Annotated in this window: 51 protein-coding genes, 5 pseudogenes and 1 other annotated feature (2 of these 57 running past the window's edge); of the genes and pseudogenes, 54 read left to right on the top strand and 2 right to left on the bottom strand. The window is 43.7% G+C overall.

What is annotated here, in order from left to right:
* Positions 1-78: the beginning of a nucleotidyltransferase gene (locus NXM86_RS12865; RefSeq protein ID WP_062678276.1), read on the bottom strand. It extends 1,128 nt beyond the left edge of the window; only the first 78 of its 1,206 coding nucleotides appear in the window; its start codon is at positions 76-78; the stop codon falls past the left edge of the window.
* 145 nt (positions 79-223) lie between these two features.
* Between NXM86_RS12865 and NXM86_RS12860 the strand changes: the two genes are divergently transcribed.
* The 47 genes and pseudogenes from NXM86_RS12860 to NXM86_RS12630 all read left to right on the top strand — a co-directional run bounded on the left by NXM86_RS12860 (position 224) and on the right by NXM86_RS12630 (position 47,961).
* Entirely contained in the window at positions 224-769 is a 546-nt protein-coding gene (locus NXM86_RS12860) for a YceD family protein (protein ID WP_171698644.1), read from the top strand.
* A gap of 63 nt (positions 770-832) precedes the next feature.
* Positions 833-1,006 carry a 50S ribosomal protein L32 gene (gene rpmF, locus NXM86_RS12855; protein ID WP_003251950.1) on the top strand — a complete coding sequence of 58 codons (174 nt, stop codon included), beginning with the start codon at positions 833-835 and terminating at the stop codon, positions 1,004-1,006.
* Between the two features lie 133 nt (positions 1,007-1,139).
* Positions 1,140-1,904, top strand: coding sequence for an enoyl-CoA hydratase/isomerase family protein (locus tag NXM86_RS12850; RefSeq protein WP_498958120.1), 765 nt, complete (start codon positions 1,140-1,142; stop codon positions 1,902-1,904).
* A 71-nt stretch (positions 1,905-1,975) separates the two neighbouring features.
* A complete protein-coding gene (locus NXM86_RS12845) occupies positions 1,976-2,569 on the top strand; it encodes an RsfA family transcriptional regulator (RefSeq protein ID WP_498958118.1) in 594 nt (197 codons plus the stop codon).
* Between the two features lie 97 nt (positions 2,570-2,666).
* The gene (locus NXM86_RS12840) at positions 2,667-3,563 is read left to right on the top strand and encodes a 2-dehydropantoate 2-reductase (RefSeq protein WP_375216583.1); all 897 of its coding nucleotides are present in this window, start codon (positions 2,667-2,669) and stop codon (positions 3,561-3,563) included.
* Entirely contained in the window at positions 3,560-3,946 is a 387-nt protein-coding gene (locus NXM86_RS12835) for a DUF3397 domain-containing protein (RefSeq protein WP_062753499.1), read from the top strand. Before NXM86_RS12840 ends, NXM86_RS12835 begins: the two co-directional genes overlap by 4 nt.
* 103 nt (positions 3,947-4,049) lie before the next feature.
* Positions 4,050-5,678: a bacillithiol biosynthesis cysteine-adding enzyme BshC gene (gene bshC, locus NXM86_RS12830; RefSeq protein ID WP_498958117.1), complete on the top strand. Its 1,629-nt coding sequence runs from the start codon at positions 4,050-4,052 to the stop codon at positions 5,676-5,678.
* 334 nt (positions 5,679-6,012) lie between these two features.
* On the top strand, positions 6,013-6,945 hold the full coding sequence (gene rsmH, locus NXM86_RS12825) for a 16S rRNA (cytosine(1402)-N(4))-methyltransferase RsmH (protein ID WP_081189430.1): 933 nt from the start codon (positions 6,013-6,015) through the stop codon (positions 6,943-6,945).
* Between the two features lie 43 nt (positions 6,946-6,988).
* On the top strand, positions 6,989-7,342 hold the full coding sequence (gene ftsL, locus NXM86_RS12820) for a cell division protein FtsL (RefSeq protein WP_015863349.1): 354 nt from the start codon (positions 6,989-6,991) through the stop codon (positions 7,340-7,342).
* 6 nt (positions 7,343-7,348) lie between these two features.
* Positions 7,349-9,562 (top strand): penicillin-binding protein, encoded by a 2,214-nt coding sequence (locus tag NXM86_RS12815; protein WP_498958116.1) that lies wholly within the window; start codon positions 7,349-7,351, stop codon positions 9,560-9,562.
* 71 nt (positions 9,563-9,633) lie between these two features.
* Positions 9,634-11,574 carry a stage V sporulation protein D gene (locus NXM86_RS12810; protein ID WP_089097042.1) on the top strand — a complete coding sequence of 647 codons (1,941 nt, stop codon included), beginning with the start codon at positions 9,634-9,636 and terminating at the stop codon, positions 11,572-11,574.
* Positions 11,575-11,702: 128 nt separating this feature from the next.
* A complete protein-coding gene (locus NXM86_RS12805) occupies positions 11,703-13,175 on the top strand; it encodes a UDP-N-acetylmuramoyl-L-alanyl-D-glutamate--2,6-diaminopimelate ligase (RefSeq protein WP_062753491.1) in 1,473 nt (490 codons plus the stop codon).
* Positions 13,169-13,624, top strand: a complete 456-nt coding sequence (locus NXM86_RS12800) for a hypothetical protein (RefSeq protein WP_062753489.1) — start codon at positions 13,169-13,171, stop codon at positions 13,622-13,624. The genes NXM86_RS12805 and NXM86_RS12800 overlap by 7 nt, the downstream gene beginning before the upstream one ends.
* On the top strand, positions 13,618-14,592 hold the full coding sequence (mraY, locus tag NXM86_RS12795; protein ID WP_062753487.1) for a phospho-N-acetylmuramoyl-pentapeptide-transferase: 975 nt from the start codon (positions 13,618-13,620) through the stop codon (positions 14,590-14,592). Before NXM86_RS12800 ends, mraY begins: the two co-directional genes overlap by 7 nt.
* Complete coding sequence (gene murD, locus NXM86_RS12790) at positions 14,593-15,948, top strand: UDP-N-acetylmuramoyl-L-alanine--D-glutamate ligase (protein ID WP_081189426.1); 1,356 nt, start codon at positions 14,593-14,595, stop codon at positions 15,946-15,948.
* A gap of 53 nt (positions 15,949-16,001) precedes the next feature.
* Complete coding sequence (gene spoVE, locus NXM86_RS12785) at positions 16,002-17,102, top strand: stage V sporulation protein E (RefSeq protein WP_062753483.1); 1,101 nt, start codon at positions 16,002-16,004, stop codon at positions 17,100-17,102.
* A 176-nt stretch (positions 17,103-17,278) separates the two neighbouring features.
* Positions 17,279-18,190 (top strand): UDP-N-acetylmuramate dehydrogenase, encoded by a 912-nt coding sequence (murB, locus tag NXM86_RS12780; protein ID WP_062753480.1) that lies wholly within the window; start codon positions 17,279-17,281, stop codon positions 18,188-18,190.
* Positions 18,191-18,332: 142 nt separating this feature from the next.
* Positions 18,333-19,127 (top strand): cell division protein FtsQ/DivIB, encoded by a 795-nt coding sequence (locus NXM86_RS12775; protein WP_062753478.1) that lies wholly within the window; start codon positions 18,333-18,335, stop codon positions 19,125-19,127.
* On the top strand, positions 19,108-19,815 hold the full coding sequence (locus NXM86_RS12770; protein ID WP_062753476.1) for a DUF881 domain-containing protein: 708 nt from the start codon (positions 19,108-19,110) through the stop codon (positions 19,813-19,815). The genes NXM86_RS12775 and NXM86_RS12770 overlap by 20 nt, the downstream gene beginning before the upstream one ends.
* 31 nt (positions 19,816-19,846) lie before the next feature.
* Entirely contained in the window at positions 19,847-20,566 is a 720-nt protein-coding gene (locus NXM86_RS12765; protein WP_309217767.1) for a DUF881 domain-containing protein, read from the top strand.
* Between the two features lies 1 nt (position 20,567).
* Positions 20,568-20,930: a small basic family protein gene (locus NXM86_RS12760; RefSeq protein ID WP_015863361.1), complete on the top strand. Its 363-nt coding sequence runs from the start codon at positions 20,568-20,570 to the stop codon at positions 20,928-20,930.
* Positions 20,931-21,213: 283 nt separating this feature from the next.
* The gene (gene ftsA, locus NXM86_RS12755) at positions 21,214-22,488 is read left to right on the top strand and encodes a cell division protein FtsA (RefSeq protein ID WP_015863362.1); all 1,275 of its coding nucleotides are present in this window, start codon (positions 21,214-21,216) and stop codon (positions 22,486-22,488) included.
* Positions 22,489-22,513: 25 nt separating this feature from the next.
* Positions 22,514-23,647, top strand: a complete 1,134-nt coding sequence (ftsZ, locus tag NXM86_RS12750; protein WP_062678264.1) for a cell division protein FtsZ — start codon at positions 22,514-22,516, stop codon at positions 23,645-23,647.
* A 505-nt stretch (positions 23,648-24,152) separates the two neighbouring features.
* Positions 24,153-25,079 (top strand): sigma-E processing peptidase SpoIIGA, encoded by a 927-nt coding sequence (gene spoIIGA, locus NXM86_RS12745; protein ID WP_081189422.1) that lies wholly within the window; start codon positions 24,153-24,155, stop codon positions 25,077-25,079.
* Between the two features lie 51 nt (positions 25,080-25,130).
* Complete coding sequence (gene sigE / locus NXM86_RS12740) at positions 25,131-25,850, top strand: RNA polymerase sporulation sigma factor SigE (RefSeq protein WP_015863365.1); 720 nt, start codon at positions 25,131-25,133, stop codon at positions 25,848-25,850.
* 119 nt (positions 25,851-25,969) lie between these two features.
* The gene (sigG, locus tag NXM86_RS12735; RefSeq protein WP_062753466.1) at positions 25,970-26,749 is read left to right on the top strand and encodes an RNA polymerase sporulation sigma factor SigG; all 780 of its coding nucleotides are present in this window, start codon (positions 25,970-25,972) and stop codon (positions 26,747-26,749) included.
* 89 nt (positions 26,750-26,838) lie between these two features.
* A complete protein-coding gene (locus NXM86_RS12730) occupies positions 26,839-27,081 on the top strand; it encodes a YlmC/YmxH family sporulation protein (protein ID WP_015863367.1) in 243 nt (80 codons plus the stop codon).
* Between the two features lie 93 nt (positions 27,082-27,174).
* Positions 27,175-27,992: pseudogene (pgeF, locus tag NXM86_RS12725) on the top strand (peptidoglycan editing factor PgeF).
* A 3-nt stretch (positions 27,993-27,995) separates the two neighbouring features.
* On the top strand, positions 27,996-28,673 hold the full coding sequence (locus NXM86_RS12720; protein WP_081189382.1) for a YggS family pyridoxal phosphate-dependent enzyme: 678 nt from the start codon (positions 27,996-27,998) through the stop codon (positions 28,671-28,673).
* Positions 28,674-28,685: 12 nt separating this feature from the next.
* Positions 28,686-29,119 (top strand): annotated as a pseudogene (locus tag NXM86_RS12715) (cell division protein SepF).
* 6 nt (positions 29,120-29,125) lie between these two features.
* A complete protein-coding gene (locus NXM86_RS12710; RefSeq protein WP_062678259.1) occupies positions 29,126-29,395 on the top strand; it encodes a YggT family protein in 270 nt (89 codons plus the stop codon).
* Positions 29,396-29,443: 48 nt separating this feature from the next.
* Positions 29,444-30,217 carry a YlmH family RNA-binding protein gene (locus tag NXM86_RS12705; RefSeq protein WP_097354292.1) on the top strand — a complete coding sequence of 258 codons (774 nt, stop codon included), beginning with the start codon at positions 29,444-29,446 and terminating at the stop codon, positions 30,215-30,217.
* Positions 30,218-30,291: 74 nt separating this feature from the next.
* Positions 30,292-30,804, top strand: a complete 513-nt coding sequence (locus tag NXM86_RS12700; RefSeq protein ID WP_015863373.1) for a DivIVA domain-containing protein — start codon at positions 30,292-30,294, stop codon at positions 30,802-30,804.
* Positions 30,805-30,850: 46 nt separating this feature from the next.
* Positions 30,851-31,068, top strand: a binding site (T-box leader).
* A 106-nt stretch (positions 31,069-31,174) separates the two neighbouring features.
* Positions 31,175-33,946, top strand: a complete 2,772-nt coding sequence (gene ileS, locus NXM86_RS12695; RefSeq protein WP_171698652.1) for an isoleucine--tRNA ligase — start codon at positions 31,175-31,177, stop codon at positions 33,944-33,946.
* A 117-nt stretch (positions 33,947-34,063) separates the two neighbouring features.
* Positions 34,064-34,531, top strand: coding sequence for a signal peptidase II (gene lspA / locus NXM86_RS12690; RefSeq protein WP_171698653.1), 468 nt, complete (start codon positions 34,064-34,066; stop codon positions 34,529-34,531).
* Entirely contained in the window at positions 34,531-35,445 is a 915-nt protein-coding gene (locus NXM86_RS12685; RefSeq protein ID WP_081189379.1) for an RluA family pseudouridine synthase, read from the top strand. The genes lspA and NXM86_RS12685 overlap by 1 nt, the downstream gene beginning before the upstream one ends.
* 189 nt (positions 35,446-35,634) lie before the next feature.
* Positions 35,635-36,174: a bifunctional pyr operon transcriptional regulator/uracil phosphoribosyltransferase PyrR gene (gene pyrR, locus NXM86_RS12680; protein ID WP_081189378.1), complete on the top strand. Its 540-nt coding sequence runs from the start codon at positions 35,635-35,637 to the stop codon at positions 36,172-36,174.
* A 136-nt stretch (positions 36,175-36,310) separates the two neighbouring features.
* The gene (locus NXM86_RS12675) at positions 36,311-37,615 is read left to right on the top strand and encodes a solute carrier family 23 protein (RefSeq protein WP_498958115.1); all 1,305 of its coding nucleotides are present in this window, start codon (positions 36,311-36,313) and stop codon (positions 37,613-37,615) included.
* 178 nt (positions 37,616-37,793) lie between these two features.
* Positions 37,794-38,723 carry an aspartate carbamoyltransferase catalytic subunit gene (locus tag NXM86_RS12670; RefSeq protein WP_015863379.1) on the top strand — a complete coding sequence of 310 codons (930 nt, stop codon included), beginning with the start codon at positions 37,794-37,796 and terminating at the stop codon, positions 38,721-38,723.
* Complete coding sequence (gene pyrC, locus NXM86_RS12665; protein ID WP_498958113.1) at positions 38,686-39,969, top strand: dihydroorotase; 1,284 nt, start codon at positions 38,686-38,688, stop codon at positions 39,967-39,969. The genes NXM86_RS12670 and pyrC overlap by 38 nt, the downstream gene beginning before the upstream one ends.
* Positions 39,970-41,064, top strand: coding sequence for a carbamoyl phosphate synthase small subunit (locus NXM86_RS12660; protein WP_205423947.1), 1,095 nt, complete (start codon positions 39,970-39,972; stop codon positions 41,062-41,064).
* Positions 41,057-44,253, top strand: a pseudogene (gene carB, locus NXM86_RS12655) (carbamoyl-phosphate synthase large subunit). The gene NXM86_RS12660 and the pseudogene carB overlap by 8 nt, the downstream one beginning before the upstream one ends.
* A pseudogene (locus tag NXM86_RS12650) lies at positions 44,250-45,022 on the top strand (dihydroorotate dehydrogenase electron transfer subunit). The pseudogenes carB and NXM86_RS12650 overlap by 4 nt, the downstream one beginning before the upstream one ends.
* Complete coding sequence (locus tag NXM86_RS12645) at positions 45,019-45,960, top strand: dihydroorotate dehydrogenase (protein ID WP_089097050.1); 942 nt, start codon at positions 45,019-45,021, stop codon at positions 45,958-45,960. Before NXM86_RS12650 ends, NXM86_RS12645 begins: the two are co-directional and overlap by 4 nt.
* Positions 45,932-46,651, top strand: a complete 720-nt coding sequence (gene pyrF, locus NXM86_RS12640) for an orotidine-5'-phosphate decarboxylase (protein WP_089097051.1) — start codon at positions 45,932-45,934, stop codon at positions 46,649-46,651. The genes NXM86_RS12645 and pyrF overlap by 29 nt, the downstream gene beginning before the upstream one ends.
* Positions 46,648-47,271 (top strand): orotate phosphoribosyltransferase, encoded by a 624-nt coding sequence (pyrE, locus tag NXM86_RS12635; protein ID WP_015863386.1) that lies wholly within the window; start codon positions 46,648-46,650, stop codon positions 47,269-47,271. The genes pyrF and pyrE overlap by 4 nt, the downstream gene beginning before the upstream one ends.
* 126 nt (positions 47,272-47,397) lie before the next feature.
* Positions 47,398-47,961: a Uma2 family endonuclease gene (locus tag NXM86_RS12630; protein ID WP_171698684.1), complete on the top strand. Its 564-nt coding sequence runs from the start codon at positions 47,398-47,400 to the stop codon at positions 47,959-47,961.
* A gap of 42 nt (positions 47,962-48,003) precedes the next feature.
* Here NXM86_RS12630 and NXM86_RS12625 read toward each other — a convergent pair whose 3' ends face one another.
* Complete coding sequence (locus tag NXM86_RS12625; protein WP_498958112.1) at positions 48,004-49,716, bottom strand: Rqc2 family fibronectin-binding protein; 1,713 nt, start codon at positions 49,714-49,716, stop codon at positions 48,004-48,006.
* Between the two features lie 104 nt (positions 49,717-49,820).
* On the opposite strand from NXM86_RS12625, the pseudogene NXM86_RS12620 reads away from it, so the two are divergent.
* From NXM86_RS12620 to priA, 7 genes and pseudogenes are all read left to right on the top strand, one after another.
* Positions 49,821-52,492 (top strand): annotated as a pseudogene (locus NXM86_RS12620) (calcium-translocating P-type ATPase, SERCA-type).
* Between the two features lie 488 nt (positions 52,493-52,980).
* Complete coding sequence (locus NXM86_RS12615; protein ID WP_089097054.1) at positions 52,981-53,856, top strand: YicC/YloC family endoribonuclease; 876 nt, start codon at positions 52,981-52,983, stop codon at positions 53,854-53,856.
* Between the two features lie 56 nt (positions 53,857-53,912).
* Positions 53,913-54,176, top strand: coding sequence for an extracellular matrix/biofilm regulator RemA (gene remA / locus NXM86_RS12610; protein WP_015863391.1), 264 nt, complete (start codon positions 53,913-53,915; stop codon positions 54,174-54,176).
* 14 nt (positions 54,177-54,190) lie between these two features.
* The gene (gene gmk / locus NXM86_RS12605) at positions 54,191-54,805 is read left to right on the top strand and encodes a guanylate kinase (RefSeq protein ID WP_015863392.1); all 615 of its coding nucleotides are present in this window, start codon (positions 54,191-54,193) and stop codon (positions 54,803-54,805) included.
* Positions 54,806-54,808: 3 nt separating this feature from the next.
* Positions 54,809-55,006 carry a DNA-directed RNA polymerase subunit omega gene (rpoZ, locus tag NXM86_RS12600; protein WP_015863393.1) on the top strand — a complete coding sequence of 66 codons (198 nt, stop codon included), beginning with the start codon at positions 54,809-54,811 and terminating at the stop codon, positions 55,004-55,006.
* 57 nt (positions 55,007-55,063) lie between these two features.
* Positions 55,064-56,269, top strand: a complete 1,206-nt coding sequence (coaBC, locus tag NXM86_RS12595; protein ID WP_015863394.1) for a bifunctional phosphopantothenoylcysteine decarboxylase/phosphopantothenate--cysteine ligase CoaBC — start codon at positions 55,064-55,066, stop codon at positions 56,267-56,269.
* Positions 56,266-57,671, top strand: the 5' portion of a protein-coding gene (priA, locus tag NXM86_RS12590) for a primosomal protein N' (protein ID WP_498958109.1). The gene runs 1,009 nt beyond the window's last position; only the first 1,406 of its 2,415 coding nucleotides appear in the window; its start codon is at positions 56,266-56,268; the stop codon falls past the right edge of the window. Before coaBC ends, priA begins: the two co-directional genes overlap by 4 nt.

Here is a 57,671-nt window from a genome sequence, read left to right as displayed (position 1 = left end):
TTTTTTGGTTTCTTCTAAGTGATATAAATGCCCGTTATGAAACGGATTATATTCGACAATGATTCCGACCGCTTTCATTTTGCTCTCCCTGCTGTTTAGTTTTTTTTTTCAAAAGAGTGATAAATTGTATATAAACTGACAACAATTATACTGTAAAGAAAAAATATTGACAAATAGGAAAACGAAACGTATAATTTTCTTTGTTGTCTTGAGGTGATTTTTTATGAAATGGACAGTCCATCAGCTTCATCAGTTTCATCATAAAGAAATCGTTATTGATGAATATGTTGATGTCTCTGATTTAAAAGAGATTGATAAACTGATCCGCGATATTTCGCCTGTGCATGTACAGGGAAGGGCAGATATCGGTTCGACAAAATTTACGTTTCACTTGCAAGTGTCGGGAACGATGGTACTGCCTTGTTCGCGGACGTTGGTCGACGTTTCGTATCCATTTTCGATCGAAACGACGGAAACATTTTTTATGAATGATTATGATGTAGTATCGACAGATGAAGATACGCATCTAGTGAAAGACGAAACAGTAGATTTGTTACCGATTATCAAAGAACTTATTCTTTTGGAAATTCCGTTGCAAATATTTGCGGAAGAAGAAACGGTGCAGGACGGGGCTCCGCAGTCTGGAGAAGGCTGGGAAGTCATTAAAGAAGAGTGTTGGGAAGCGATGGCAGAAGAACAGGCCAAACAGAAAATCGATCCTCGTCTTGCTGCATTAGCGAAGTTTTTTGATAAAGACAAAAAAGAGTAAGCGAAGTAGCCGGGATGATCCGGGCTTTTGATACTTCGACATGCTGATAAGGAGGTGGGAAGCATGGCAGTACCTTTTAGAAGAACATCAAAAACAAGAAAAAGATTGCGCCGCACTCACTTTAAATTGCAAGTGCCAGGCATGGTAGAATGCCCAAATTGCGGTGAAATGAAATTAGCTCATCGCGTATGCAAATCTTGCGGAACTTACAAAGGAAGAGAAGTTGTTAACAAATAATTATCTTTAACAACAAGCACAAGGAAGGAAAGTACTTGTGCTTGTTGTTTTTTTATTTTTAGCTATGAAAATAAGCAGGAAAATGCCCGCCCGATGCCCAATTGATTTTAAGGAAAGGAGGAAACGGAAAAATATGAAAGTAGCTATAGTGGAATATGACAGTAATGGGGTTATTTGGTTTACTATTCATCGCCCCGAAAAACGAAACGCGATCAATTTTGAAGTAATGGACAAGCTGGAAGAAACGATTGCGATGGTAGAAAAAAATGATGATGTGAAAATGCTCGTCATTACGGGAACAGGTGATGAAGCGTTTTGTTCAGGAGGGGATTTAAGCAAATTTCAACATTTACATACGACAGAAAATGCAAAACAAATGTTAGAAAAAATGGGGACGATTTTGTATTCATTGCTTACGTTGTCTAAACCAACTGTCGCGCTCATTAACGGCACTGCTATTGGCGGCGGTTGTGAGTTAGCATCAGCATGTGATTTCCGCTATGCGAAATCTGGAAGTAAAATCGGCTTTATTCAAGGAAAACTTGGAATAACGACTGGGTGGGGCGGAGCGACAATGCTTTTTGAAAAACTTCCGTACACTCAAGCGCTTGATATACTTTTGCGTGCAGAAAGAATAAGCGCAGAAAAAATGTACGAGTATGGATGGATACACGCGGTGCTGCCAGGAAACAATTTGCGGGAAGAATGCCGCGAGCTGCTTGCCCCTTATTTATCGCAATCGGTTTCTGTATTGCGTGCATATAAAATGGCAGCTGCAGAAAAGTGGAAAAGCGATGAATTTCGGATGAGATTTTTTGCGGAAATCCGCCGTTGTTCCGAATTATGGGGGTCAGAAGAACATAAAAGAGCTATCCAATCTTTTTTAAATAAATCATAATTTTCTCCCTTCTATCTTTTCTATTAGCTGCATAAATATAGTAAAAAAGCAGCTATAGAGGGGGGAAGAAGATGACAAGTGTACGTCAGGATGCGTGGACGCAAGACGAAGATTTGCTATTGGCAGAAGTCGTATTGCGCTATATTCGCGAAGGAGGTACGCAGCTTCAGGCTTTTGAAAAAGTAGGACAGCTTTTGTCACGCACCGCAGCTGCATGCGGCTTTCGATGGAATTCCTATGTTCGAAAGCAGTATAAAGAAGAAATTGAACTAGCGAAAAAACAGAGAAAGGAGAGAAAAAAAGAGGCTGCGGCTAGTGAAGAAAGAGAACGAAAAAGGAAAGAGGAAATAACAGACAAAAACTTGACGTGGTCTGATGTCATCACATTTTTGCAAACACATGGGCAAAAGGCGCATGATTCGCAAAGAATAGCGGATGAAAACCGTGCTTTAAAGAAAGACATGGAGCAATTACAACAAATGATTACAAAACTCCAAGCCGAGAAAGAAGCATTGCAAAAACAGCTATTTGCTGTTCAAGAGGAGTATAAAACATTGCTTGCCATTATGGAACGTGCAAGAAAAATGGCGGAGCTTGAAGAAGAACAAGAACGAAAAACTCCACTCTCGGGAAACACGGTCCTAGAAAAAGTGGAAAAATCGTAAAAAGCTGACCCCATCGTCAGCTTTTTTTCTTAGCGGATAAATTGGCTATTTGCTAAAATAGGAATAGCATGGATTGATGGAAGGTGAGGAAGAAATTGTGAAAATTGGAATTGTTGGCGGCGGAGCCATTGGTCTATTAATCGCTGCTTATTTAAGTAATGAATATGAAGTCACTGTTTATACAAGACGTTCAGCACAAGCGCAACGATTAATGAACGAAGGATTGCGGTTTGTGAAACGCGGGGAAACAAAGCGTATTTCACTTCAAGCCATGACATTTGCGGAAGCGAACATTAACGATGATCTTGTTTTTATAACGGTGAAGCAGTATGATATTGCAACGATTATCAATCACCGAAACCTGTTTGATCAGGTGAAAACGGTTGTTTTTCTACAAAACGGGATGGGGCATATTAAGTTGCTTTCTCCACTCATGGAAAAAAATATTATTGTTGGAATTGTCGAGCACGGTGCACTCAAACATGATGATCGTACGGTAGAACATACAGGAATTGGAAAGATTGTGCTTGCAAGCTTGTATGGCACATTTGGACAAGCCGTAAATTTATCGGCAAAGAGCATCTCTGATTTTCCATTTGAATTTGCTAATAATTGGGAGAATGTGTTAGTGAAAAAATTGATCGTGAATGCAGCCATTAATCCGTTGACAGCGCTTTTACGCATCAAAAACGGAGATTTGCTTAAAGTGAAACCATATTATGAAATGATGAAATTGTTGTTTTCCGAATTTAAGCAAGTGTTGCCGATCGAAGACGAACAAAAGGCATGGGAACATATTGTGAGTGTTTGTCAAAAGACAGCAGAAAATTATTCATCAATGTTAATGGACATTTCCCAAAACCGAAAAACAGAGATTGATGCCATTTTAGGCTATGTTTTAGAAAAAGGGAAAGAACTCGGGATTACGTTGCCGCTCTCACAATTTTTATTTTATGCCATAAAGGGGTTGGAAGAAGGGGGGGACGAAAAATGAATGAGCTGTTTGCGCATCTGATCGCGGCATTCGTTACGCTGCCGTTATTATCATTTTTCGTCGTTTACTTTTTTTCCCGCAAATTATTAAAAAGAAAACGAAAGTCGTTTTATGTGGCAGTGAATGTTTCGACACTTTTTTTTATTATTGCTGTTCACTTTTTGATTACTGTTCTTTCAGGAAAATCGTATTTATGGCACATTGTCTTCTTTTTACTGATCATGCACATGTTGATTTCGATCGGGTATTGGCGCAAAAAAGAAGATTTTCATTTTTCCGCTGTTTTTCGTTTGTTTTGGCGAGCGAACTTCTTATTGTTTTCCTCGCTTTATTTTAGTCTGCTTGTCTACGGAATGATTGTGAGAGTATCTAGCAATTTATAAATAAAAAAATTGGGTGACAGTGAGCAACTGTTTTTTCATTTGCAAAAAAGAAATGCTATACTCATGTAAGAACATGATAAGATAAGAAAGGAAGTTTCTAAACATGGAAGTTCGGGAAATTTCTCTGGCTGCTACGACACCGTTAGCAACCGATTACATAAATGGTACTTTTCCGATTGAAAAAGGTTTTTCTTACTCCCTTCAGGCGGAAGATGTATTTTGGAGGCGGCTCGATGATATAAAAGGAAGAGCGTATCCACGCCGCGAACTTGTGGAATATTTACGTTCGTATCATCAGCGATTTCACGCGAGTTCCGAAACATTTTACAATATTGAAAAATTGCTTCATCCTGAAAGTGTAGTAGTAGTAGGCGGGCAACAAGCCGGATTATTGACCGGGCCGCTTTATACGATTTATAAAATTATCTCGATCATCAAGCTTGCTAAAGAGCAAGAAAGAAAATTAGGCGTGCCGGTCGTTCCGCTTTTTTGGATTGCTGGTGAAGACCATGATATTGCCGAAGTAAACCACGTGTACATTGCCGAAGATAGAAAAATTAAGAAATATGTTTACCCTGATATTCCGCAAGAAAAGCGTATGGTATCGGATGTACCATTAGATCATCAAGTTTGTTCCACTTGGATTACTAATATTGTGAAAACATATGGAGAAACAGAAACGACAAATAAGTTGCTTGATTTTCTATTCCAATGTTTAGACCAATCGAAAACGTTCGTTGACTTTTTTGCTTCTATCGTTTTACGTCTATTTGCTTCTGAAGGATTGGTTGTTCTTAATGCAGCCGATGTCCCGTTGCGCGCAATCGAGAGCAGCTTTTTTACTGCTTTGATTGAATGCCATCGCAAGGTGACGAATGCTGTTTTGCGAAAGCAGCATCAGCTTCGGCAGCTCGGATATAAAAATACGTTAGATATTCAGCCACATTGTGCAAACTTGTTTTATTATGATGGGAGACAACGGTGGCTGCTCGAGCATGATCCACAAAAAGAGGTATTTCATAGTAAAAAAGGAGAATTTGTTTTCTCCAAAGATGAATTAATACAACTTGCTAAAACCAAACCTGGCCATTTAAGCAATAATGTCGTGACCCGGCCGCTTATGCAAGAATTTTTGTTGCCGACATTGGCGTTTGTCGCTGGTCCTGGAGAAATTGCATATTGGGCAGAGCTGAAAGAGGCGTTTTCGATATTTGGTTTCAAAATGCCGCCAGTCATCCCGCGTGTCAACATCACTATTGTAGAACGCTCCATTCAAACCGATTTAGCTGAAATCGGGATCGATATCATGGATGTTTTCAAAGGACGGCTAGAAGAAGCGAAACAGCAATGGTTAGCGCAGCAAACTCGTTATCCGCTTGAAGAAATGTTTGCGAAAGCAAAAGCGGAAATCGAAGAAATTCATCGCCCGCTTCGGGAATTTGGAATGGAAATTGATCGCGGATTGGCGGGGTTGTTGACGAAAAATGCAACTCTTCTTCAAGCGCAAATCGATTTTCTTCAGCAAACGTTGCAACGAGCATTAATAAGGAAATATGAGGTGGAGTTGCGAAAATTTTCACGTGTGGAAATGTCGTTAATGCCGAATCAAGCGCCTCAGGAGCGGATTTGGAATATTTTCTACTACATCAATAAATATGGGTTCAATTTTTTAGAGAAACTTTTACATCTTAATTACCAATGGAACGGCATGCATAAAATTGTATATATATAATAGTTTTTACAAGAAAAAGTCGAAAAGAAAAGTCCTGTTTTATGCAGGATTTTTTTTTATCGGAATGAAATAGTAGACATACAGAAATTGAAATGGAAATAAAAGTAAAATAACAAATATTGGTTCGTATTTATTGTGAGCTGCCGAAATACGACAAAAGTAAACAGAAGAAGACGAGTTTTTACAAAAAAAGCTAAAATTTTGTTGTGTTTTGCAGTATAATAAGTAAATGATCGCTCTATATGAATAACGAAGCTTTCCTAGCTGATTTTCCACGACGTTTATTTTCGTATGCCATATGTTGCAGCAATGAGTGATTAAAGGTGGTGAACATGTGTTTCAACATACGACAGTGCTATTAAAGGAAGCAGTAGATGGACTCCATATAAAACCGGATGGAATTTATGTCGATTGCACCCTTGGCGGTGGAGGACATAGTGAATATTTACTTTCACAACTGTCAGAGGACGGAAGACTATTTGCGTTTGATCAAGATGATATGGCGATCGAGTATGCGAAAAAAAGATTAGCCCGTTATGAAAAACAGGTGACGTTTATTCGCAGAAATTTTCGCTTTCTTGCGGAAGAGCTAGCGGCGAGGGGAGTTCATAGAGTGGATGGAATTTTGTTTGACTTAGGAGTGTCCTCACCGCAGTTAGATACACCAGAACGAGGATTTAGTTATCACCATGATGCACCGTTAGATATGCGAATGAATCGCGAGCAATCATTAACGGCTTATGATATCGTTAATCATTGGCCATATGAGGAGCTCGTACATATCTTTTTCCATTATGGTGAAGAAAAATTTTCGAAGCAAGTGGCGAGGAAAATCGAAGAAGTTCGCAAAGAAAAGCGAATTGAAACAACCGGGCAATTAGTTGACATCATTAAAGAAGCTATCCCGGCGCCGGCAAGGCGAAGCGGAGGGCATCCGGCCAAACGAATTTTTCAAGCGATACGAATTGCCGTAAATGATGAGCTGCAAGCATTCAAAGAGGCGATTACACAGGCGATTGATTTATTAAAATCAGGTGGAAGAATTAGTGTTATTACGTTCCATTCATTAGAAGACCGCATTTGTAAAGTGGCTTTTAAAGAAGCAAGCCAAGGCCCACAGCTTCCTCCTGGGCTTCCGCTCATTCCTGATCAATACCGCCCGGCATTAAAAATTATCACGAAAAAGCCGATTGTCCCTTCCGAGGAAGAGATCGAACATAATCATCGCGCGCGTTCTGCAAAGCTGCGTATCGCCGAAAAGCTATGAACAAAAAACGATGTTGAATCACTAATGACAGGAGGGAAAAACAATGAATAATACGGCAGTAAAAATTCATGAACGACAACGTCCGTCATCACGTCCGCGCACTAGAAAGCAACGAAAGCTAAAAATTCGCTTTACGTTAGGGGAAAAGCTTTTATTCCTATCGTTTTGCGTATTTGCTATGTATGCAGCAGTGCATATTGTGTCCAATCAAGTGAAGATTTATCAAGTAAATAAAGAAATTCAACAGCTACAAGAAACGGTTCAAGAACAGAAAAAGCAAAATAATGATTTATATGTTGAAGTTCAACAATTAAGCACATATGAACGGATTTTGCAAAAAGCGAAAGAACTCGGTCTCTCACTAAACGAAAATAATGTAAAAGTTGTACAGGAATGATCGCCGATGGAAAGGAAAAAGCATAGCAATACACATAAAGGAGCAGCTATATTATTTTTCTTATTCAGTCTGCTCTTTTTTGTGTTATTGGCTCGTTTTATTCAGTTGCAGGTAACGGGAGTTGCTGATGGCCAAGTGTTAGCGGCAAAGGCGGAGGAAAAGTATAAACAAAAGCGAACGATCGAAGCAAAGCGCGGAACCATTTTTGACCGAAATGGCGAAGTGCTTGCTCAAGATGTGCCGTCATATACAGTTATAGCTGTCCTTGATCCAAAAATGACGACAGATCCTGATCATCCGAGACATGTTGTTGACCCACAAAAAACAGCAAAAAAATTAGCCCCATTGCTAAAGATGGATGTAGATGAAGTGAAACGAATTTTAACAAAAGATGCAAAACAAGTGGAATTTGGCGCAAATGGACGAAATATTAGCTATGAACTGAAAGAAAAAATTGAAGCATTAAATCTGCCAGGGATTGGGTTTATTCGTGATACAAAACGATTTTATCCAAATGGCAATTTTGCCTCGTACGTAATTGGTTACGTACAAAAAAATAATAAAAAAAATGAAACAGTTGGAAAAATGGGGATTGAGAAAAGCTTAGATAAGCATTTGCGTGAAAAAGACGGTTACGTATCTTTTGCCGGGGATATCAGCGGATTTCGCCTTCCAAATACGAAAGAAACCGTCGTTCCACCGGATAATGGAGCGAATGTTTATTTAACGATCGACCAAAAGATTCAAACGTTTTTAGAAGATGCGATGAACGATGTGGAAAAACAATATAAGCCGAAAAAAATAATTGCGATTGTTGCAGATCCGAAAACAGGAAAGATCTTAGCAATGGGAACAAGACCGGGTTTTGATCCAAATAAGCGCAATATACAAAACTATTTCAACGATGCGATTTCCTATCCGTATGAGCCTGGTTCGACAATGAAAATTTTTACGCTTGCGGCTGCAATTAATGAAGGTGTGTATAACGGGAATGAACAGTATCGGTCTGGCTATTATAAAGTGGGACCAAATATTATTCGTGACCATAACAAAGTAGGTTGGGGAACGATTACGTTTAACGAAGGAGTACAACGCTCTTCTAATGTCGCTTTTTCTATTTTAGTAAAAGAAAAGTTAGGAGAAGACCGCTTTTTGCAATATTTGCATCGTTTCCATTTTGACAAAAAAACTGGTATAGACCTTCCAGGAGAAGCGGTAGGGCAAATTCATTACAAATATCCGATTGAAAGAATAACGACAGGATTTGGTCAAGGAACATCGGTGACACCAATCCAACAAATTCAAGCCGCAACCGCGATTGCAAACGGCGGAAAAATGATGAAGCCATATGTGGTCGATCGTATTGTTGACCCGGATACAGGAAAAGTGATTGCAAGAAACAAGCCAGAAGTAGTGGAACAACCAATTACAAAAGAAACGGCTAAACAAGTGTTAGATATATTAGAAACGGTAGTTACTTCGGAGAAAGGAACGGGGCGTCCGTATCAAATTGAAGGGTACCGAGTTGCTGGAAAAACAGGAACAGCACAAATTCCGTCACCAAGAGGAGGATATTTAACCGGCTATGAAAACTATATTTTCTCTTTTTTAGGAATGGCCCCGAAAGAAGACCCGCGTTTAATTATGTATGTCGCAGTTCAGCAGCCAAAACTATCCTATACGGAGACAGGGGCAGCTCCTGTTTCTCATATTTTTACTAGCGTGATGAAAAATAGTCTTCAATATTTGCACATTCAGCCTTCTTCCAATAAGAAGGCGTCAAAGGAAAAATCAAAAGGAATTGAAATCGGTTCTTACGCGGGTCGTTCTACAGAAGAAGTAGTGAAAGAACTAAAGGAAAGAGGGCTTGTCCCAATTGTAATTGGAAATGGGCGGCAAATTGAAGAACATGTACCGTTATCTGGTGATAAAGTAATCGCTGGAGAGCGGGTTGTGCTAAAAACGGACGGGGAAGCAGTGATGCCGGATGTGCGCGGCTGGTCGCTAAGAGATGTGATGAAAGTAGCGGAACTGCTAGAGCTTCGTCCGAGCACGAAAGGAAATGGGTATGTCGTCAGCCAAAATATTCGGCCAGGTGCATTAGTAAAGAAAGGTGATTACTTAATTGTAGAATTAGAAGAACCGCGAAAATGGAATGAGAGAATGGAACAAGAACAAAAAGAAGCATCCGAGAAAAAAAGCGACGGACCAGTGGATTGATTTAAGACGTTCTATAATGAAGCGTACAAGCATATAGTGGAACGAGCCTATCATAAAGGAGGTTCCACTATATGCGTGTTTCCCACGTCACTGTCCGCAAACGGCTAATGATCGTGTTTCTAGTTGGGGTGTTTATTTTTGCGATTATTGACATTCGTCTCGGATATGTTCAATTTATATTAGGTGATATGTTAACAGAAAGAGCGAAAGATTCATGGAGCCGAAATATTCCATTTGAGCCGAAGCGCGGAGAAATTTTGGATCGCAATGGCGTTCCGCTCGCTACGAATATGAGCGCTCCAACAGTATACGTCATTCCGCGCCAGATTGAAAATCCGGCCGAGACGGCAGAAAAGTTAGCGAAAGTGTTAAATATGCCCGTCGAAAAAGCGTATAAACATATTACGAAAAAAACGTCGATCGAGCGTATTCCAGAAGGTAGGAAAATATCGAATGAAAAAGCAAAAGAAATTCGGGCACTCGGCTTAAAAGGGGTATATATCGCGGAAGATACGAAACGTTATTATCCGTTCGGCAGTTATTTGTCCCATGTTTTAGGATTTACCGGCATCGATAACCAGGGCTTGATGGGATTAGAGCTCTATTATGATAAAGAATTGAGCGGTCAACGCGGTTCGGTGCAATTTTATTCGGACGCAAAAGGAAAAAGAATGCCTAATATGGCAGATGATTATACGCCGCCAACAGATGGGTTAAATTTAGTGCTTACGATTGATTCGCGTATCCAAACAATCGTGGAGCGGGAACTCGATATTGCCGAAGCAAAGTATAATCCAGACGGCATTATTGCAGTTGCAATGAACCCGAATACGGGAGAAATTTTGGCAATGGCGAGCCGTCCAACATTTGACCCGGCAAACTATCGAAACGTCCCAGCGGAAATTTATAACCGCAACTTGCCGATTTGGAGTACGTATGAACCTGGTTCGACGTTTAAAATTATTACGCTTGCTGCGGCGTTGGAAGAAAAAAAAGTAAATTTATTGAAAGATCATTTTTATGATCCAGGATATGTAAAAGTTGCCGGTGCAACATTACGTTGCTGGAAAAAAGGCGGGCATGGATCGCAAACTTTTTTAGAAGTTGTGCAAAACTCTTGTAACCCAGGTTTTGTAGAGTTAGGGGAACGCCTTGGGAAAGAAAAATTGTTTCACTACATTAAGGAGTTTGGCTTTGGTGAAAAAACAGGCATTGACTTGCAGGGGGAAGGAACCGGAATTTTATTTGATTTGAAACGCGTTGGGCCTGTCGAACAAGCAACAACGGCCTTTGGGCAAGGGGTGTCGGTGACACCGATTCAGCAAGTGGCAGCTGTTTCTGCGGCAGTAAATGGTGGAATTTTGTACACGCCATATATTGCGAAGCAATGGGTTGATCCTGAAACAGGAAAGGTAGTAAGCCGCAATACACTAAAGGCGAAGCGACGCGTTATTTCCGAGGAAACGTCGAAACAAATTCGTTATGCTCTAGAGAGCGTTGTTGCACAAGGGACAGGAAAAGGTGCCTATATAGAGGGATATCGTGTTGGCGGAAAAACAGGAACAGCACAAAAAGCGAAAGGCGGCCGATATTTAAAAGATAATCATATCGTTTCTTTTATCGGATTTGCTCCGGCGGATGACCCACAGCTTGTCGTTTATGTTGCTGTCGACAATCCGAAAGGAACGGTTCAATTCGGTGGTGTCGTCTCTGCTCCAATCGTCGGAAAAATTATGGAGGATAGTCTACGTACACTTGGCGTGAAACCACGCAAAGGCCAAATAGAAAAAGAACGGGCGTGGAATGATCCGAAAATGGTCGAAGTTCCAAATTTAATCGGCTTATCAAAAAAAGACTTGCAAGAGCAACTTTTTAACTTAAAATTAGATGTTAGTGGAGAAGGTGATGTTGTTATTGAGCAAGCTCCAGAACCTGGGGTGAAAGTGAAAGAAGGTTCCACTATTCGCATTTACTTAGCATCAAAGACGTCTTCTAAAAAAGAAGTTCGATGAAAGCGATCAATATATCGATGTATCAAGGGGGCGGCTGATGTAAGTTGTCATATATCCTATCTCGCCCCTTTTTTCCGCTTTTCATTGTTTTCTTCTAAAGGACTATGAAGCGAAAGGAATGAACAAAAATGAAGCTGCAGACGCTGCTTTCGTATTTGCATGATTTTACAACGTATGTCGGTGAAAACCCGACAATTACTTCCATTGAAATGGATTCGAGAGAAGTAAAAAAAGGATCATTATTTATTTGCATCAAAGGATTTACAGTGGACGGCCACGATTTTGCGAAACAGGCAGTCGAAAATGGTGCTGTAGCCATCATTGCCGAACGACCACTTGATGTAGATGCGCCCGTTATTGTCGTTCGTGATAGCCGGCGCGCAATGGCGGTGCTTGCCGATGCGTTTTACGGACAGCCGACCCATCAGTTACATTTAATCGGGGTTACGGGCACAAATGGGAAAACGACAACGACTCATATAATAGAGCACATCGCTAGAAAGGCGAATAAAAAAACGGGGCTAATTGGAACGGTGCATATTAAAATTGGCGATGATACGTATCCAACGAAAAATACGACGCCAGAATCGTTGCTGTTGCAACGAACGTTTAAACAAATGGTGGACGAAGGTGTCGATGTTGCGGTCATGGAAGTGTCTTCGCATGCCCTTCATATGGGACGCGTGCACGGCTGTGACTATGATGTTGCTGTGTTTACTAATTTAACGCAAGATCATCTCGATTACCACGAGACAATGGAAGAATACCGCAATGCGAAAGGATTGCTGTTTTCCCAGCTCGGAAATCGTTATGATCACAAACGGCCAAAGTTTGCGGTATTAAACAACGATGATCCTGCTTCACAATATTATAAGCATATGACGGCTGCAACCGTTATTACATACGGAATTGAAACAGATAGCGATATTATGGCAAAGCGAATTGATATTGTTCCAAGCGGAATGTCGTTTGATCTGATCACACCGCACGGTACTGTTCGGGTCAAAACAAGGTTAATCGGATTGTTTAACGTATATAATTTGCTCGCAGCTGTTTCCGCCTCTCTTGTGTCTGGTATTCCATTTTCTGTTATTGTAGAGGCGATTGAAGAAATTTCTGGGGTTGCGGGACGGTTTGAAACAGTCGATGAAGGGCAAAACTTTACAGTAATCGTTGATTATGCTCATACGCCAGATAGTTTGGAAAATGTCTTAAAAACAATTCGGCAATTTGCTCAGAAAAAAGTTTACGTTGTTGTTGGCTGCGGCGGTGACCGAGACCGTACAAAACGGCCGCTTATGGCAAAAACAGCGGTCAAATACGCCGATGTGGCCATTTTCACTTCTGATAATCCGCGTTCCGAAGAGCCTGAACAAATTTTGCGCGATATGGAAGCAGGTGTTTCCAGCGAGCGTTATGTAACGATTGTCGATCGCAAGGAGGCGATTTATTACGCGATTGAACAAGCGCAAGAAGGAGATATTATTTTAATCGCAGGCAAAGGGCATGAAACGTACCAAATTATTGGCGATCGCGTCATTGATTTTGATGATCGGCTTGTTGCCCGGGAAGCGATTAAGGAGCGGAAGAACATATGTTGACATATGAAATGGTCAAACGGTTATGTAAACAGGCTCGTGGCATTGTCGATGATGCGATTACGTTTCACCATGTGTTTGTAGATCCTTATGAACATGCCCCAAAAGGGTTATTCGTTCCGCTTGGGCATGGGATGGAAACGTTAAAAATTGCGATTGAACATGGAGCAATCGCCGCGTTTTGGCAAGAAGGCGATGAATTGCCGCGTTACATTCCAAATCAGTTTCCGGTCTTTTTTGTTTCATCACCAATTCAAGCATTAGAGGAGCTTTTAGATATGTATGGGCAATGGGAAAACAATAAGAGCGAAAAAACAAAGTTTAACCTTACCATTTCTGCTCATAATGAACAAAATCATTCATATGATATAGCGGTGCTCGCTGCTCTTAAACGGCTGCAACAGAAATGGATGCGTGTTCAAGGACAAGAAGGATGTGACCGATCATGCTAGAGCAAGTCATTGTTTTAGCCATTGTTCTTTCCTTTCTGATTACTGTTATATTATCGCCATTGTTTATTCCGTTTTTAAGACGGTTAAAATTCGGGCAAAGCATACGGGAAGAAGGACCGAAATCGCATCAAAAAAAATCAGGCACCCCGACGATGGGAGGTATTATGATTTTACTTTCCATCGTTGTGACAACGTTATTGATGACGAGAAAATTTGCAACTCTTTCCGTTGAAACATATTTATTGCTTTTTGTAACGATTGGTTATGGATTGCTTGGCTTTTTGGATGATTTTATTAAAGTGGTGATGAAACGGAATCTTGGGTTGACGAGCAGACAAAAGTTAATTGGGCAATTAATTATTGCAATTGTTTTTTATTTTGTATATCAGCGCAGTGGTTTTTCTACTGCCTTACATATTCCAGGGACAGATCTTTCTATTAATCTTGGCTTTGGATATGTGTTATTGCTTATTTTCATGCTTGTCGGCGGTTCGAATGCGGTCAATTTAACCGACGGACTTGACGGTTTATTGGCTGGGACAGCGGCCATTGCGTTCGGCGCTTATGCCGTTCTTGCCTGGAACCAAGGCCAATATGATATCGCTATTTTTTGTGTTTCCGTTGTTGGGGCTGTACTAGGATTTTTAGTATTTAACGCCCATCCAGCAAAAGTATTTATGGGAGATACCGGGTCGCTTGCGTTAGGCGGCGCGATTGCTACAGTGGCAATTTTAACGAAGTTGGAAATATTGCTTGTTGTTATTGGCGGTGTATTTGTTATCGAAACACTGTCCGTTATTATTCAAGTCATTTCATTTAAAACAACGGGAAAACGTGTATTTCGCATGAGCCCGTTGCACCATCATTATGAGTTGATTGGCTGGTCGGAGTGGCGTGTTGTCGTCACATTCTGGGCAGTCGGCTTATTATTTGCAATGCTAGGAATCTATATCGAGGTGTGGATTTAATTGAAACAGGCAGCTTTCTATCAACAACGTCAGGTGTTAGTCATTGGTTTGGCAAAAAGCGGATTTGCAGCGGCAAAACTGCTTCATGAGCTAGGTGCCAACGTCACGGTAAATGATCAAAAGACGTTTGAAGAAAATAAAGAAGCGCAACAGCTAGAACAAATGGGAATCCGAGTGATTTGCGGCGGGCATCCGCTTGAGCTCTTGGATGAGCCGTTTGATTTTGTTGTGAAAAACCCTGGCATTCCATATACGAATCCAATGGTAAAAAAAGCAATGGAAAAAGGATTGCCCGTTGTCACAGAAGTGGAGTTAGCGTATCACATTTCGGAGGCACCTTTTATTGGGATTACAGGTTCCAATGGAAAAACAACAACTACAACATTAATTTTTGAGATGCTGCGTGAAGGAGAAAAACGCCCGCTGCTTGCGGGAAATATAGGGATGGCTGCTTGTGAAGTGGCAAAAAAAGCGGAAGCAGGCAATTGGCTTGTAACGGAACTTTCCTCCTTCCAGCTAGCGGGAATTCGCGATTTTTGCCCGCGTATTTCCGTTTTATTAAACATTTTTGATGCCCATTTAGATTACCATGGTTCAAAAGAAGCTTATGCACAGGCAAAAGCAAATATTTTTAAAAACCAGACAAATGATGATTATGCGGTCATTAATGCAGATGATGAACTTGTGATGCAGCTTGCTGAGAACATTCATGCACAAAAAGTTACTTTTTCGACAACAAAAGTGTTAGACCGCGGTGCTTATATAAAAGATGGTTTGATCTATTGGAACGATGAAGCGGTAATTGCTGTCAGCGATATAGTACTTCCAGGAAAACATAATTTGGAAAATATATTGGCAGCTGTTTCTGTGGCAAAATTAGTAGGCGTAGACAATAAAGCTATTTCCCAAGTCTTAACGGCATTCACAGGGGTGAAGCATCGGCTTCAATATGTTGCTACTATTAATGGGAGAAAGTTTTTCAATGACTCCAAAGCAACCAATATTCTTGCGACACAAAAAGCACTGTCCGCTTTTGAAAAAGATGCTGTCATCCTTTTGGCAGGTGGGCTAGACCGCGGCAATGAGTTTGATGGTCTTCTTCCTTATTTGCATAACGTAAAAGCAATCATATTGTTTGGCCAAACCGCGCCAAAAATAGCTCGTGTCGCTAAACAGGCAGGAATAGAAACGATTGAATATGTCGATAATGTGGAAAAAGCTGTACCAGTTGCTTATCAACTATCCGAACCAGGTGATGTCATTTTACTGTCGCCGGCATGTGCAAGCTGGGATCAATATAAAACTTTTGAACAAAGAGGAGACATTTTTATCAATGCCGTGCATAAGTTGAAATAGAGAGAAAGGACAGCCTTTTCTCTCCTAGTTTAGAAAAGTAGAGGTGTTGGGCATTGCCGCGGAAAAAGTCTACGCCTGATTTTTTGCTGATTATCCTTACGTTTTCGTTGTTGGCAATTGGGCTTATTATGGTGTATAGCGCCAGTGCCATTTGGGCGGAATATAAGTTTCATGATTCGTTTTTCTTTGCAAAACGTCAGCTTTTGTTTGCCAGCGCGGGAGTCATTGCAATGTTCTTTATTATGAATATTGATTATTGGACATGGCGCGACTGGTCGAAAGTGCTTATTATCGTCTGTTTTTTGTTGCTTGTTCTCGTATTAATTCCCGGAGTCGGAATGGTTCGCAATGGATCACGCAGCTGGATTGGTGTTGGGGCGTTTTCCATTCAGCCGTCCGAATTTATGAAACTTGCAATGATTGCCTTTTTGGCAAAGTACTTGTCGGAAAACCAAAAAAATATTACATCGTTTAAACGAGGATTGCTTCCCGCTTTGGCACTTGTGTTTTTTGCGTTTGGAATGATCATGCTTCAACCGGACTTAGGAACCGGCACCGTAATGGTCGGCACATGTATTGCAATGATTTTTGTTGCTGGTGCGCGCATCAGCCATTTTATCGGATTAGGAATACTTGGACTGGCAGGATTTGCTGCTCTTGTTTTGTCAGCGCCATATCGAATTAAGCGGATTACTTCTTTTTTGAATCCTTGGGAAGATCCGCTTGGAAGCGGGTTTCAAATTATTCAATCGCTATATGCGATTGGCCCTGGAGGTTTGTTTGGCTTAGGGCTGGGACAAAGCCGACAAAAGTTTTTTTATTTGCCTGAGCCGCAAACTGACTTTATTTTTGCGATTTTAGCAGAAGAACTTGGGTTTATTGGCGGGTCGCTTGTTTTACTTTTATTTAGCTTGCTGCTTTGGCGCGGAGTGCGTATTGCACTTGGGGCGCCGGATTTGTATGGAAGTTTTCTTGCCATCGGCATTATTTCGATGGTGGCCATTCAAGTAATGATTAATATCGGCGTTGTTACAGGATTAATGCCGGTAACGGGAATTACGCTGCCGTTTTTAAGCTATGGTGGTTCATCATTAACGCTTATGTTAATGGCAATTGGGGTTTTACTAAACATTAGCAAGCATGCAAAATATTAATAAAACCAATTCGTTGCGTTGCATCCAACAACCAAAAAACAAAATGTTCAAGTTTCATCGATCTAGAAGGGTATCTCTCAAATTAGAGAGACACCCTCTCATTTTGTTAAGGTGACATCTACGATGAAAGGAGCATACGTATATACATAGGCGGTTTGGGAAAGGAGATGAAAGCGATGAAGGCAATGGTAAATGAATTATTAAGCGCTAACGTTGGGAAAGTGAAGGAAATGGAACCTTTATCGAACCATACGACGATAAAAGTTGGCGGCCCTGCAGATGTATTGATCGAACCAGATAGTGTAGAAAACCTGAAAAAAACAATGGCGATTATAAAAAAGCATGAAGTGCCATGGCGCGCGATTGGCCGTGGTTCGAATTTACTTGTTTCTGACGAAGGGGTCGAAGGGGTTGTAATCAAAATTGGCGAAGGGTTAGATGAATTACATGTTGATGGGGAAACCGTTACGGTCGGTGGAGGATACTCATTAGTACGCCTTGCCACGTTAATGAGCAAACAAGGGTTGTCTGGTTTAGAATTTGCCGGCGGAATTCCTGGATCGGTCGGGGGAGCTGTTTATATGAATGCGGGGGCGCACGGCTCCGATATGTCACAAATCGTAAAAAGGGCGTTAATTTTATTTCCAGACGGGATGATGGAATGGCTGACGAATGAGGAAATGCAATTTGCGTATCGCACTTCTGTGTTGCAAACAAAAAGACGTGGAATTTGTATAGCAGCGGAACTTCAGCTTACTTCCGGGAACCGTGAAGAAATTGTTGCAAAAATGCGGAAAAACAAAGATTATCGCCGTGAGACACAACCGTGGGATAAACCTTGTGCGGGCAGCATATTCCGCAATCCTTTGCCGCAATATGCTGGAAAACTGATTGAAGAGGCTGGTTTAAAGGGATATACGATTGGCGGCGCGAAAATTTCTGAACAGCATGCCAATTTTATCGTTAATACAGGAAAAGCAAAAGCAAAAGATGTACTGGACTTAATTCAGTTTGTGAAAAAAACGATTCATGAATTGCATGGCATTCATTTGCGGACAGAAGTAGAAATTATTGGCCGGAAGTTGTAAAATCTATCTCTTATATATTATAATGCTATGATATAATAAAATTGAGTTTGTCTATGTTTATCAAACATAGAAATACAACGGCATCGAGGTGTGCCGTTTGTTTTTATAGATGTGCTTTCGAGCTTATGTCGGAAAGCGGTGAATGGCTTTGGAAAAAGGAAAAAAAATCGTTGTTCTTGAGGAACGGGTGCCGAAATTAAAGGAACGGCGGAGACAAAAAGCAAATCGTCGTTTAATCGCGTATATCTCTTTCTTTTTTCTTCTCATTTTATGCATGATTTATTTTCAATCACCATTAAGCTATGTCCGTCATATTCAAGTAAACGGAAATCATCATCTTTCCGCAAAACAAGTGATACAGTTAAGCGGCATCACAAAACGGACAAGCTTTTGGAAAGTAAAAGAAGACGAAATTAAGCGGAATGTGGAGAAACATCCGGAAGTGAAGAGCGTATCATTGGAAAAACATTTCCCAAATACGATCATCATTCATGTGAAAGAGCGGAGGAGAATCGCTTATATTTATGACCAACAAACATTTTTTCCGCTTTTAGAAAATGGTTACATACTAAAGAAACACACATCAAAAACCGCGCCAAGCGATGCGCCGATTTTAATTAATTGGAAAAAGGGAGAAGATATTCAAGAAATCGCAGGACAGTTGGCGCAGCTTTCCCCATCGATATTAAACGCCATTTCTGAAATTCATTATACACCGAGCGATGATAACCGTTATCATATTACTGTTTATATGAATGATGGTTTTGAAGTGAGTGCGAACGTACAAAATTTTGCCGATAAAATGTCATTGTATCCGTCTATTGTCCAGCAATTAGATCCAAACGTAAAAGGGGTAATCCATTTAGAAGTAAGCAATTATTTTACCGCTTATAAACAACCGAAAAAGGAGGATGACAATGACAAAGCGGAAAGGTAACCGTGTCATCCTTTCTTTTATCTGTTTTATACTAGGATCTATGCTGGCGTTTTCTTATCAATATACAAAAAGGGAAGCATCAAAGCGAAATATAACAGATCGGCAATGGCAAAAGGAGTATGATTACCGAGAGCGAGTGATTAAGATACAGAAAGAAAATCGACGATTAAAAAACGAGTTAGTACAAAAACAAAATGAAGTTGTGGAGATGGAAAAAGCGTTAGCAGAACAACAAACATCGTATACGGATTTGGCAAAACAAGCAGAAAAACTACGCATGTATGTTGGAGAGGCGAAAGTAAAAGGAAAAGGAATTGAAATAACGTTATCGGATGCATCTTATATTCCTTCTGAACAAAGTGCGACAGACTACATTGTTCACGAACAACATGTCTTTAAAGTCATTCATGAGCTGCTCATTTCCGGAGCAGAAGCAATCGCCATTAATGGGCAACGAATTTCCCATCGTTCGTACATTGTTTGCAATGGTCCCGTAATCGAAGTAGATGGCACGCAACACGCAGCCCCTTTTGTCATCTCCGCAATTGGCAATCCAACGGTTCTCGCTTCCGCTTTGAACATTCCCGGCGGGGTAAAGGATCAGCTTATTCAAGATAACATAATTGTAAGGATTGCTAGTAAAGATGAAATAGTGTTAGATCCTATCTTTCATGCTAATCATCCATAAATTGCCTCGGCAGAAAGAATGGTGAAGATGATTGGAACGGAAAAAAACGATCTATTTTACTTGTATTACGACCATTTTTGGATTTATGCTAGCTGTTCAACTTCAGACAACGTCACATCCTAAAGTTCGCGATACACGTGATATTTGGGAGCTGCGCGCTGATTTAAAAAAAGAACAACAATTGCAGCGACAACTTGTATTAGAAATCGGGGATTATGAGGAAAAATTACGGAATTACAAGCAAAAGCAGCGATCTAATCAAGAAGCCGTTTTGCATGAAACAGTAAGTGAATTGGAACAGGAAGCTGGTTTGACAAAAATAGAAGGTCCAGGAATTGTTTTGACAATTGAACCATTTTATTCGGATCATTACGTAGGTCCCATTGCGGAAACGGTGTCGCCTGAACTGTTGCACCGGCTTATTAATGAATTAAACATGTACGGTGCGAAAGAAATTGCTATTGCCGAGGAGCGGATTACAAACACGACGGCGATTCGCGATGTTAATGGTGCGACGAAAATCGGAGATAGCAAAATCTCTTCATTGCCAATTACAGTAAAAGTAATCGCAGATGATGCAAAAATGTTATGTAATCGTTTAAAAGTATCGACAATTCGTGATGATTTTGTCGTTGAAAATTTGCAGCTTACAATTTCTGAACCGTTGACATCAGTGGTTATTCCGCCGTCTAAAGAAAAATGGAACGTGAAATATATGGAAACGGTAAAAGCCGAAAAGGAGGAGAAATAATATGTGGCTCCCGCTCATCGGCTTATTCGTTGGCTTAATAGTAGGATTTTTGAGCGATTTGCGCGTCCCTGACGAATATTCCAATTATTTATCCATTGCAATCCTTGCTGCATTTGATACATTAATTGGTGGACTCCGCGCCCATTTACAGCAAACATATGACGAAATAGTATTTATAACAGGATTCTTTTTTAACATTATTTTGGCTACAACTTTAACTTTTCTTGGTGTCCATCTTGGTGTAGACTTGTACTTAGCAGCTGTATTTGCATTTGGGGTGCGCCTTTTTCAAAATATCGCTGTCATTCGCCGCCTCCTTCTTGCCGAATGGATGGAAAGGCGACAGAACCGTGAAAAAAGTTAATTGGAAAAAAGGGAAAGTTTCTTAAAATGTTGAATATATGGAGTAAAAAATGATTGGTTCGCTTTTTAACATTGCTGATGATAAGCAAGCGTATCCGTTATAGATTAAAAGATGAATAGAGAATAACGCAATTGTGTGGCATATACGAGATATATAAATTTCAGCTTAAAGGAGGTGTCACTGCTTACTAAAATACGTAATAGGGCCGCAAGAAAATGGATGAGAAGCCACAGTTGCAGACGGAAGCGGTGCATATACGATTTTAGTAGGCAGGTACCAAAAGATGAGCAGCAATGAGATCGTCGTTAGTCTTGACATTGGCACGTCCAGTGTTAAAGTCATAATCGGAGAAATGCTAAATGAATCTATTAACATTATTGGAGTAGGAAATGTAAAATCGGAAGGACTTAAAAAAGGGTCCATAGTGGATATAGATAAAACGGTGCAATCGATCAAAAGAGCGGTTGAGCAAGCGGAACGGATGGTTGGTTTAACGATCCGCCGTGTCATTGTTGGTGTGACGGGCAATCATGTCCAGCTTCAAGACTGCCACGGCATCGTTGCTGTTTCCAGTGAAAACCGCGAAATTACCGATGAAGATGTTGCGCGCGTGATGGATGCCGCGCAAGTCGTATCGATTCCTCCAGATCGGGAAATTATTGGCGTGATTCCGCGGCAGTTTATCGTTGATGGGTTAGATGGCATTAACGATCCGCGCGGAATGCTCGGTGTCCGTCTTGAAATGGAAGGAACGATTATTACCGGTTCGAAAACGATTTTACATAACTTACTCCGCTGTGTAGAAAGAGCTGGACTGGAAATAAGCGATATTTGCCTGCAGCCGCTTGCTGCTGGTTCTCTTGCTTTGTCAAACGATGAGAAAAACTTAGGGGTGGCGTTAGTCGATATCGGTGGCGGTTCCACGACTATCGCTATTTTCGAACAAGGATTTTTACAGGCCACTTCCGTTTTGCCAGTAGGAGGGGATCATATTACAAAAGATTTATCGATCGGGCTCCGAACATCGACGGAAGATGCAGAAAGGATTAAACTAAAGCATGGACATGCTTTTTATGACTATGCTTCTGAAGAAGAAGTATTTATCGTGCCGGTTATCGGGACTGATCAGCATCAGCAATTTAGTCAATTAGACATTGCCGATATTATTGAGGCAAGGCTGGAAGAAATTTTTCAAATGGTTCAACATGAAATCCGCAAGCTAGGATTTCGTGATTTGCCAGGCGGCTATGTGCTAACTGGCGGAGTAGCAAATATGCCAGGAATATTAGAATTGGCTCATGTCGTATTAGGAAGCAGCGTTCGCATTGCTATGCCTGATTATATAGGTGTGCGCGATCCGCAGTATACGACAGGAGTAGGGCTGATCAAGTTTGCTTATCAACAAGCGATGCTGCAAGGGAAATCGGTTCCTGTTGCTGCATCGGTTGCGGAGCCTGTTGAAAAACATCCGCAAAAGCAATCACAACCGAAACAAAAAAAGAAAGAAGCGACTCTTGGAAAAAAAGTAAAAAAATTTTTCGGGTATTTCTTTGAATAGAGATTGAATTTGGGAGGATTTAGTTATGTTGGAGTTTGACACTACAATTGATCAAATGGCAACGATTAAGGTGATTGGTGTTGGCGGCGGCGGTAACAACGCTGTAAATCGAATGATTGAGCACGGTGTACAAGGTGTTGAGTTTATTGCTGTCAATACGGACGCACAGGCGTTAAATTTATCGAAAGCACCAACAAAGCTGCAAATTGGCGCAAAATTAACGCGCGGTTTAGGCGCAGGTGCAAATCCGGAAGTAGGGAAAAAAGCAGCGGAAGAAAGTAAGGAGCAAATTGAAGAAGCGCTGAAAGGCGCTGATATGGTGTTCGTTACTGCAGGAATGGGCGGTGGAACAGGAACTGGGGCTGCTCCAGTTATTGCTCAAATCGCCCGTGAATTAGGAGCATTGACTGTTGGTGTCGTTACCCGTCCATTCACATTTGAAGGGAGAAAACGGGCGACACAGGCAGCAAGTGGTATTGCCGCGATGAAAGAAGCAGTCGATACATTAATTGTCATTCCAAACGACCGCTTGCTAGAGATCGTCGATAAAAACACACCGATGTTAGAGGCATTCCGTGAAGCAGATAACGTTCTTCGTCAAGGTGTACAAGGTATTTCGGATTTAATCGCAGTGCCAGGTCTTATTAACTTAGACTTTGCCGATGTGAAAACAATTATGTCCAACAAGGGCTCTGCGCTAATGGGCATCGGGATTGCAAGCGGGGAAAACCGGGCGGCGGAAGCGGCCAAAAAAGCAATCTCTAGTCCATTGTTAGAAACATCGATTGATGGAGCACAAGGTGTTTTGATGAACATTACTGGCGGCACGAATTTAAGCCTTTATGAGGTACAAGAAGCTGCCGATATTGTCGCATCTGCGGCTGACCAAGATGTTAATATGATTTTCGGCTCGGTCATTAATGAAGACTTAAAAGATGAAATTGTTGTAACGGTTATTGCGACTGGGTTTAATGAAAATGTGGCATCACAATCGCGCCCATCCCGTATTGGAATTGGTACGATTCCGAAAGTAACAGCAGCACCAAAACGGGAAAAACACGAAGAAGCCGTACAAGATTATGCGGCGTTGCGTTCCGCGCAAGCCGAAGATCCGCTTGACATTCCTGCTTTTCTTCGCAATCGCAATCGCCGCCGCTAAACGAAAGAGCGCGAATCTTTTATGGTTCGTGCTCTTTTTCTTTTTCTATGATATCTCCAGCCAACGTTTTATTCAACTAAATAATCCTCTTCCAGCGCGTATCGCGGAAGCTAGGATGGTGACATGGCGGCCTTCCGCTTTTCTTATTGTCTAGCTCGGCGGCTAGCTCTCTTGTGCGAAATAACCTTCTCCCTTGAAGTGCAAGCACTTCAGCGGTCGAAGAACATTTCGCTTCGAGAGCTAATCGCGCCGCCTCCGCTTTTCTTTATTGTCTAGCTCCAGGCGCCATCGGCTCGCGACGCTTCGGTCCCGCTGCGGCGGCAACAGCCTCCTCGCGGGCCTTCAGCGCGTGTCGCCGATAAGCGGGCGCCTTCCGCTTTTCTTGTTTCTTTGACAAAAATTCCTGTATTTCACCATCATAAATTGACAGACTTTCCAATAAGATGTACTATATACTATTTTCAGAAACTGCTTGTTTTTGTTGTGAGTGAAGGAGGCTGTTTGATTGGCCGTTTATTTGGATGTCATTTGGTTATTAAATGTTTGTTTTGACAGTTTATTGCTTTGGTTGACAGCAATTATGTTAAAGCGGGATGTCGTGTGGTGGCGAGTGTTGTTTGGAGCGTTTATTGGCGCATCTCTTGTTGTAATGATGTTTACACCGTTTTCTATGTATGCTCAGCATCCGGCAATCAAAATTGTGTTCTCATTTCTCATCGTTTTCGTTACATTTGGATTTAAACGAATAAGGTATTTTTTGGAAAATTTATTTGCCTTTTATTTTGTGACGTTTACGGTCGGAGGAGGTATGATTGCCGTCCATTATTTTTTGCAGCGGCAAATCGATATTCATGCAAGTGTGTTAACAACGTATTCGCTCGGTGTGGGCGACCCGGTCAGTTGGATGTTTGTTTTATTAGGATTCCCAGCCTTATGGTTATTTTCGCGAGCACGCATCAACGGGATTCGCGAAAAAAAGTTGCGATTTGAACATATTGTCGACGTCCTTATTGTATTTGATGGCATACCTCTTCAATTAAAAGGACTCATTGATAGCGGCAACCAACTATATGATCCACTATCGAAAATGCCTGTCATGATTGTTGAGATGAATAAAGTAAAGGAAGTGCTGCCGGAAGAATTAGTGCAACATATCCAGTTAGGAAAATCAATGGATTGGATCAATAATGAGCAATTGGAAAAGTGGGTGCATCGTCTGCGTATTGTTCCATATCGGGTTGTAGGGAGCGAACAACAATTTTTAGTTGCGATTAGACCAGACCGCATCATGATTTTTTACGAACAACAATGGCTGGAAATCCAAAAAGGGCTTGTCGGATTAAACGAAACCATTTTATCTGCTGATGGAGAATATGAGTGTATTATACATCCGAAAATGGTACAAACGGGGAAGAGGCTCACAGCTTCATGATTCGTTACTATATCATACTCGCTTTTTGCTAATTTAGAAGGGGGGATTTTGATGAAAACGTGGAAACTTCGTATCATTTATTTTTGGTATAAGTTATTGGCGAAGTTAAGGATTAAAGCGGATGAAGTGTATTATATCGGTGGAAGTGAGGCGCTGCCGCCACCGTTGACAAAAGAAGAAGAAGAGATGTTGATTAAAAAGCTTTCATCTGGGGATGAAACTGCACGGTCACTGCTTATTGAGCGCAATTTACGGCTTGTTGTATATATTGCGCGCAAATTTGAAAATACGGGAATTAATATCGAGGATTTGATTAGCATTGGAACGATCGGACTTATTAAAGCAGTAAATACGTTTAATCCAGAGAAAAAAATTAAATTAGCGACATACGCTTCTCGTTGCATTGAAAATGAAATATTAATGTATTTGCGCCGCAATAATAAAGTGCGTGCGGAAGTATCGTTTGATGAACCTTTAAATATTGATTGGGATGGTAATGAATTATTGTTATCAGATGTGCTTGGCACGGAAGATGATGTGATTACGAAAGACCTTGAAGCAGATGTCGATCGGCGTCTTTTATTCAATGCGCTAAGGCAGCTTAGCGACCGTGAAAAACAAATTATGGAACTTCGTTTCGGGCTTTCAGGCGGAGAAGAAAAAACACAAAAAGATGTTGCCGATTTGCTTGGCATATCGCAATCTTACATATCACGGCTAGAAAAGCGGATTATTAAGCGGCTTCGCAAAGAATTCAATAAAATGATGTAAAATGACGGCAATGGTTTCGCATTGCCGTTTTTTTATGCATGGATCTGCGTGCATATTTTTCCTTCCGGAGGAGATACTGAAAATGGACGACTTAGCATCTCCTGATGGGAGGGAACAACTTGACAAGAAACAAAGTTGAGATTTGCGGAGTAGACACATCTAAGCTCCCTGTACTAAAAAACGAAGAAATGAGAGAATTGTTTAAGCGAATGCATGAAGGGGATTTGGAGGCAAGGGAAAAATTAGTGAATGGCAATTTGCGGCTTGTATTGAGCGTCATTCAACGCTTTAATAATCGCGGTGAATTTGTGGATGATTTATTTCAAGTTGGTTGTATCGGACTTATGAAATCGATTGATAACTTTGATTTAAACCAAAATGTAAAATTTTCGACATATGCAGTACCGATGATTATTGGAGAAATTCGCAGATATTTGCGCGATAATAATCCGATTCGCGTATCTCGCTCGCTTCGTGATATTGCCTATAAAGCGTTGCAAGTGCGTGAAAAGTTGATGAGCGAGACGGCGAAAGAGCCTTCGGCGGAAGAAATTGCAAAGGTGCTTGGCATTCCTCATGAGGAAGTGGTGTTTGCCTTAGATGCAATCCAAGACCCTGTTTCGTTATTTGAGCCAATTTATAACGATGGCGGTGATCCGATTTACGTGATGGATCAATTAAGTGATGAACGCAACCGTGATAGCCAATGGATTGAAGAAATTGCGCTAAAAGAAGGACTGCGCCGTCTAAATGAACGAGAAAAAATGATTATCCGCAAGCGTTTTTTCCAAGGAAAAACGCAAATGGAAGTTGCCGAAGAAATTGGAATTTCCCAAGCGCAAGTATCGCGGTTGGAAAAGGCGGCGATTCGTCAAATGAATAAAAACATTCAAGTATAAGAGCTGCTCGTTCAGCTCTTTTCTTTTTTACATAAGCCACTAGGCAAACTCATATAGTTATGATAAGAGAAGAAAGCGGGGGATATTGAATGATGAGAATTTCTGAGTTTCAAACAAAAGATGTGGTAAACGTTGCAAACGGAAAAAAATTAGGCAATATCGGGGACATAGATATTGATTTAGAGACAGGGCAAATACAATCACTGATTATTTTAGGATCAGGGAAAGTACTCGGTTTATTTGGCCGGGAGGAAACGACAGTCATCCCGTGGCAAAATATCGTCAAAATTGGTGCGGACGTTATTTTAGTACGTTTGCATGAAAGCGAGTAAATAAAAAATAAGGATTATCATGTTTAAGCAAACTATGATAAAATAGGAAAAAAAGTGATAAAAATCAACAAAAAAGATATGAGGTTGACGAGGATGTCAGACATTTTTCGACAAATAGAAAAGGAATTGTTGATGCTGCAGTCGCATTCGTTTCCTCAGATCGTCGCTGGATTTACGACGAAACATGGAGGAGTGAGTAAAGGAGCGTTTGCGACATTCAATTTAGGGCTGCATGTTGGGGATGACCCTCTTTTGTTTGCAGCAATCGACAGCGTTTGGCGGATTTGTTGCAATTTCCACTTGAACGGTGGATATGTTGCGACCAAATACATGATGTTCACATTGAAAAGGTGACAACCGACCACGGTGGAAAAGGAACAACGGATTATCAGTCCGCTATAGCGGGTACGGACGGTCTGTATACAGAAGAGGCAAGATTATTGCTTGCCTTATGTTTTGCTGATTGCGTACCGCTTTATTTTATGGCTCCGAAACATGGCATGATTGGCCTTGCTCATGCCGGATGGAAAGGAACAGTAAAAAACATTGCGGGAGAAATGGTTCGTCTTTGGCATGAGTGTGAGCAAATTCCTCTTGAGGATATATACGTTGTGATCGGCCCTTCGATTGGCGCTTGTTGCTATATCGTCGATGACCGTGTGATCACGCGCGTCGATCGCGTTTTGGAAGGGGAAGAGAAGCTTCCGTATAAGCAGGTGAGCATAGGGCAATATGCTCTTGATTTAAAAGAGCTGAATAAAGTATTACTGATAAAGGCAGGAATTCATGAAGAACATATTGATGTTTCCGGGTATTGTACGAGTTGTGCTGATCATTTGTTTTTCTCTCATCGCCGTGATCAAGGAAAAACAGGAAGAATGATGGCGTTTATCGGCAGGAAGGAGGAATGAATGATGACGGTTCGCGACAATTTAGCAATCATTCGAGAAAACATTGAAGCAGCGTGCCAACGAGTAGGACGCAACCCTGCCGACATTCGCATTGTTGCCGTTACGAAATATGTAAGTGTGGAGCGGGCGAGAGAGGCGCTAGAAGCCGGCATTACCGATTTGGGAGAAAATCGTGATGACGGGTTGTTGAAAAAATATGAAGCGTTGGGCGCGGAGCCGACATGGCATTTTATTGGCACACTGCAATCACGAAAAGTGAAAAATATTATTGACAAAGTGGATTATATTCACTCGCTTGACCGTATGTCGCTTGCTAAAGAAATCGAAAAGCGAGCAACGAAGCGGGTGAAATGTTTTGTTCAAGTGAACGTATCGGGTGAAGCGACTAAACATGGATTAGCAAAAGAAGAAGTGATTCCGTTTATTCAACAGCTGCAAGATTTTTCGCATATTGAAGTGATTGGTTTAATGACGATGGCGCCTTATACAGATGATGAATCTATTTTACGTACATGCTTTCGTCAATTAAAATTATTGCAAGAAAATGTACAAGCATTACATATTCCAAACGCTCCATGTACGGAACTGTCTATGGGGATGTCCAACGATTACGTGATCGCCATTGAAGAAGGCGCAACTTTTATTCGCCTTGGCACATCGCTTGTTGGAAAAGAATTTTAGGAGGTGAAATCAATGGGATTGATAAAAAAATTTAAAGATTATTTTTTAGAGGAAGACTATGAGGAATATGAAGAATATGAAGAGGAATATGAGGAAGAGGAAGAAATGCGGCAAGCGACAAAGGCAAATACCAAATCCAATGTGGTGAGCTTACAAAGCGTGCAAAAGTCGTCGAAAGTAGTATTAATTGAGCCAAGAGCATATGCGGAAGCGCAAGAAATCGCTGACCATTTAAAAAATCGCCGCGCGGTTGTGGTGAATTTACAACGAATTCAACACGAACAAGCAAAGCGTATTGTCGACTTTTAAGCGGTACCGTATATGCCATTGGAGGAGATATTCAACAAGTTGGCACAAAAATTTTTTTGTGCACGCCAGATAACGTAGATGTGACTGGTTCGATTTCCATCGATAGTGACGATGATACATCAATGAAGAGGTGGTAGCCGTTTATGCACAGTTTGCTTTGGTTTTTGAGTACATTGATTCAAATTTATTCGTATGCGCTAATTATTTACATTTTGATGTCATGGTTTCCCAATGCTCGTGATACAAAAGTCGGCCAAATGCTTGCGACGATTTGCGAGCCATATTTAGAACCGTTTCGCCGCATTATTCCACCAATCGGAATGATTGACATTTCTCCGATCGTCGCTTTTTTAGTGCTTGAATTTGCGACAAAAGGGTTGTATGCCCTTTTTGATATGTTAAATTTAGTGTGAGGAATCCATCATAGGGTTCCTTTCTTCATGGAAGTTAGGTGTGAACAGATGGAAATATACCAGCATTTTCGCAAAGAAGAACATCATTTTATTGACCAGGTATTAGAGTGGCAAGAAACGGTAAAGAGACAATACGCACCAAAGCTTACTGACTTTTTAGATCCACGTGAGCAACAAATTGTGCAAAGCGTCATCGGTCGCGATGAGGAGGTTCGCATTGCTTTTTTTGGCGGCGCCCCGTTTGTGGAGCGCAAAAGAGCGCTATTGTTCCCGCCATATTTTCAGCCCGCGGATGAAGATTATGAAATTGCTTTGTTTGAGGTCCATTATCCGAGCAAATTTATCAGCCTAGAGCATCGCCAAGTGCTAGGGGCGCTCATGTCGCTTGGGTTGAGGCGCGGAAAATTTGGTGATATTTTAATGAAGGAGGAACGGGTTCAATTTTTGGCGGCCAACGAAGTGGCGGACTATATCCGCCTACATTTGCACGCAATCGGAAAAGCAAATGTTTCGGTAGAAAAAAGGCCATTGACAGAGATTATCACGTTAGAAGAAAAGTGGCAAGATACGACCATTACCGCTTCATCATTAAGGCTGGATGCAATATTATCACAAGCATTTCATGTATCACGGCAAAAAATTCAGTCATTCATTGAAAATGGATTTGTAAAAGTAAATTGGAAAATCGTTGAACAAGCACATTTTGAATGCCAACAAGGAGACATTCTTTCCGCGCGCGGATTTGGCCGCTGTAAAATTATATCCATTGAAGGAAAAACAAAAAAAGAAAAGTGGCGCATTCGAATCGGAATACAAAAATAATCGAATGGTTGCAGGAATTGATAGAAAAATGTCGAATGATAAGGAAAAGGAATTTCGAGACGGAGGTGGCCATTGTGCCTTTAACGCCATTAGATATTCATAATAAAGAGTTTAGCCGAGGTTTTCGCGGCTATGATGAAGATGAAGTAAATGAATTTCTTGATCAAGTCATTAAAGATTATGAAATGGTGATTCGCGAAAAAAAGCAACTTGAGGAAAAAGTAGCGGAATTGACAGAAAAACTAAATTACTTTACTAATATTGAAGAAACATTAAACAAATCGATTTTAGTTGCCCAAGAAACAGCGGAAGAAGTAAAGCGAAACGCGGAGAAAGAAGCGAAACTAATCATTAAAGAAGCGGAAAAAAATGCGGAGCGCATCATCAGCGAAGCGCTTGCGAAATCGCGGAAAATCTCTCTTGAAATTGAAGAACTAAAGCGGCAATCGAAAGTATTTCGCATGCGTTTTCGCATGCTCATTGAAGCGCAACTAGAAATGTTGAATAATCGCGATTGGGATGATTTAATGGAATATGAAGTGCCAGAATTAGAAACAAAGGAGAAGGAAGAACTCTCCCAATCTTGACGACCATTGATTTTTTCGCATATAATATCGAATAAAATGAACATAGGCGTTAACGATGAAAGGGACAGTAGCTCTTTCAACGCTTATTTCAGCGAGCTGGGGATGGTGGAAGCCTGGCATAAGCGAAAGAGTGAAGATCACCCTGGAGTTCCATGCTGAACGGAAAAGTAGGCAGTGGCGTGTCATTCACGTTACGAATGCAAAGTGGGCTATGGCATACATAGCCAATAAGGGTGGTACCGCGAGACCGTTCTCGTCCCTTTTTGGGAGAGAGCGGTTTTTTTGCGTTTCTACTGTCTTTCCAACTTGATCAGCTGCTTATCTATTTCGCTCATTTATACATGAAATAATAAGGATAGGAGGAATGAACATGGATTACAAAGAAACGCTGTTAATGCCACAAACGGAATTTCCAATGCGCGGAAACTTACCGAAGCGTGAACCGGAAATCCAGAAAAAATGGGAAGAAATGGACATTTATCGAAAAGTGCAAGAACGGACAAAAGGACGCCCGTTGTTTGTTCTGCATGACGGGCCGCCGTACGCGAACGGCGATATTCATATGGGACACGCTTTAAATAAAATTTTAAAAGATATTATCGTCCGCTATAAATCGATGAGCGGCTATTGCGCGCCATACGTTCCTGGATGGGATACACATGGACTTCCGATTGAAACAGCGCTCACGAAAAAGGGAGTTGACCGAAAATCGATGAGCGTTGCGGAATTTCGCAAGCTTTGTGAACAATATGCGTATGAACAAATTAATAATCAGCGCGAGCAATTTAAGCGTCTTGGCGTGCGCGGTGATTGGGAAAATCCATATATTACGTTGAAACCGGAATATGAAGCACAACAAATTAAAGTGTTTGGCGAGATGGCGAAAAAAGGACTTATTTATAAAGGCCTAAAGCCGGTATATTGGTCTCCATCAAGCGAATCGGCGTTGGCGGAAGCGGAAATTGAGTATAAAGACAAACGTTCCCCTTCCATTTATGTTGCATTCCCAGTGAAAGATGGAAAAGGAGTGCTTGACGGAGACGAAAAAATCGTCATTTGGACAACAACGCCTTGGACGATTCCAGCAAACTTAGCGATTGCCGTTCATCCAGACCTTGATTATCAAGTGGTGGAAACAAACGGTGCAAAATATGTCGTTGCTGCTGCGTTATTAGAATCTGTTGCGAAAGAAATCGGCTGGGACGAAGTAACGGTTGTGAAAACGATCAAAGGAAAAGACTTAGAATATGTCGTGGCAAAACATCCGTTTTATGACCGCGATTCTTTAGTCATTTGCGGTGAACATGTTACGACAGACGCCGGAACAGGATGCGTTCATACCGCGCCTGGACATGGGGAAGATGACTTTATTGTCGGGCAAAAATACGGCTTGGATGTGCTATGTCCAGTCGATGAGCGCGGCTATATGACAAGCGAAGCGCCAGGCTTTGAAGGACTGTTTTACGATGAAGCAAACAAAGCGGTTACACAAAAATTAGAAGAAGTCGGGGCGCTTTTAAAACTCAGTTTCATCACTCACTCGTATCCGCACGACTGGCGTACGAAAAAGCCGACGATTTTCCGTGCTACGACACAATGGTTTGCATCCATCGATAAAATTCGCAGTGAACTGCTTCAGGCCATTAAAGAAACAAAATGGATTCCGGAATGGGGCGAAATCCGCATCCATAATATGATTCGCGACCGCGGCGACTGGTGTATTTCCCGTCAACGTGCATGGGGGGTACCGATTCCAGTCTTTTACGGGGAAAACGGTGAACCAATTATTACGGATGAAACGATTGAACATGTATCCAACTTGTTCCGCCAATATGGTTCGAACGTTTGGTTTGAGCGTGAGGCGAAAGATTTATTACCGGAAGGATTTACGCATCCATCAAGCCCGAACGGTATCTTTACGAAAGAAACAGACATTATGGATGTATGGTTTGATTCCGGTTCTTCCCATCAGGCAGTACTTGTAGAACGTGATGATTTACAACGCCCGGCAGATTTATATTTAGAAGGTTCCGACCAATATCGCGGCTGGTTTAACTCTTCGCTTTCGACTGCGGTCGCTGTTACCGGTAAAGCACCGTATAAAGCTGTATTAAGCCACGGATTTGTTCTCGATGGAGAAGGACGGAAAATGAGTAAATCGCTTGGCAATGTCGTTGTGCCGGCGAAAGTGATGGAACAGCTTGGTGCCGACATTTTGCGTTTATGGGTTGCTTCTGTTGATTATCAAGCGGACGTTCGCATTTCTGACAGCATTTTAAAACAAGTGGCGGAAGTATATCGCAAAATTCGCAATACGTTCCGCTTTATGCTCGGAAACTTATTCGACTTTAATCCAGAAACAGATGCGGTTCCGGTTAACGAATTACGTGAAGTCGACCGCTACATGATTGTAAAATTAAACCATTTGATTGAAAACGTAAAGCATGCCTATGAAACGTATGATTTTGCGTCCATTTATCACGATGTGAACAATTTCTGTACTGTTGATTTAAGTGCTTTCTATTTAGATTTTGCAAAAGATATTTTATATATCGAAGCGCCAAACGATCGCGCCCGCCGTTCGATTCAGACGGTATTGTACGAAACGGTTGTCGCGTTAACAAAGCTTGTAGCGCCGATTTTGCCGCATACTGCAGAGGAAGTATGGGAGCACATTCCAAATCGAAAGGAAAAAGAAGAAAGCGTTCAACTTGTTGATATGCCAGAGACAATAAACATTGACGAAGAAGACGCGATTGTTGCAAAATGGGATGCGTTTATGAACTTGCGCGATGATGTGTTAAAAGCGTTAGAAGTGGCGCGCAACGAAAAAGTGATTGGCAAATCGTTGACCGCAAGCGTTACGGTATATCCGACAAAAGAAGCGCGACAATTGCTTGGATCGATCGAAGAAGATCTAAAACAGTTATTTATCGTATCCGAGTTTACGATTGCAGATGACTATGAACACGCTCCAGAAGATGCGCAAAAATTGGCCAATGTGGCCGTTATCGTCAAACCGGCGGAAGGAGAAACATGCGAGCGTTGCTGGGTGGTGACTCCGGAAGTAGGAAAAGATGCAGATCATCCGACATTATGCCCTCGATGCGCCCATATTGTGAAAGAACATTATTCCGCCTAAAGCTGGCGGAGCTGCCGGATTGCGGCGGCTCCGCTGTTTTTATCGCATCATCCAATTGTCTATAATTGCCTGATTATGCTACAATGCATTAGGTATGATATACGTGAGTGGGGGGATATGGTGATATACTATATCATTGCGCTGGCGGTCATCGCCATCGATCAGTGGACGAAATGGCTCGTTGTAAAATATATGCAGCTTGGTGAAAGTATTCCGATCATTCCGAACGTGCTTTATATCACCTCACATCGTAACCGCGGAGCGGCATGGGGTATTTTACAAGGGCAGTTTTGGCTGTTTTATTTGATTACCGTAATCGTTGTCATTGGGTTAGTCGTCTATATTCAGCGTTTGCCGCGCGGAGAGCGGTTGTTTGGAATTGCTTTGGGCCTTATGCTTGGGGGAGCGATCGGCAATTTTATTGACCGGGTTTTCCGCAAAGAAGTCGTTGACTTTATTCATACATACATTGGCACATATAGCTTTCCAGTGTTTAATATTGCTGATTCCGCGCTTTGTATCGGTGTAGCGTTTGTCTTTATTAAAACGTTTTTTGCTGGAAAAACAGAAAAGGAGAATCGGTAATGGATGTTATTCAATTTCATATTGATGCGGAATACGACAATGAACGGATTGATAAAGTGATTGCAGCATTAAATGAAGAATGGTCTCGTTCCAAAGTGCAGCAATGGATAAAAGATGGGCTTGTCACCGTTAACGATCAGCATGTCAAAGCGAATTACAAGAGTTCAGCCGGCGATGTCGTTGTCGTTCGCCTTCCGGAACCGGAGCCGCTTCATGTCGAGCCAGAGAATATTCCGTTAGATATTTATTACGAGGATGCTGATGTTCTTGTTGTCAATAAACCGCGCGGCATGGTCGTTCACCCAGCACCAGGGCATATGCGCGGCACGCTCGTAAACGCCTTGCTTGCCCATTGCACCGATTTATCAGGCATTAACGGAGTGCTTCGTCCGGGTATTGTGCATCGCATTGATAAAGATACATCTGGATTATTGATGGTTGCCAAAAACGATATGGCGCACCAGTCGCTTGTCGATCAACTTGTGAAAAAAACGGTGACGCGAAAATATAAAGCGATTGTTCATGGAGTAATTCCGCACGATTACGGCACGATTGACGCGCCGATCGGCCGCGATAAACGAGATCGTAAAAAAATGACGGTAACAGAAGAAAACGGAAAAGAGGCGGTCACTCATTTCCGTGTGTTAGAACGTTTTCGCCACTATACGTTTGTCGAATGCCAATTAGAAACAGGAAGAACCCATCAAATTCGCGTGCATATGAAATATATTGGCTATCCGTTAGCGGGCGATCCGCAATACGGACCGAAAAAGACGCTGCCAATTGACGGGCAGGCTTTACATGCAGGAGTGCTCGGATTTACCCATCCGCGCACTGGAGAATATTTGGAGTTTGAGGCGCCACTTCCGCCTGAGTTTGAGCATCTTTTACAATTGTTGCGAAAAGGTGATTGACAACTAGACAAAGAAAACGTACAATAAGGTCAAATGAATAAGAACCTTTAAATTCAGTCCTGTGAGGCTGAGAAGGGATCGGATCAATATCAATATGATAACGTAAGGCGCAGTATGTCTTGTTCTGTACGCGTGAACGGTTCCTCTCGCTTCCTGGGCGGGAGGATTTTTTTATGGAGGTGAAATGGCATGCAAAAAGCCGTCGTATTAGACGAACAAGCGATTCGCCGCGCATTGACGCGGATTGCCCATGAAATTATCGAACGCAACAAAGGCATTGATGACTGTGTGCTTATCGGCATTAAAACGCGCGGCATTTATTTAGCAAAACGATTAGCGGAACGGATTGAACAAATTGAAGGAAAAGCAGTCCCTGTTGGTGAATTAGATATTACATTGTATCGCGATGATTTAACGGTAAAAACGATCGACCACGAGCCGCTAGTGAAAGGAACGGATGTACCGTTTGATGTGACGAATAAAAAAGTAATATTAGTGGATGATGTATTGTTTACCGGACGAACGGTGCGCGCGGCGATGGACGCGGTGATGGATCTTGGGCGTCCGGCACAAATTCAGCTTGCGGTGCTTGTCGATCGCGGCCATCGCGAACTGCCGATCCGCGCTGATTTCGTCGGCAAAAACATTCCAACATCAAGCTCCGAATTGATTGTTGTTGAGTTGACGGAAGTCGATGAACTGGACCAAGTCAGCATTCATGAAAAATAAAAGCAATCCCTTTTAAATGCAGTCCCGAGAGGCTGCAAAAGGGACGGAAAGATAGGCTCGGACTATCTCTGTACCCTCTTTGCACCCTCAAGGGCAAAGAGGTTTTTTTATGCAAAAGAAGAAAGGGGTTTTTACGATGAACAAACCTGTGTTAGATATTCAAGACCGGCCATCGCCGATGCAATGGTTAACCCTTAGTTTACAACATTTGTTCGCCATGTTCGGGGCGACGATTTTAGTGCCTTATTTAGTCGGATTAAGCCCGTCGATTGCACTCATTTCCAGCGGGATCGGAACGCTTGCTTTTCTCATGATCACGAAATGGCAGGTTCCTGCATACCTCGGTTCATCGTTCGCTTTCATCGCTCCTATTATTGCAACGAAAACAGCGGGGGGACCAGGGGCGGCGATGATCGGCAGTTTTCTGGCAGGACTTGTGTATGGCATTGTGGCGCTCGTCATTAAAAAGGCTGGCTACCGTTGGATTATGAAGCTATTGCCGCCAATTGTCGTCGGACCGGTGATCATTGTGATCGGTCTTGGATTGGCGAATACCGCTGTGAATATGGCGATGAACAACCCGGATGGAAAATACAGTTTCACATACTTTTCGGTTGCGCTTGTCACGCTTGCGGCAACGATTGTTTGCTCTATTTTCTTGCGCGGCATGCTCAGTTTAGTCCCAGTGCTAGCAGGGATTATCGTTGGTTATGTATACGCGCTTATTGTCGGGGTTGTTGATTTCTCGAAAGTCGTGGAAGCAAAATGGTTCGAAATGCCGGACTTTCTCCTTCCATTTGTCGATTATCCAGTTCACATCACGTGGGACATTGTGCTGCTAATGACGCCAGTCGCGATAGTGACGCTATCTGAACACATCGGGCACCAGCTTGTGTTAAGTAAAGTCGTCGGACGCGATTTAATTCAAAAACCAGGTTTGCATCGCTCGATTTTAGGAGATGGTACTGCGACGATGATTTCTGCGCTTATCGGCGGACCGCCAAAAACAACGTACGGCGAGAACATCGGAGTATTGGCGATTACACGGGTCTATAGCGTCTACGTGTTAGCGGGCGCGGCGATGATTGCGATTATCTTTGGATTTATCGGAAAAGTAACCGCGCTTATTAGCTCGATTCCAACCCCGGTGATGGGAGGCGTGTCGATCTTGTTGTTCGGAATTATCGCCTCTTCCGGCTTGCGCATGCTTGTCGATAGCCGCATCGATTTTGGAGACAAACGCAACTTAGTCATCTCTTCTGTTATCTTAGTCATTGGAATTGGCGGCGCGGTGTTAAAAGTGACAGAACAATTCCAAATTCAAGGTATGGCGCTTGCGGCAATTATTGGTGTCCTCTTAAACCTTATTTTACCGGGTCGCCCGGAAGTAAACGAAAATATGTTCGAAGTAAAAGAAAATAGTAACGATCATGTGGCATAACTGCACCTTTTAATTAAGTCCAGAGAGACTTAAAAGGGTGTTACGACGAGAAGGAAAAAGGTAGATCGTTGTCTGGAAAGACGAAAGTTGCTTTCTGGTCCCTTTTTGCGAACTGTGTAACACCCTGTCTCTAGGCAGGGTGTTTTTTTATGAGAAATCAAGCAAAGGAGAGAAAACGATGGCACATTTGTTTACATTATCTGAACTGTCCGTCACGGAAATTATCCGATTATTAGAGGATGCGGAGCAATTTAGAAAAGGACATTTTTGGCGTCCGCCTGAACCGATGTTTATCGCCAATTTGTTTTTTGAACCAAGCACACGGACAAAATGCAGCTTTGAAATGGCGGAACGGAAACTAGGGCTTCACGTGATTCCGTTTGATGCCGATATGTCGAGCGTACAAAAAGGAGAAACATTGTACGACACGGTCCGCACGCTTGAGGCGATCGGGGTAAACGCGCTTGTTATTCGTCATTCGCAAGATGCGTATTTTGAAGAGCTTCGTCATACGGTCCGCACTCCCATCATTAACGCTGGTGACGGCTGCGGGCATCATCCGACGCAATCGCTCTTAGATTTGCTCACCATCCGGCAGGAGTTTGGCACATTTGCCGGGCTGACTGCAGCAATCATCGGGGATATTCGTCACAGCCGCGTAGCCCGCTCTAATGCCGAAGTGCTGACAAGACTCGGAGCGAAGGTGTTATTTTCGAGTCCCGAAGAATGGAAAGATGAAGCAAATCCATATGGTACGTATGTAGATATTGATACAGCGGTAGCGGAGGCGGATGTCATCATGCTGCTGCGCATCCAGCATGAACGGCACGCGGAAAAAATGGGGCTGACAAAAGAACAGTATCATGAGCGCTATGGACTGACGATAAAGCGGGCGAAAAAGATGAAAGCAAACAGCATTATTTTGCATCCGGCGCCAGTCAATCGCGATGTCGAAATTGAAAGCAGCCTTGTTGAATCGGAACGCTCGCGCATTTTTAAGCAAATGGAAAACGGAGTCTATGTGCGGATGGCTGTGTTAAAACGAGCAATCGAAGAAGGGAGAATGGCCAATGGCAATTATTTTGAAAAATGGCAAGTCGTTCAATAAAGATGGTGTGATCGAACGGACGGAACTAAAAATCGAAAATGGATTTATTACCGCCATCGACTCTAAGCTTCACAGTGAAGAAGCAGACGAAGTTATCGATGTACAAGGGAAGTTGATATCAGCCGGATTTATCGATTTGCATGTTCACCTGCGCGAACCGGGCGGCGAAGCGAAAGAAACGATTGCCACCGGAACGCTGGCAGCAGCAAAAGGTGGTTTTACCACAGTGGCGGCAATGCCGAATACGCGACCAGTGCCGGATACGAAAGAACAAATGGAATGGCTTTGCAAGCGGATCCGCGAAACGGCTTATGTCCATGTGCTTCCATATGCGGCCATTACGGTCGGCCAGCAAGGAACAGAGCTGACCGACTTCGCCGCATTAAAAGAAGCGGGTGCGTTCGCGTTTACCGATGACGGGGTAGGCGTGCAGTCTGCCGGCATGATGTATGAAGCGATGAAGCGGGCTGCTGCACTAGATATGGCGATTGTCGCCCATTGCGAAGATAACACGCTGGCGAATCGCGGTGTGGTGCATGATGGCGAATTTGCGCACCGCTACGGGCTATATGGAATTCCATCCGTATGCGAATCGGTACATATCGCACGTGATGTGCTATTAGCGGAAGCAACGGGATGTCACTACCATGTGTGCCATATTAGCACGAAAGAATCGGTCCGCGTTGTCCGCGATGCAAAACGGGCAGGAATTCGCGTCACCGCGGAAGTGACGCCGCATCATCTTCTTTTATGCGATGAAGATATTCCAGGCCCTGACGCGAATTATAAGATGAATCCGCCGCTTCGCAGCAAAGAAGACCGCGAGGCGTTAATCGAGGGGCTGCTTGATGGCACGATCGACTTTATCGCAACCGACCATGCCCCGCATACGGAAGCGGAAAAACAAAAAGGAATCAATGCCGCCCCGTTTGGCATTGTCGGTTTGGAAACGGCGTTTCCGCTCCTTTATACCCACTTGGTCGAAACGAACATATTGACACTGAAGCAGCTGATTGATTTGCTGACGGTGAAGCCGGCTGAATGCTTCGGCTTGCCGCTTGGAAAGATTGCTGTCGGCGAGCGGGCGGATATTACGATTATAGATTTAGAGACCGAAGAAGTAATTGATCCACAGACGTTTGTATCCAAAGGGAAAAATACTCCATTTGCCGGTTGGAAATGTAAGGGTTGGCCGGTGATGACGTTTGTCGGCGGAAAACTAGTTTGGCAGAAAGGAAGAGAATAAATGAAACGGCAGCTTGTATTAGAAGACGGTACGTTTTTTATCGGCGACGCGTTTGGCAGCACGGAAAAAATGGTTGGAGAAGTGGTGTTTAACACGGGAATGACCGGTTATCAAGAAATTTTAACCGATCCTTCTTATTGCGGACAAATTGTAACAATGACGTATCCGCTCATCGGCAATTATGGCATTAATCACGATGATTTTGAATCGATTGAACCGCATGTTCATGGTTTCATTGTTAAAGAAGTGTGCGACTCACCATCCAATTGGCGAAACGAAATGACGCTCGATCAGTATTTAAAAGAAAAACGGATCCCGGGGTTATCAGGAATCGATACGCGAAAATTAACGCGGATTATTCGAAAATATGGTACGCTCAAAGGAATGATCTGCGATTTAGATGCAAGCGTGCAAGAGGTTGTCGAATACTTGAAAACAACGGAACTGCCGAGAGATCAAGTGAAGCGCGTCTCGACAAAAAGCCCGTATCCAAGCCCGGGGCGAGGCTATCGCGTCGTCCTCGTTGATTTCGGCATGAAACATGGCATTTTGCGCGAATTAAATAAGCGAAATTGCGATGTGATTGTGCTTCCATATAACGCGGCCGCGGAAGATGTATTACGTTTGCACCCGGACGGAGTAATGTTATCAAACGGTCCTGGAGACCCGAAAGATGTGCCGGAAGCGATCGAAATGATTCGAGGCATTCTCGGCAAAGTGCCGCTCTTTGGCATCTGCCTCGGCCATCAGCTGTTCGCGCTCGCCTGTGGCGCCGATACGGAAAAAATGAAATTCGGCCATCGCGGCTCAAATCATCCAGTGAAGCATTTGGCGACGGGAAAAGTAGCGATCACTTCACAAAATCATGGCTATACTGTCAAAAAAGAATCATTGCAACACACAAGATTAGAAGTAACCCACATCGCTTTAAACGACGGCACGGTAGAAGGATTGCGGCATCTTGATTATCCGGCGTTTACGGTGCAATACCACCCGGAAGCCTCACCTGGTCCTGAGGATGATAACTCGTTATTTGATGAGTTTATTGAGATGATTCGCGAGTTTAAAAAGAAAGGGGAAATCGTTCATGCCTAAACGCCAAGACATTGAAACGATTTTAGTGATCGGTTCCGGCCCGATTGTCATCGGCCAGGCGGCGGAGTTTGATTATGCGGGCACACAGGCATGTTTGGCGCTAAAGGAAGAAGGATACAAAGTTATTTTAGTTAACTCCAATCCAGCAACGATTATGACCGATACGGAAATTGCCGACAAAGTATATATGGAGCCGCTCACGCTCGAATTCGTTTCTCGCATTATCCGCAAAGAACGTCCGGACGCGATTTGCCGACACTTGGCGGACAGACTGGGCTAAACTTGGCGGTCGAGCTTGCTAGAACGGGGGTGCTCGCAGAATGCGGCGTTGAAATTTTAGGAACAAAATTAGAAGCAATTGAAAAAGCGGAAGACCGCGAACAATTTCGCGCGCTCATGAACGAACTTGGCGAACCGGTTCCGGAAAGCGAAATTATTCATAGCTTGGAAGAAGCATACGCTTTCGTGGAAAAGGTCGGCTATCCGGTTATCGTCCGCCCGGCGTTTACGCTCGGCGGCACTGGCGGCGGCATTTGCAAAAACGAGGAAGAATTGATCGATATCGTTTCTACTGGGTTAAAACTAAGCCCTGTTCATCAATGCTTGCTAGAAAAAAGCATCGCGGGCTATAAAGAAATCGAGTATGAAGTGATGCGCGACGCCAACGATAACGCGATCGTCGTCTGCAATATGGAAAATATCGATCCGGTCGGCATTCACACCGGCGATTCGATCGTCGTCGCTCCAAGCCAAACGCTAAGCGACCGCGAATATCAATTGCTGCGCAACGCGTCGCTAAGAATCATTCGCGCTCTTGGCATCGAAGGCGGCTGCAACGTGCAGCTGGCGCTCGATCCGCATAGCTTCCATTACTACGTTATTGAAGTCAACCCGCGCGTCAGCCGCTCATCGGCGTTAGCGTCGAAAGCGACGGGCTATCCGATTGCCAAGCTTGCTGCAAAAATTGCCGTTGGCTTAACGTTAGATGAAATGATTAACCCGGTTACGGGGAAAACATACGCTTGCTTTGAACCAACGCTCGATTACGTTGTGACGAAAATTCCGCGCTTTCCGTTCGATAAATTCGAATCGGCCAACCGCCGTCTTGGCACGCAAATGAAAGCCACAGGCGAAGTGATGGCGATCGGACGGACGCTAGAAGAGTCACTGTTAAAAGCGGTTCGCTCCCTTGAGACGAACGTCTACCATCTCGAACTTAAAGATGCCGAAAACATATCAGATGAGTTAATCGAAAAGCGGATTCGCAAAGCGGGAGATGAACGCCTCTTCTATATTGCCGAGGCGCTTCGCCGCGGTTTTACTGTCGAGCAAATTCACGAGTGGAGCCAAATTGACCGATTTTTCTTAACCAAAATCGAAAACATCGTCCGCTTTGAAAACGTTGTTCGTGACTATAAGGGGGATATCGAAGTACTGCGAAAAGCGAAAGAAATGGGCTTTTCCGATGTAGCCATCGCCAAGCTTTGGAACAAGAGTGAGCGCGATGTGTATGAGATGCGCAAACAAGCAGGAATCATTCCTGTATATAAAATGGTGGATACATGCGCGGCGGAATTTGAATCAGAAACGCCGTATTACTACAGCACGTACGAAGACGAAAACGAATCGGTCGTCACCGACCGAGAAAGCGTCGTTGTGCTCGGCTCAGGACCAATTCGCATCGGGCAAGGGATTGAATTCGATTATGCGACCGTTCATTCGGTCTGGGCGATTAAAGAAGCGGGCTATGAGGCGATTATTATCAACAACAATCCGGAAACGGTGTCGACCGACTTCAGCATATCGGACAAATTATATTTCGAGCCGTTAACCATTGAAGATGTGATGCATGTCATTGATTTAGAAAAGCCGATCGGGGTTATCGTGCAATTCGGCGGCCAGACGGCAATCAACTTGGCGGCCGAATTAGCGGCGCGAGGCGTCCGCATTTTAGGAACGTCGCTTGAGGACTTAGACCGCGCCGAAGACCGTGACAAATTTGAACAAACGTTATCGGAGCTAGGCATTCCGCAGCCGCAAGGAAAAACGGCATTTTCCGTCGAGGAAGCGGTGCGGATTGCTGAGGAAATCGGCTATCCGGTGCTTGTTCGTCCATCGTATGTTCTTGGCGGCCGCGCAATGGAAATCGTGTATCAAGAAGAAGAACTATTGCACTACATGGAGCACGCCGTCAAAGTGAACCCGCAGCATCCGGTTCTCATCGATCGCTATTTAATCGGAAAAAAAATCGAGGTGGATGCGATTTCTGACGGAGAAACGGTGTTTATCCCGGGAATTATGGAACATATCGAACGGGCGGGCGTGCATTCCGGCGACTCGATTGCCGTTTATCCGCCGCAAACGTTAACGGAGGACATCAAGCAAAAAATCGTCGATTACACGATTAAATTGGCAAGAGGATTGCGCATTGTTGGATTATTGAATATCCAATTTGTTATGTATCAAGGCGAAGTGTACGTGCTGGAAGTAAATCCGCGTTCAAGCCGCACGGTGCCGTTTTTAAGCAAAATTACCAATGTGCCGATGGCGAATATCGCGACGAAAGTCATTTTAGGAGCGAAACTCGCGGAACTTGGCTATGAAACAGGCTTGAGGCAAGAAAGCGAAGGAGTATACGTGAAAGCACCGGTCTTCTCATTTGCCAAACTGCGCAACGTCGATATTTCGCTCGGTCCGGAAATGAAATCAACCGGCGAAGTGATCGGCAAAGACGTGACATTTGAAAAAGCGTTATATAAAGGGTTAGTTGCTTCGGGAATCCATATTCGTCCATACGGAGCTGTCCTATTGACGGTTGCCGATAAAGATAAAGAAGATGCGATTGAACTTGCAAGACGTTTCTATCAAATTGGCTATCAGCTGCTCGCGACAAACGGCACGGCGGAAGCGTTAAAAGCGGCGGACATTCCGGTAACCGTCGTCAATAAAATCCATTCCGCATCGCCGAACATTTTAGATGTGATTCGTCAAGGGAAAGCGCAAGTTGTCATCAACACGCTTACAAAAGGAAAACAGCCGGAAAGCGATGGATTCCGCATTCGCCGTGAAGCGGTCGAAAACGGCATTCCATGCTTAACCTCGCTGGATACGGCGAAGGCGATGCTTCAAGTCATCGAATCGATGACGTTTTCGACAACGGCGATGACACAAGGGATGGTGCGCGTATGATGAAACAAGAACAAATGACGGTTGTCCGTCACAAGCCGATTGCAAAAAACATTTACGAACTAACGTTAAGCGGCCATTTAGTTGAGGAAATGAATGCACCAGGCCAATTTGTCCATGTGAAAGTGACTTCGCAAGCGGACCCGCTCCTGCGCCGTCCGCTTAGCCTTTGCCGCATCGATCAAGATGCGAGGGAATGTACGCTCATTTATCGGAAAGAAGGAATTGGCACGACATTGCTTTCGGAAAAACGGCCTGGGGAAACAATCGACGTGCTCGGCCCGCTCGGAAACGGATTTCCACTCGATGCCGTAGAGAAAGGACAGCGCGCGCTTTTTGTCGGCGGCGGCATCGGTGTTCCTCCGCTTTACGAATTAGCGAAACAACTTGTCAAAAAGGAGTTATCGTCACAAGCGTGCTCGGCTTTCAAACGAAAGAGGTCGTCTTTTATGAACGGGAGTTTGCAGAGTTCGGGGAAACGTATATCGCCACTGTCGATGGCTCTCACGGAACGAAAGGATTTGTCACCGATGTCATCCATGAGCGGGCGATTTCGTTTGACGTCTTGTACGCATGCGGGCCGAAACCGATGTTAAAGGCGCTAGAACAAATGTTTCCAGATAAAGAAGTATATCTTTCATTAGAAGAACGGATGGGTTGCGGCATCGGCGCGTGTTTTGCCTGTGTCTGCCGCGTTCCTGGCAGTGAAACGGCGTATAAAAAAGTATGCAGCGACGGTCCTGTGTTTAAAGCCGGGGAGGTGGTGTTATGAACCGTTTAGCGGTCGAACTGCCGGGGCTTTCGCTTAAAAATCCGATTATGCCGGCATCAGGATGTTTCGGATTTGGCCGCGAATATGCGCAATTTTATGACTTAAGCAAGCTTGGCGCGATTATGATCAAAGCGACAACAAAAGAACCGCGCTTTGGCAATCCGACGCCAAGAGTGGCGGAAACGCCAAGCGGAATGCTAAACGCCATCGGTCTGCAAAACCCTGGCTTAGAAAAAGTAATGAAAGAAGAACTGCCGTGGCTTGCGCAATTTGATGTTCCGATTATCGCGAATGTGGCTGGCTCGACGATGGAGGAATATGTAGAGGTTGCCAAACATATTTCCAAAGCGCCAAATGTTCACGCGCTCGAGCTCAATATTTCCTGTCCAAATGTCAAAAAAGGCGGCATTGCGTTTGGCACCGTTCCGGAAATTGCCGCAGAACTCACGAAGCTCGTGAAAGAAGTGTCCGAAGTGCCTGTCTATGTCAAGCTTTCGCCAAACGTCACCAACATTGTCGAGATGGCGAAAGCGATTGAAGCGGCGGGAGCGGACGGACTAACGATGATTAATACACTTCTTGGCATGCGCATCGATGTGAAAACGGCAAAGCCGATTTTGGCGAACCGAACCGGGGGATTATCGGGACCGGCGATTAAGCCGATTGCGATCCGCATGATTTACGAAGTAAGCCAAGCCGTTTCGATTCCGATTATCGGCATGGGCGGCATTCAATCTGCTGAAGATGTCATTGAGTTTTTCTATGCCGGCGCCAGCGCCGTTGCAATTGGGACAGCGAATTTTATCGACCCGTTTGTCTGCCCGAACATTATTGACAAACTGCCGGCGCTTTTGGACGAGCTTGGCATCGACCACATTTCCGAATGCATGGGAAGGAGCTGGAAAAAAGGTGAACGATCCGTTTATTGTGGCGCTTGATTTTTCGTCGGGCAAGGAAGTACGAACATTTTTACAGCCATTTTCTCATACATCGCTATTTGTCAAAGTGGGCATGGAATTATACTATCAAGAAGGTCCCGCGATCATTCATAGCTTAAAAGAACAAGGACACCGGATTTTCCTTGATTTAAAGCTGCATGATATTCCGAATACGGTCAAACGCGCCATGCAGGGATTGGCCCGTTTAGAGGTCGATTTAGTCAACGTCCATGCCGCCGGTGGAACGCGGATGATGGAAGCGGCGCTCGAAGGATTAGAAGCGGGAACGCCAAACGGAGCGCGCCGTCCATATTGCATCGCCGTCACGCAGCTGACAAGCACAAGCGAGCAAATGCTGCATAACGAACTTTGGATCGGCCGGACAATGGAAGAAACGGTGCTTCATTACGCGGCACTGGCGAAACAAAGCGGGCTTGACGGGGTCGTCTGCTCGGCAAAAGAAGTGCCGCTTATCCGCAAACATTGCGGAGAAGCCTTTTTGACCGTTACCCCAGGCATTCGCTTTGCCGATGATGAAAAAAACGATCAAGTCCGCGTCGTCACCCCATATGAAGCAAAAAAACTCGGCGCAAGCTTTATTGTCATCGGTAGAAGCATTACCTGCGCAGAAAATCCAATTGCGGCTTATGAGCGTTTGCAACAGGAATGGAAGGGAGAAGAGAAGAAATGAAAAAAGAAATCGCTGCACATTTGCTTGAAATCGGTGCGGTATCGCTAGAGCCGCAAGAACCGTTTACTTGGTCGTCCGGATTAAAATCGCCGATTTATTGCGATAACCGTCTTACACTTGCGTATCCGAACGTACGAAACGCGATCGCCGATGGGCTCACTAAGCTGATCCGCGCACATTTTTCCAACGTCGAAGCAATCGCCGGAACGGCCACAGCCGGCATTCCACATGCGGCATGGGTCAGTGAACGGCTAAACCTGCCGATGTGCTACGTGCGCAGCCAAGCAAAAGGCCACGGAAAAGGAAAGCAGATTGAAGGAAAAGTCGACAAAGGACAAAAGGTCGTTGTCGTTGAGGACTTAATTTCTACAGGCGGAAGCTCTTTGAATGCCGTCCGCGCATTGCGGGAAGCAGGCTGTCAAGTACTTGGTATCGTCGCCATTTTTACGTACGGACTCGAAAAAGCAAAACAAGCATTTGCGGAAAATAACGTAGAAGTGTATACACTGACAGATTACGACACACTTATTGAAACCGCAGTCGAACTGGGCGTTGTGACAGAACAAGACCTCACCACTTTAAGAAAATGGCGGGAAAACCCGGAAGAGTGGGGAAAATAAAATGGATGCGAGTAAGAGAGCGCACAGCGGAACGCGCTCTTTTTTTCATGATCCCGCTCCGTTCTTTTGATTAAGGAGAGCAGGTAATATAATAGAAGTATATAAGAGAGGAAAAGAGGGATTATGATGTCCTTACCGCGATTTTCCAACGTTTCGTATGAAGAATATTTAGCGCTGCGGGAGAAAAGCGAAGACCGCTTGGAATATATTGACGGCGTCGTGTATATGACTCCTTCCCCAAGCATTAAACATCAGCTTGTTTCGAGCAATATTCATACGCAGTTCGGAATTTATTTGAAAAGGGAAAAGTACAAAGTATTTGCCGCGCCGACAGACATCGAGTTAGTTAGCGAGAAGTTTCCTGATCGAAAAGTGGTCATTCCCGACCTTAGCATTATTTGTGATGAAAAAGGGTTTACCGAGACGAAATATATCGGTGTTCCTACACTGATTGTGGAAATATTAAGCCCTTCCAATCAGGCGCATGATTTAGTGACAAAGTTTAACTTATATATGGCCTACGGTGTGAAAGAATATTGGATTGTGAATCCGATGAAGGATGCGATTACGGTTTATACGTTAAATGAGGAAGGATTATATGAACAAGCCGATATCAAAGCAGGGACGGGCGTTGTCCAATCGGTTTGTTTTCTGGGGTTGGCATTAAATCTCGAAGAAATATTCACATAAAGAAATACCTCCCAACACGAAGCGTGGGAGGTATTTGTTATGTTATTGCTTTTTCATTCGAATCACCAAATCCTCATCCGGCGTGACGTAAATCGTTTGCTGGTTTTCGTAAATCACAAAACCCGGTTTGGCGCCGCTCGGTTTTTTCACATAGCGGACGCGCGTGTAGTCGACGGGAACGGAGCTCGATTGGCGCGCTTTGCTGAAGTAGGCGGCGAGGTTGGCCGCCTCCGCAATTGTTTGCTCTGACGGGTTTTTGCTGCGGATGACGACGTGTGAGCCGGGAATGTCTTTCGTATGCAGCCAAATCTCGTCTTTATGCGCTAGTTTTGTTGTTAAATAATCGTTTTGCTTGTTGTTTTTCCCAACCAGAATTTCCGTGCCGTCGCTTGCGACGTAGCGATCCAGCTCGATCTTCCGTGGTTTTTGTTTTTTCGTTTGTTTCGTGGCGCGCGCCCGCAAATATCCTTGTTCGATCAACTCCTCGCGAATTTCCTCGACATCTTTCGGCGCAGCGGTTTCCAGCTGCTGGAGAAGCGTATTGAAATAAGCGATTTCTTCGTTCGTGCGCTTAATTTGTTCTTGGACGACGTTTAACGAGTTTTTCGCTTTTTGGTATTTTTGAAAATAGCTTTGCGCGTTTTCCGACGGCGATTTTTGCGGATCGAGCGGAATCGTCACCGTCGCGCCGTTTTCGTCGTAATAGTTGATCACTTCGATTTCTTTCATTCCCCGCTTGATGGCGTACAGGTTAGCGGTTAACAGTTCCCCGTAAAGCCGATATTGTTCTGCTTGTTTTGCCTCCTCTAATGTTTGTTTCAGCTTGATCAGCTTTTTTTCATTTTTCGCTTTTTCGTTCGCAATAAACCGCTCGAGATCGTGAGCTTGCTGTTTCACGCGGTCGCGCTCGGCTTTGCCGAAGTAAAAGCGGTCAAGAAGCTCACTAAGCGTATCAAATGGCTTTGCTTCTACCTGCAAATGGGTAAGTGGAAGCGCGTAAAACCATTCTTTTTCCCCATTTGTATACATCGCGGGAGCAAAGCGATGGGCGCGCACTTCATCCATCAACGAGATAAAGCTTTTTGGAAGTGTTGCCCGATTCGCAAGCCCGGCGCGAAAAACGATTTCTTTTGCTAAGAGCGGCGAAATGCCCGAAAATGCAGCAACGAGCTGCTCCGCTAATTTCCCCGCATGAAAATCAATTTTTTTCAAGACTGTTTCTTCGGTTGCTTCAAGCGGATTTATTTTCCCGTGCGATGGCGGTGCGATGTACTCATGGCCAGGAAGCACCGTACGATACCGGTTGACGGCAGGGGAGAGGTGTTTAATGCTGTCGATAATCGTGTTTGTATCTTTGTCGATCAAAATAATGTTGCTATGCCGTCCCATAATTTCGATGATGAGCTGTCTAGTATGGATATCGCCAATCTCGTTTCTCCCTTTTGTCTCAATAGTGATGATGCGGTCGAAATCGACTTGGCGGATCGCTTCGATGATGCTTCCTTCTAAATGTTTGCGCAAAAGCATACAAAACATCGGCGGTTCTGCCGGATTGTCATACGTTTCATTCGTTAAATGAACGCGCGCATAGCTCGGATGCGCAGACAGCAGCAATTTATAATTTCGCCCGTGCGAGCGGATTTGCAATACGAGTTCGTGGGCAAACGGCTGATGAATTTTCGTGATGCGCCCTCCTTCAAGCGCTTGTTGCAACTCTTTTGTCATTGCGTATGTAAATACTCCGTCAAATGCCATGGAAAAACACCTTTCTGCTTATTTTTTACATTAATATCATATCATTTTTTTGGACATGTCTGAATAAGCTTTCATAGAGAAGCGAAGAGGAGGGAGAAACGTCGATGCAATGGCATACGCTCGCATCTAATGAAGTCGCGAAGGAAACGAACACGAACATCGCTACAGGATTAACGACAGAAGAAGCGAAAAAGCGTCTGAAACGGTTCGGATATAACGAGTTAAAAGAAGCGAAAAAACAGTCGGCGCTTTTGTTGTTTTTGAATCAGTTTAAAGATTTTATGGTGCTTGTGTTGCTGGTTGCTACCGTTATTTCGGGACTGCTAGGCGAATATGTCGATGCGGTTGCCATCATTGTTATTGTCATCATGAACGGATTTTTAGGATTTTTCCAAGAACGGCGTGCCGAGAAATCATTAGAGGCGCTGAAACAATTATCGGCACCGCAGGCGACGGTGTTGCGCGATGGGGAATGGGTGAAAATTCCATCGCAAGAACTTGTTGTCGGCGATATTATCAAGTTTTCAAGCGGAGACCGAATCGGAGCCGATGTTCGCTTAATTGATGCAAAAGGGCTGGAAATCGAAGAATCGGCGCTAACGGGTGAGTCGGTGCCAACGGCGAAATCAGCCGCACCGCTTATGAACGAAAATGCTGCGATTGGTGATTTACATAATATGGCTTTCATGGGCACCCTTGTAACAAGAGGAAGCGGCGTTGGCATTGTGATTGCAACGGGAATGAAAACGGCGATGGGACAAATCGCGAATCTGCTTCAAGAAGCGGAAACGGTGATGACTCCGTTGCAGCACAGGCTCGAGCAGCTTGGGAAAATTTTAATTGCTGTTGCCCTGCTGCTTACGATTCTCGTTGTCGCAGTCGGTGTCATTCAAGGGCACGGCTTATATGAAATGTTTTTAGCAGGTGTTTCGCTAGCGGTTGCCGCGATCCCAGAAGGATTGCCAGCGATTGTAACGATTGCGCTCGCGCTTGGTGTGCAGCGGATGATTAAGAAAAACGCGATTGTCCGCAAATTACCGGCTGTAGAAACGTTAGGATGCGCTTCTGTCATTTGTTCCGACAAAACAGGAACAATGACGGAAAATATGATGACGGTGACGCATATTTGGGCAAGCGGGAAAAGCTTTTCAGTCAGCGGTACAGGGCTTGAAACATCCGGGCAATTTTATGAAAACGGCCATCCTGTTGATCCAAGAAAGGATACAGTCTTACATCAATTGCTTACGTTTGGAGTTCTTTGCAATAGTTCACAATTAAGAGAAAAAGAAAAACGCCGTTACATTGACGGCGATCCGACCGAAGGCGCTTTGCTTGTCGCCGCGATGAAGGCGGGATTGACGAAAGAACGCATCGAAAACGAATTTACCGTGGAGCAAGAATTTCCGTTTGATTCGGACCGGAAAATGATGACGGTCATTGTGAAAGATAAAGCAGGCAAACGATTCATTGTGACAAAAGGAGCCCCAGACGTATTGTTGCAAGTGAGTAAGCAAATTTGGTGGAACGGCCGTGAGCAAATGATGACAACGGCATGGAGAAAGACTGTAAAAGATGTCATCCATCAAATGGCGAGCCAAGCGCTCCGCACGATTGCGATTGCTTATCGCCCGCTTCAAGCTTATGAGCGAATTACTTCAGAAAAAGAGGCCGAGAAAAATCTCGTGTTTATCGGAATTCAAGGAATGATCGACCCGCCGCGCCCAGAAGTGAAAAAAGCGGTGCAGCAGTGCAAGGAAGCGGGCATTAAAACAATCATGATCACTGGTGATCATGTGCTTACCGCCAAAGCGATTGCCAAGCAGCTTGGGGTGCTGCCGCCGAACGGAAAAATAATGGACGGCCCAACGTTGTCGCGGCTTTCGGTAGATGAACTTGAAGAAGTAGTCGATGATATTTATGTATTTGCCCGCGTTTCTCCGGAACATAAATTAAAAATTGTAAAAGCATTGCAACGGCGAGGGCATATTGTATCGATGACGGGCGACGGCGTGAACGACGCCCCGGCAATTAAGGCGGCCGATATAGGTGTGGCGATGGACGGTCCGGAACGGATGTTGCGAAAGAAGCGGCTTCGCTTGTGTTATTAGATGATAATTTCGCAACGATTCAAGCGGCGATTCAAGAAGGAAGAAATATTTACGAAAACATTCGCAAATTTATCCGCTATTTGTTAGCATCCAATGTTGGAGAAATTTTAGTCATGTTGTTTGCGATGCTGCTTGCTTTGCCTCTTCCGCTTGTGCCGATTCAAATTTTATGGGTGAACCTCGTTACCGACGGTCTTCCGGCGATGGCGTTAGGGATTGACCGCGCGGAAGAAAATGTAATGAAACGTCCTCCGCGCCATCCGAAAGAAGGGGTGTTTGCTCGCGGACTTGGCTGGAAAATTGTCAGCCGCGGCTTTGCCATCGGAATGGTGACGTTGGCGGCGTTTATGACCGCGTATGAACGAAGCGGGCATGAGCTTGTTTATGCACAGACGGTGGCGTTTGCGACGTTAGTGATGGCGCAGCTTATTCATGTATTTGACTGCCGGTGTGAGCGCTCGATTTTTGACCGCAATCCGCTTGAAAATATATACCTTGTTGGAGCAGTCATCATATCAATATTGTTATTGCTTGTCGTGATTTACTATCCACCGCTGCAGGGAATTTTTCATACCGTGCCGATCGCTTCGTTTGATTGGCTGCTCATTATTGGTTTAGCGGCACTTCCAACATTTTTGTTTTCCGGTTCACTTTTTACGAGAAAATGAAAAAGAGATATGATATAATATCCAAGGTGATAGAGGATCACTTAAAGAAACCGGTGCCATCGTGTATGGCGTTCCAAGAAGGAAAAACTATTTGCCCGTGATGTGAACCACTGCATTAGCAAGAAGATTGTTGAAAGGCAAAGGCACTCGATCGGCATTGCCTTGAGATTTAAGGCATCCGCCAACGCACGAGAACGGTTAAAAGCAACAGCGTGTCACACTTTCTGTCTTTATCATGAGTATAAAGCGGATCGCTGCGTGCGTGGTATTGTTCATCCAAAATACTTCCGCACCTGTCGGTTTGCGGACATGGGCCAAGAAACAGACGTCAGGATCAGTTTGGTTGTCGAGCTTGTGGGTACGCTGCCTGCGACAACGTGCTGCGGAAACTCCGCAGGGCTGCTGTCAACCAGCGAACGCGGAGCCAATTAGGCTAGTTGCAAGCCCACGCTTTAGCGTGGGTAGTTGACATAAACGGATGTGATGACATGGTTTATAGCATGACAGGCTTTGGACGCAGCACGAAAAAGAATGAACAGCTAAGCATTACCGTGGAAATGAAGTCAGTGAACCATCGCTTTTGTGAAATTTCCATCCGCATCCCTAGACAATGGATTGTTTTTGAGGATAAAATAAAAAAAGCAATTTTGCAGTACGTGAAACGGGGAAAAATCGAAGTTTTTGTCAATATCGAAGGCGATGGATTGGTGAAGCGAAAATTACATATTGATTGGGATTTAATGAAGGAGTATTATAATAGTTTGCAAAGAGCGAATGAGCAGTTTTCTTTGCATGATCGTGTGACACTTTCCCACTTATTTCAGCTCGAAGGTGTTGCGGAAATTATTGAAGAAGAAACCAACAATGAGGAAATGGAGCAACTGTTACTTGCAGCAGTCAAAGAGGCAGCAGAGCAACTTGCATTTATGCGTAAGCAGGAAGGTGAGGCGCTCCTTGTTGATATAAAAACGCAGCTTTCTAGTATTGAAAAAAGCGTGCAAGCGATTGAGGAGTGGGCCCCTTGCGTCATTGATCATTATCGCGAGCGGTTAATGAAACGTATCAATGAGCTTGTTCCACTTCCTGCCGATGAGTCACGCATTTTAACAGAGGTGGCGATTTTCGCGGAAAAAGCGGACATTAACGAAGAGCTAAAGCGGATTCGCAGCCACCTTAAGCAAGTTGCCGCAACGCTCGAAAAAGACGAACCAATCGGTCGAAAGCTTGACTTTTTAGTACAAGAGTTAAACCGAGAAGTGAATACGATCGGGGCAAAAGCGAACGATAGCCGAATTGCTGCGCAAGTAGTAGAGATGAAAAGCGCGCTCGAAAAGATGAAAGAGCAAGTGCAAAATATCGAGTAATCGTTTAGAACTGCCCAATTGCGGCAACAATAATTTTTATGGCAGGTGGGCATTTCGTGGGGATAAAATTTATTAATATCGGATATGGAAATATGGTATCAGCCGCTCGCATTATTACGATTGTCAGCCCCGATTCAGCACCAATTAAACGAATTATTCAAGATGCGAGAGAAAGCGGAAAATTAGTTGATGCCACTCATGGAAGGAGAACACGGGCTGTCATTATTATGGACAGCGATCATGTCATATTATCTTCCGTTCAACCGGAAACAGTAGCCAATCGTTTATATGGAAGCGATGATTTATCGGAGGAAGGGTAGGGTTTTATATATCTATGAGTGAAAGAGGATTATTGATTGTGTTGTCTGGACCGTCTGGCGTTGGAAAAGGAACGGTGCGAAAAGCATTGTTTTCCCAGCCGGATATTAATTTGCATTATTCCGTTTCCGTAACGACAAGGAAACCGCGGGAAGGAGAAGTCGATGGTGTCGATTACTTCTTTAAAACGCGCGAAGAATTTGAGCAAATGATTCGTGAAAACAAATTGCTTGAGTGGGCAGAATACGTTGGCAATTACTATGGAACTCCAATTGATTATGTGGAAAAAACGTTGCAAGAAGGAAAAGATGTGTTCTTGGAAATTGAAGTGCAAGGGGCGCTTCAAGTGCGCAAAGTGTTTCCGGAAGGTCTTTTTATCTTCCTTGCCCCTCCAAGTTTAAGCGAATTGGAAAAACGAATTATAGCGCGCGGTACAGAGTCAGAAGAGCTCATTCAAAATCGTTTGAAAGCAGCAAAAGAAGAACTTGAAATGATGGATGCTTACGATTATGTCGTGGAAAACGATAAAGTCGAGCTCGCGTGCGAGCGGATTAAAGCGATCGTGATTGCTGAACATTGCCGACGAGAACGTGTGGCAAAACGCTATAAAAAAATGTTGGGGGTGGAATAAAACATGTTATATCCTTCCATCGATCTATTGATGCAAAAGGTCGATTCGAAATATAAGCTTGTTACGGTTGCAGCGAAACGCGCGCGTCAACTTCAGGAAAATGAAGAATTAACCATTAAAAATCCGGTGTCGAAAAAATTTGTTGGGCAAGCTTTAGAGGAAATTGCTGCGGACCATATCGAATTAGTAGAAGAAAAATAACAACCTAGCTGTTAGGTTGTTATTTTTTTACAAAAGTATAGTAGAGGTGTTTCTAATATGGTGAATGGAAAGAACATTTTATTATGTGTAACAGGGGGAATTGCAGCTTATAAAGCCGCTGCCTTAACGAGCCAATTAACCCAGCGCGGTGCCAATGTGAAAGTAATGATGAGTGAAGCTGCCTGTCAATTCATTACTCCGCTTACATTCCAAGCATTATCACGCAACGAAGTATATGTGGATACATTTGAAGAAAAAAATCCAGCGGTAATTGCTCATATTGATGTCGCAGATTGGGCTGATCTTGTTCTTGTTGCCCCTGCTACCGCCAATACAATTGGAAAATTGGCAAACGGCATTGCCGACAACATGATTACAACAACGCTTTTAGCGACAAAAGCGCCGGTATGGATCGCGCCGGCAATGAATGTTCATATGTACGAACATCCGGCAGTGCAAGCCAATATCGAAACGCTATATCGCTTTGGCTATCGCTTTATTGAGCCGTCGGAAGGGTATTTAGCTTGCGGATATGTCGGAAAAGGGAGACTAGAAGAACCAGAAAAAATTATTGACAATATCGAAACATATTTTGCCTCTCTCAATCCTTTCTTAAAAGGAAAAAAAGTTCTTGTCACCGCGGGACCGACACGTGAAAAATTAGATCCTGTCCGCTTTTTTTCTAATCGTTCCACAGGGAAAATGGGCTATGCGATTGCGGAAGCGGCAGCGCGCTTTGGTGCGGAGGTGACACTCATTTCTGGTCCTACGGAGCTGGATGCGCCAGCAAACGTAGAAACCGTTCGAGTAGAGTCTGCGCAAGAAATGTATGAAGCGGTGATGGATCGCTTTCCGCATGTGGATATCGTCATCAAAACGGCGGCGGTGGCTGACTATCGACCGAAGCATGTGTTTGATCAAAAAATAAAAAAACAGCCGGGCGACTATGTGATTGAAATGGAAAGAACGGTTGATATTTTAAAAACGCTAGGTGAACAAAAAACGACGCAAATTTTAGTCGGATTTGCGGCGGAAACGGACCATGTTGAGGAATATGCCCGGCAAAAATTAGAAAACAAACGGCTGGATTTGGTCGTTGCCAACAACGTCTCGGAAGAAGGAGCGGGGTTTGCTGGCGACACGAATATTGTGACCATTTTCAAACGCGACGGCTCCGTACGTTCGCTGCCACTTTTGCCGAAAAAACAAGTAGCAGAAGAAATTTTAAAAGAAATTCATCATTATATCGAGGCGATTCGATGAAAGTAGCAGCGGTTATTGTAGATGTTCCTTCGCGTCAGACGGATCGGCCTTTTGATTATGCCATCCCAAAAAAATGGGAAGATGTATTGCAGCCAGGCATGCGTGTCACCGTTCCGTTCGGTCCGCGGCGATTGCAAGGGTTTGTGATCGATATTAAGTCTCACTCGGACGTAAAAACATTGAAACCGATTGAAGAAGTGTTAGATGTCACCCCTGTATTAAACGAAGAGCTGCTCGAGTTAGGGAAATATTTAACAGAAACGACGCTTTGTTTTGCGATTTCCGCTTACCAAGCGATGCTTCCGGCAGCGATGAAAGCAAAATATGAAAAGGAAATCCGGCTCGTTCGTACAGAAAATCGCTTTTTACTGCCGGAAGCGATTCAGCCGCTTTTTGTGGATCGCACTGCCATTGATTGGAAAGAAGTGGAGCATAGCGATCTGCTTTGGCCGTTGCAAAAGGCGATTCAACAAGGCTATTTAGAAGTCGTATACCATGTAAAAGAAAAAGCAACAGCAAAAACGGTGAAGTACGTGGAACTGGCGCAATCGCATGAAGAAATCGCGCGTGCCATTAACGCATTGCCGGCAAACGCCGCCAAGCAAAAACAGTTGTTAACGGTTCTTCTGTCTGCGGATGAAGCAATGCCGTTGAAGCAGCTGTTAGAGCAGACCGATGCTTCCTATGCTTCGCTGAAAGCGTTGACCGCAAAAGGACTCGTTGTAGAAAAAGAAATCGAAGTATATCGCGATCCATATGAGCATCGTTCGTTTTCAAAAACAGCGCCGCTTCCGCTTACCGATGAGCAAGAAAAAGCACTTTCCGCCATTGTTGAGCGCGTAAGAGCCAATGAGCATGAGGTGTTTTTGCTATACGGCGTGACGGGAAGCGGAAAAACAGAAGTTTACATGCAAGCGATTGAAGAAGTATTGCGGCAAGGAAAAGAAGCGATTGTTCTTGTTCCAGAAATTTCGCTGACGCCGCAAATGGTCGAACGGTTTAAAGGGCGTTTCGGTTCACAAGTGGCAGTGCTTCATAGCGGCTTGTCTGTCGGTGAAAAATATGATGAATGGCGAAAAATTCATCGGAAAGAAGTGCAGCTTGTCGTCGGCGCCCGTTCTGCTATTTTCGCTCCGTTTGAAAATCTCGGCATGATTATTATTGATGAAGAACATGAGACAAGTTACAAACAAGAAGAAAATCCGCGTTATCACGCCCGTGATGTGGCGATTTACCGCGCCCGCGTCCACGGATGTCCTGTCGTACTCGGCAGCGCTACTCCTTCGCTCGAATCGTTTGCGCGGGCGAAAAAAGGGGTATATCAGTTACTGACATTACAAAAGCGGGTAAGCGATAATGGGATGCCGGACGTTCATGTTGTAGATATGCGGGAAGAACTGCG

Source organism: Geobacillus sp. CX412 (genome assembly GCF_027942335.1).
In the GTDB taxonomy this organism is placed as follows: Bacteria; Bacillota; Bacilli; order Bacillales; family Anoxybacillaceae; genus Parageobacillus_B; species Parageobacillus_B toebii.
Note: the sequence above shows the minus strand (reverse complement) of the source record. Positions and strands in the feature narration are given on the sequence as shown.

What these genes read in the sequence shown, in the direction of transcription:
- NXM86_RS12860 (WP_171698644.1), top strand. Translation starts at nt 224, where the DNA reads ATGAAATGGACAGTCCATCAGCTTCATCAGTTTCATCATAAAGAAATC.
- rpmF (WP_003251950.1), top strand. Translation starts at nt 833, where the DNA reads ATGGCAGTACCTTTTAGAAGAACATCAAAAACAAGAAAAAGATTGCGC.
- NXM86_RS12850 (WP_498958120.1), top strand. Translation starts at nt 1,140, where the DNA reads ATGAAAGTAGCTATAGTGGAATATGACAGTAATGGGGTTATTTGGTTT.
- NXM86_RS12845 (WP_498958118.1), top strand. Translation starts at nt 1,976, where the DNA reads ATGACAAGTGTACGTCAGGATGCGTGGACGCAAGACGAAGATTTGCTA.
- NXM86_RS12835 (WP_062753499.1), top strand. Translation starts at nt 3,560, where the DNA reads ATGAATGAGCTGTTTGCGCATCTGATCGCGGCATTCGTTACGCTGCCG.
- bshC (WP_498958117.1), top strand. Translation starts at nt 4,050, where the DNA reads ATGGAAGTTCGGGAAATTTCTCTGGCTGCTACGACACCGTTAGCAACC.
- ftsL (WP_015863349.1), top strand. Translation starts at nt 6,989, where the DNA reads ATGAATAATACGGCAGTAAAAATTCATGAACGACAACGTCCGTCATCA.
- NXM86_RS12815 (WP_498958116.1), top strand. Translation starts at nt 7,349, where the DNA reads ATGGAAAGGAAAAAGCATAGCAATACACATAAAGGAGCAGCTATATTA.
- NXM86_RS12810 (WP_089097042.1), top strand. Translation starts at nt 9,634, where the DNA reads ATGCGTGTTTCCCACGTCACTGTCCGCAAACGGCTAATGATCGTGTTT.
- NXM86_RS12805 (WP_062753491.1), top strand. Translation starts at nt 11,703, where the DNA reads ATGAAGCTGCAGACGCTGCTTTCGTATTTGCATGATTTTACAACGTAT.
- NXM86_RS12800 (WP_062753489.1), top strand. Translation starts at nt 13,169, where the DNA reads ATGTTGACATATGAAATGGTCAAACGGTTATGTAAACAGGCTCGTGGC.
- mraY (WP_062753487.1), top strand. Translation starts at nt 13,618, where the DNA reads ATGCTAGAGCAAGTCATTGTTTTAGCCATTGTTCTTTCCTTTCTGATT.
- murB (WP_062753480.1), top strand. Translation starts at nt 17,279, where the DNA reads ATGAAGGCAATGGTAAATGAATTATTAAGCGCTAACGTTGGGAAAGTG.
- NXM86_RS12775 (WP_062753478.1), top strand. Translation starts at nt 18,333, where the DNA reads ATGGCTTTGGAAAAAGGAAAAAAAATCGTTGTTCTTGAGGAACGGGTG.
- NXM86_RS12770 (WP_062753476.1), top strand. Translation starts at nt 19,108, where the DNA reads ATGACAAAGCGGAAAGGTAACCGTGTCATCCTTTCTTTTATCTGTTTT.
- NXM86_RS12760 (WP_015863361.1), top strand. Translation starts at nt 20,568, where the DNA reads ATGTGGCTCCCGCTCATCGGCTTATTCGTTGGCTTAATAGTAGGATTT.
- ftsA (WP_015863362.1), top strand. Translation starts at nt 21,214, where the DNA reads ATGAGCAGCAATGAGATCGTCGTTAGTCTTGACATTGGCACGTCCAGT.
- ftsZ (WP_062678264.1), top strand. Translation starts at nt 22,514, where the DNA reads ATGTTGGAGTTTGACACTACAATTGATCAAATGGCAACGATTAAGGTG.
- sigE (WP_015863365.1), top strand. Translation starts at nt 25,131, where the DNA reads ATGAAAACGTGGAAACTTCGTATCATTTATTTTTGGTATAAGTTATTG.
- NXM86_RS12730 (WP_015863367.1), top strand. Translation starts at nt 26,839, where the DNA reads ATGATGAGAATTTCTGAGTTTCAAACAAAAGATGTGGTAAACGTTGCA.
- NXM86_RS12720 (WP_081189382.1), top strand. Translation starts at nt 27,996, where the DNA reads ATGACGGTTCGCGACAATTTAGCAATCATTCGAGAAAACATTGAAGCA.
- NXM86_RS12710 (WP_062678259.1), top strand. Translation starts at nt 29,126, where the DNA reads ATGCACAGTTTGCTTTGGTTTTTGAGTACATTGATTCAAATTTATTCG.
- NXM86_RS12705 (WP_097354292.1), top strand. Translation starts at nt 29,444, where the DNA reads ATGGAAATATACCAGCATTTTCGCAAAGAAGAACATCATTTTATTGAC.
- ileS (WP_171698652.1), top strand. Translation starts at nt 31,175, where the DNA reads ATGGATTACAAAGAAACGCTGTTAATGCCACAAACGGAATTTCCAATG.
- lspA (WP_171698653.1), top strand. Translation starts at nt 34,064, where the DNA reads ATGGTGATATACTATATCATTGCGCTGGCGGTCATCGCCATCGATCAG.
- NXM86_RS12685 (WP_081189379.1), top strand. Translation starts at nt 34,531, where the DNA reads ATGGATGTTATTCAATTTCATATTGATGCGGAATACGACAATGAACGG.
- pyrR (WP_081189378.1), top strand. Translation starts at nt 35,635, where the DNA reads ATGCAAAAAGCCGTCGTATTAGACGAACAAGCGATTCGCCGCGCATTG.
- NXM86_RS12675 (WP_498958115.1), top strand. Translation starts at nt 36,311, where the DNA reads ATGAACAAACCTGTGTTAGATATTCAAGACCGGCCATCGCCGATGCAA.
- NXM86_RS12670 (WP_015863379.1), top strand. Translation starts at nt 37,794, where the DNA reads ATGGCACATTTGTTTACATTATCTGAACTGTCCGTCACGGAAATTATC.
- pyrC (WP_498958113.1), top strand. Translation starts at nt 38,686, where the DNA reads ATGGCAATTATTTTGAAAAATGGCAAGTCGTTCAATAAAGATGGTGTG.
- NXM86_RS12660 (WP_205423947.1), top strand. Translation starts at nt 39,970, where the DNA reads ATGAAACGGCAGCTTGTATTAGAAGACGGTACGTTTTTTATCGGCGAC.
- NXM86_RS12645 (WP_089097050.1), top strand. Translation starts at nt 45,019, where the DNA reads ATGAACCGTTTAGCGGTCGAACTGCCGGGGCTTTCGCTTAAAAATCCG.
- pyrE (WP_015863386.1), top strand. Translation starts at nt 46,648, where the DNA reads ATGAAAAAAGAAATCGCTGCACATTTGCTTGAAATCGGTGCGGTATCG.
- NXM86_RS12630 (WP_171698684.1), top strand. Translation starts at nt 47,398, where the DNA reads ATGTCCTTACCGCGATTTTCCAACGTTTCGTATGAAGAATATTTAGCG.
- NXM86_RS12625 (WP_498958112.1), bottom strand. Translation starts at nt 49,716, where the DNA reads ATGGCATTTGACGGAGTATTTACATACGCAATGACAAAAGAGTTGCAA.
- NXM86_RS12615 (WP_089097054.1), top strand. Translation starts at nt 52,981, where the DNA reads ATGGTTTATAGCATGACAGGCTTTGGACGCAGCACGAAAAAGAATGAA.
- gmk (WP_015863392.1), top strand. Translation starts at nt 54,191, where the DNA reads ATGAGTGAAAGAGGATTATTGATTGTGTTGTCTGGACCGTCTGGCGTT.
- rpoZ (WP_015863393.1), top strand. Translation starts at nt 54,809, where the DNA reads ATGTTATATCCTTCCATCGATCTATTGATGCAAAAGGTCGATTCGAAA.
- coaBC (WP_015863394.1), top strand. Translation starts at nt 55,064, where the DNA reads ATGGTGAATGGAAAGAACATTTTATTATGTGTAACAGGGGGAATTGCA.